Annotated in this window: 55 protein-coding genes (2 of these 55 cut by a window edge); 26 read left to right on the top strand and 29 right to left on the bottom strand. The window is 63.1% G+C overall.

Annotated features, from left to right (window positions below):
- The 5 genes from rbfA to A9404_RS12005 form a co-directional block, all read left to right on the top strand.
- Positions 1–103 carry the final stretch of a 30S ribosome-binding factor RbfA gene (gene rbfA / locus A9404_RS11985; protein ID WP_066101976.1) on the top strand. The gene continues 323 nt to the left of window position 1, outside the view, so 103 of the gene's 426 nt are visible here — the last part of the coding sequence; its start codon lies beyond the left edge, outside the window; it ends in the stop codon at positions 101–103.
- A 4-nt stretch (positions 104–107) separates the two neighbouring features.
- Entirely contained in the window at positions 108–1064 is a 957-nt protein-coding gene (gene truB, locus A9404_RS11990; RefSeq protein ID WP_066101979.1) for a tRNA pseudouridine(55) synthase TruB, read from the top strand.
- 106 nt (positions 1065–1170) lie between these two features.
- Positions 1171–1440: a 30S ribosomal protein S15 gene (rpsO, locus tag A9404_RS11995; RefSeq protein ID WP_066101982.1), complete on the top strand. Its 270-nt coding sequence runs from the start codon at positions 1171–1173 to the stop codon at positions 1438–1440.
- Positions 1441–1618: 178 nt separating this feature from the next.
- On the top strand, positions 1619–3688 hold the full coding sequence (pnp, locus tag A9404_RS12000) for a polyribonucleotide nucleotidyltransferase (RefSeq protein WP_066101985.1): 2070 nt from the start codon (positions 1619–1621) through the stop codon (positions 3686–3688).
- Positions 3689–3910: 222 nt separating this feature from the next.
- Positions 3911–5128, top strand: coding sequence for an EAL and HDOD domain-containing protein (locus A9404_RS12005; RefSeq protein WP_066101988.1), 1218 nt, complete (start codon positions 3911–3913; stop codon positions 5126–5128).
- A gap of 81 nt (positions 5129–5209) precedes the next feature.
- On the opposite strand, the gene A9404_RS12010 is transcribed toward A9404_RS12005, so the two are convergent.
- The 4 genes from A9404_RS12010 to A9404_RS12025 all read right to left on the bottom strand — a co-directional run bounded on the left by A9404_RS12010 (position 5210) and on the right by A9404_RS12025 (position 7938).
- The gene (locus A9404_RS12010) at positions 5210–5689 is read right to left on the bottom strand and encodes a Crp/Fnr family transcriptional regulator (RefSeq protein ID WP_066101991.1); all 480 of its coding nucleotides are present in this window, start codon (positions 5687–5689) and stop codon (positions 5210–5212) included.
- 246 nt (positions 5690–5935) lie between these two features.
- Positions 5936–6937 carry a peptidylprolyl isomerase gene (locus A9404_RS12015; protein WP_066101993.1) on the bottom strand — a complete coding sequence of 334 codons (1002 nt, stop codon included), beginning with the start codon at positions 6935–6937 and terminating at the stop codon, positions 5936–5938.
- A 45-nt stretch (positions 6938–6982) separates the two neighbouring features.
- Complete coding sequence (locus tag A9404_RS12020) at positions 6983–7297, bottom strand: YciI family protein (protein ID WP_066101997.1); 315 nt, start codon at positions 7295–7297, stop codon at positions 6983–6985.
- Between the two features lie 62 nt (positions 7298–7359).
- On the bottom strand, positions 7360–7938 hold the full coding sequence (locus tag A9404_RS12025) for a septation protein A (RefSeq protein ID WP_066102000.1): 579 nt from the start codon (positions 7936–7938) through the stop codon (positions 7360–7362).
- A 283-nt stretch (positions 7939–8221) separates the two neighbouring features.
- Between A9404_RS12025 and A9404_RS12030 the strand changes: the two genes are divergently transcribed.
- Genes A9404_RS12030 through scpB form a run of 4 tightly spaced genes read left to right on the top strand, consistent with a single transcriptional unit; the run spans position 8222 to position 10914 of the window.
- Positions 8222–8848, top strand: a complete 627-nt coding sequence (locus tag A9404_RS12030) for an L-threonylcarbamoyladenylate synthase (RefSeq protein WP_066102002.1) — start codon at positions 8222–8224, stop codon at positions 8846–8848.
- A gap of 2 nt (positions 8849–8850) precedes the next feature.
- Positions 8851–9507 (top strand): site-2 protease family protein, encoded by a 657-nt coding sequence (locus A9404_RS12035; protein WP_197490351.1) that lies wholly within the window; start codon positions 8851–8853, stop codon positions 9505–9507.
- Entirely contained in the window at positions 9485–10330 is an 846-nt protein-coding gene (locus A9404_RS12040) for a segregation and condensation protein A (RefSeq protein ID WP_066102004.1), read from the top strand. The genes A9404_RS12035 and A9404_RS12040 overlap by 23 nt, the downstream gene beginning before the upstream one ends.
- Positions 10327–10914, top strand: a complete 588-nt coding sequence (gene scpB, locus A9404_RS12045) for an SMC-Scp complex subunit ScpB (protein WP_066102007.1) — start codon at positions 10327–10329, stop codon at positions 10912–10914. The genes A9404_RS12040 and scpB overlap by 4 nt, the downstream gene beginning before the upstream one ends.
- A 46-nt stretch (positions 10915–10960) precedes the next feature.
- Here scpB and A9404_RS12050 read toward each other — a convergent pair whose 3' ends face one another.
- The 4 genes from A9404_RS12050 to A9404_RS12065 all read right to left on the bottom strand — a co-directional run bounded on the left by A9404_RS12050 (position 10961) and on the right by A9404_RS12065 (position 17796).
- Positions 10961–14128 (bottom strand): efflux RND transporter permease subunit, encoded by a 3168-nt coding sequence (locus tag A9404_RS12050; protein WP_231880914.1) that lies wholly within the window; start codon positions 14126–14128, stop codon positions 10961–10963.
- Positions 14125–15636, bottom strand: coding sequence for an efflux RND transporter periplasmic adaptor subunit (locus A9404_RS12055; protein WP_066102010.1), 1512 nt, complete (start codon positions 15634–15636; stop codon positions 14125–14127). The genes A9404_RS12050 and A9404_RS12055 overlap by 4 nt, the downstream gene beginning before the upstream one ends.
- Complete coding sequence (locus A9404_RS12060; RefSeq protein WP_082922956.1) at positions 15633–17237, bottom strand: TolC family protein; 1605 nt, start codon at positions 17235–17237, stop codon at positions 15633–15635. The genes A9404_RS12055 and A9404_RS12060 overlap by 4 nt, the downstream gene beginning before the upstream one ends.
- Positions 17238–17391: 154 nt before the next feature.
- Positions 17392–17796, bottom strand: coding sequence for a YXWGXW repeat-containing protein (locus A9404_RS12065; protein ID WP_082922957.1), 405 nt, complete (start codon positions 17794–17796; stop codon positions 17392–17394).
- 239 nt (positions 17797–18035) lie between these two features.
- Here A9404_RS12065 and A9404_RS12070 point away from each other — a divergent pair, with 239 nt between their 5' ends.
- Together A9404_RS12070 and A9404_RS12075 are read left to right on the top strand one after the other, a co-directional pair.
- Positions 18036–18734 (top strand): DUF4396 domain-containing protein, encoded by a 699-nt coding sequence (locus A9404_RS12070; protein ID WP_066103370.1) that lies wholly within the window; start codon positions 18036–18038, stop codon positions 18732–18734.
- 222 nt (positions 18735–18956) lie between these two features.
- Complete coding sequence (locus tag A9404_RS12075; RefSeq protein ID WP_066102015.1) at positions 18957–19742, top strand: DUF4395 family protein; 786 nt, start codon at positions 18957–18959, stop codon at positions 19740–19742.
- Between the two features lie 86 nt (positions 19743–19828).
- Here A9404_RS12075 and sfsA read toward each other — a convergent pair whose 3' ends face one another.
- On the bottom strand, positions 19829–20536 hold the full coding sequence (sfsA, locus tag A9404_RS12080; protein WP_066102019.1) for a DNA/RNA nuclease SfsA: 708 nt from the start codon (positions 20534–20536) through the stop codon (positions 19829–19831).
- Between the two features lie 7 nt (positions 20537–20543).
- A complete protein-coding gene (locus A9404_RS12085; protein ID WP_066102022.1) occupies positions 20544–22592 on the bottom strand; it encodes a BCCT family transporter in 2049 nt (682 codons plus the stop codon).
- Between the two features lie 156 nt (positions 22593–22748).
- On the opposite strand from A9404_RS12085, the gene A9404_RS13650 reads away from it, so the two are divergent.
- Positions 22749–23057 (top strand): hypothetical protein, encoded by a 309-nt coding sequence (locus A9404_RS13650; protein ID WP_066102025.1) that lies wholly within the window; start codon positions 22749–22751, stop codon positions 23055–23057.
- A gap of 298 nt (positions 23058–23355) precedes the next feature.
- Here A9404_RS13650 and A9404_RS13730 read toward each other — a convergent pair whose 3' ends face one another.
- A complete protein-coding gene (locus A9404_RS13730) occupies positions 23356–23706 on the bottom strand; it encodes a DUF6984 family protein (RefSeq protein ID WP_407645308.1) in 351 nt (116 codons plus the stop codon).
- Positions 23700–24203, bottom strand: a complete 504-nt coding sequence (locus A9404_RS13735) for an RHS repeat-associated core domain-containing protein (protein WP_407645339.1) — start codon at positions 24201–24203, stop codon at positions 23700–23702. The genes A9404_RS13730 and A9404_RS13735 overlap by 7 nt, the downstream gene beginning before the upstream one ends.
- Here A9404_RS13735 and A9404_RS13655 point away from each other — a divergent pair.
- The gene (locus A9404_RS13655) at positions 24117–24764 is read left to right on the top strand and encodes a hypothetical protein (protein WP_231880915.1); all 648 of its coding nucleotides are present in this window, start codon (positions 24117–24119) and stop codon (positions 24762–24764) included. The two genes, A9404_RS13735 and A9404_RS13655, sit on opposite strands and share 87 nt — an antisense overlap.
- Here A9404_RS13655 and A9404_RS13740 read toward each other — a convergent pair.
- The 5 genes from A9404_RS13740 to A9404_RS12115 all read right to left on the bottom strand — a co-directional run bounded on the left by A9404_RS13740 (position 24676) and on the right by A9404_RS12115 (position 32532).
- Positions 24676–25053: a DUF6869 domain-containing protein gene (locus A9404_RS13740; RefSeq protein ID WP_197490353.1), complete on the bottom strand. Its 378-nt coding sequence runs from the start codon at positions 25051–25053 to the stop codon at positions 24676–24678. The genes A9404_RS13655 and A9404_RS13740 overlap by 89 nt on opposite strands.
- Before the next feature lie 7 nt (positions 25054–25060).
- Complete coding sequence (locus tag A9404_RS12100; protein ID WP_082922959.1) at positions 25061–30010, bottom strand: RHS repeat-associated core domain-containing protein; 4950 nt, start codon at positions 30008–30010, stop codon at positions 25061–25063.
- Positions 30011–30098: 88 nt separating this feature from the next.
- Positions 30099–30590: a hypothetical protein gene (locus A9404_RS12105; protein WP_156521322.1), complete on the bottom strand. Its 492-nt coding sequence runs from the start codon at positions 30588–30590 to the stop codon at positions 30099–30101.
- Positions 30591–30986: 396 nt separating this feature from the next.
- Positions 30987–31628, bottom strand: a complete 642-nt coding sequence (locus A9404_RS12110; protein ID WP_066102036.1) for a nitroreductase family protein — start codon at positions 31626–31628, stop codon at positions 30987–30989.
- Between the two features lie 67 nt (positions 31629–31695).
- A complete protein-coding gene (locus A9404_RS12115) occupies positions 31696–32532 on the bottom strand; it encodes a pirin family protein (protein WP_066102040.1) in 837 nt (278 codons plus the stop codon).
- Positions 32533–32641: 109 nt separating this feature from the next.
- Between A9404_RS12115 and A9404_RS12120 the strand changes: the two genes are divergently transcribed.
- Complete coding sequence (locus A9404_RS12120; protein ID WP_066102043.1) at positions 32642–33541, top strand: LysR family transcriptional regulator; 900 nt, start codon at positions 32642–32644, stop codon at positions 33539–33541.
- A gap of 2 nt (positions 33542–33543) precedes the next feature.
- Here the strand turns inward: A9404_RS12120 and A9404_RS12125 are convergent, their stop codons facing one another.
- From A9404_RS12125 to A9404_RS12155, 7 genes are read right to left on the bottom strand one after another with little or no spacing between them, the layout of a single operon-like run.
- Positions 33544–34335: a lipoprotein intramolecular transacylase Lit gene (locus A9404_RS12125; protein WP_066102045.1), complete on the bottom strand. Its 792-nt coding sequence runs from the start codon at positions 34333–34335 to the stop codon at positions 33544–33546.
- 43 nt (positions 34336–34378) lie between these two features.
- Positions 34379–34612, bottom strand: a complete 234-nt coding sequence (locus A9404_RS12130; RefSeq protein ID WP_066102048.1) for a hypothetical protein — start codon at positions 34610–34612, stop codon at positions 34379–34381.
- Positions 34609–36291, bottom strand: a complete 1683-nt coding sequence (gene cydC / locus A9404_RS12135) for a thiol reductant ABC exporter subunit CydC (protein WP_066102050.1) — start codon at positions 36289–36291, stop codon at positions 34609–34611. Before cydC ends, A9404_RS12130 begins: the two co-directional genes overlap by 4 nt.
- Positions 36288–38216 (bottom strand): thiol reductant ABC exporter subunit CydD, encoded by a 1929-nt coding sequence (cydD, locus tag A9404_RS12140; protein ID WP_066102052.1) that lies wholly within the window; start codon positions 38214–38216, stop codon positions 36288–36290. Before cydD ends, cydC begins: the two co-directional genes overlap by 4 nt.
- A 25-nt stretch (positions 38217–38241) precedes the next feature.
- Positions 38242–38463, bottom strand: a complete 222-nt coding sequence (locus tag A9404_RS12145; protein WP_066102055.1) for a hypothetical protein — start codon at positions 38461–38463, stop codon at positions 38242–38244.
- A gap of 2 nt (positions 38464–38465) precedes the next feature.
- Entirely contained in the window at positions 38466–39509 is a 1044-nt protein-coding gene (cydB, locus tag A9404_RS12150; RefSeq protein WP_066102058.1) for a cytochrome d ubiquinol oxidase subunit II, read from the bottom strand.
- 26 nt (positions 39510–39535) lie between these two features.
- Positions 39536–40984, bottom strand: coding sequence for a cytochrome ubiquinol oxidase subunit I (locus A9404_RS12155; protein ID WP_066102061.1), 1449 nt, complete (start codon positions 40982–40984; stop codon positions 39536–39538).
- Positions 40985–41293: 309 nt separating this feature from the next.
- On the opposite strand from A9404_RS12155, the gene A9404_RS12160 reads away from it, so the two are divergent.
- The 10 genes from A9404_RS12160 to A9404_RS12205 are packed head-to-tail and all read left to right on the top strand — an operon-like array spanning position 41294 to position 49980.
- Positions 41294–41542, top strand: a complete 249-nt coding sequence (locus A9404_RS12160) for an acyl carrier protein (RefSeq protein ID WP_066102063.1) — start codon at positions 41294–41296, stop codon at positions 41540–41542.
- Positions 41543–41544: 2 nt separating this feature from the next.
- On the top strand, positions 41545–42795 hold the full coding sequence (locus A9404_RS12165) for a beta-ketoacyl-[acyl-carrier-protein] synthase family protein (protein ID WP_066102066.1): 1251 nt from the start codon (positions 41545–41547) through the stop codon (positions 42793–42795).
- Positions 42796–42838: 43 nt separating this feature from the next.
- Positions 42839–43120 (top strand): phosphopantetheine-binding protein, encoded by a 282-nt coding sequence (locus A9404_RS12170; RefSeq protein WP_066102069.1) that lies wholly within the window; start codon positions 42839–42841, stop codon positions 43118–43120.
- Complete coding sequence (locus A9404_RS12175; protein WP_066102072.1) at positions 43117–43824, top strand: COG4648 family protein; 708 nt, start codon at positions 43117–43119, stop codon at positions 43822–43824. Before A9404_RS12170 ends, A9404_RS12175 begins: the two co-directional genes overlap by 4 nt.
- A complete protein-coding gene (locus A9404_RS12180; protein WP_197490355.1) occupies positions 43821–45230 on the top strand; it encodes an AMP-binding protein in 1410 nt (469 codons plus the stop codon). Before A9404_RS12175 ends, A9404_RS12180 begins: the two co-directional genes overlap by 4 nt.
- Positions 45227–45580: a hypothetical protein gene (locus A9404_RS12185; RefSeq protein WP_066102078.1), complete on the top strand. Its 354-nt coding sequence runs from the start codon at positions 45227–45229 to the stop codon at positions 45578–45580. The genes A9404_RS12180 and A9404_RS12185 overlap by 4 nt, the downstream gene beginning before the upstream one ends.
- Positions 45577–46506 carry an LpxL/LpxP family acyltransferase gene (locus tag A9404_RS12190; protein ID WP_066102081.1) on the top strand — a complete coding sequence of 310 codons (930 nt, stop codon included), beginning with the start codon at positions 45577–45579 and terminating at the stop codon, positions 46504–46506. The genes A9404_RS12185 and A9404_RS12190 overlap by 4 nt, the downstream gene beginning before the upstream one ends.
- Entirely contained in the window at positions 46503–47123 is a 621-nt protein-coding gene (locus tag A9404_RS12195) for a LolA family protein (protein WP_082922961.1), read from the top strand. Before A9404_RS12190 ends, A9404_RS12195 begins: the two co-directional genes overlap by 4 nt.
- Positions 47123–49531, top strand: coding sequence for an MMPL family transporter (locus A9404_RS12200; protein WP_066102084.1), 2409 nt, complete (start codon positions 47123–47125; stop codon positions 49529–49531). Before A9404_RS12195 ends, A9404_RS12200 begins: the two co-directional genes overlap by 1 nt.
- Positions 49531–49980, top strand: a complete 450-nt coding sequence (locus A9404_RS12205; RefSeq protein ID WP_066102087.1) for a 3-hydroxylacyl-ACP dehydratase — start codon at positions 49531–49533, stop codon at positions 49978–49980. Before A9404_RS12200 ends, A9404_RS12205 begins: the two co-directional genes overlap by 1 nt.
- Positions 49981–50008: 28 nt before the next feature.
- Here the strand turns inward: A9404_RS12205 and A9404_RS12210 are convergent, their stop codons facing one another.
- The 5 genes from A9404_RS12210 to A9404_RS12230 form a co-directional block, all read right to left on the bottom strand.
- Positions 50009–50830, bottom strand: coding sequence for a polysaccharide deacetylase family protein (locus A9404_RS12210; RefSeq protein ID WP_066102089.1), 822 nt, complete (start codon positions 50828–50830; stop codon positions 50009–50011).
- On the bottom strand, positions 50830–51552 hold the full coding sequence (gene fabG / locus A9404_RS12215) for a 3-oxoacyl-ACP reductase FabG (RefSeq protein ID WP_066102092.1): 723 nt from the start codon (positions 51550–51552) through the stop codon (positions 50830–50832). The genes A9404_RS12210 and fabG overlap by 1 nt, the downstream gene beginning before the upstream one ends.
- Complete coding sequence (locus A9404_RS12220; RefSeq protein ID WP_066102095.1) at positions 51549–52406, bottom strand: beta-ketoacyl synthase chain length factor; 858 nt, start codon at positions 52404–52406, stop codon at positions 51549–51551. Before A9404_RS12220 ends, fabG begins: the two co-directional genes overlap by 4 nt.
- Positions 52403–53647 carry a beta-ketoacyl-[acyl-carrier-protein] synthase family protein gene (locus A9404_RS12225; protein ID WP_066103376.1) on the bottom strand — a complete coding sequence of 415 codons (1245 nt, stop codon included), beginning with the start codon at positions 53645–53647 and terminating at the stop codon, positions 52403–52405. The genes A9404_RS12220 and A9404_RS12225 overlap by 4 nt, the downstream gene beginning before the upstream one ends.
- A 69-nt stretch (positions 53648–53716) precedes the next feature.
- Positions 53717–54496 carry a phosphatase PAP2 family protein gene (locus A9404_RS12230; RefSeq protein WP_082922962.1) on the bottom strand — a complete coding sequence of 260 codons (780 nt, stop codon included), beginning with the start codon at positions 54494–54496 and terminating at the stop codon, positions 53717–53719.
- A gap of 302 nt (positions 54497–54798) precedes the next feature.
- Between A9404_RS12230 and A9404_RS12235 the strand changes: the two genes are divergently transcribed.
- Complete coding sequence (locus A9404_RS12235; RefSeq protein ID WP_066102098.1) at positions 54799–56115, top strand: NAD(P)/FAD-dependent oxidoreductase; 1317 nt, start codon at positions 54799–54801, stop codon at positions 56113–56115.
- A protein-coding gene (locus A9404_RS12240; protein WP_231880916.1) for a lysophospholipid acyltransferase family protein crosses the window boundary here: on the top strand, positions 56112–56293 show its 5' portion. The gene runs 664 nt beyond the window's last position; only the first 182 of its 846 coding nucleotides appear in the window; its start codon is at positions 56112–56114; its stop codon lies beyond the right edge, outside the window. The genes A9404_RS12235 and A9404_RS12240 overlap by 4 nt, the downstream gene beginning before the upstream one ends.

Below are 56293 nucleotides of genomic sequence, written 5' to 3' on the forward strand. Positions count from 1 at the left end.
GATCTCTGCCGTCCGTAAACAGGACGATGCACACAGTGCTGCGGCCGGCGAATCTGACGCCGACGATTCGGCCTCACCCGATACCCCGAATCCGGAGCGTTAGGATCGTGGCACGACGGCGCCGCGGGCGCGAAATCAACGGCATTCTGCTGCTGGATAAACCGTTGGGACTGAGTTCCAACCAGGCCCTGCAGCGGGTGAAACATCTGTTCAATGCGGCCAAGGCGGGGCACACGGGCAGCCTCGATCCGGAGGCGTCGGGCCTGCTTCCCCTGTGCTTCGGTCACGCGACGCGCGTTTCCGGCCTCCTATTGGATGCGGACAAGACCTATCGGGTGATCGGACGGCTGGGGTTGCGTACCGAGACGGGCGACATGGAAGGGGCCGTCATCGAGGAACGTCCGGTACCGACGCTGACCGCCGCGACGCTCGAGCCCTACCTCGCGCAGTTTCGCGGGTTGGTCGCCCAGGTGCCGCCCATGTACTCCGCGCTCAAGGTGGATGGGAAACGGCTGTACGAATTGGCCCGCGCCGGTGAAGTCGTCGAACGCAAACCGCGGGATATCCACTTCTATCGCATTGAACTGCTGAAGTTCGATGGCCGGGATTTCGAACTCCTGGTTCATTCGAGCAAGGGGGCTTATATCCGTACGCTCGTCGAGGATATCGGTGCGGAGATCGGTTGTGGCGCCGTGGTGACACGGCTTCGGCGCACCGGCCTCGGGCCCTGGTTGTTCGAGTCCGACGGGGCCGATCCGGCGGTCGATGCCTCGGGTGCACGCATGTGGACCCTCGACGCGCTGAAAGAAATCGTTGAAGGTGGGGAGGAATCGGCGATCGACCGTGTTATCCTGCCCACCGATTCGGCACTGTCCGGCTATCCGACCGTACGGTTGGATTCGGAAAGCGCCTTTCATATTCGTCATGGTCATCCGGTGTTTGTGGGCAATGCGCCGCAAACAGGGCTATTCCGTCTGTACGGGCCCGACGACCTTTTCCTGGGTATGGGGGAAGTTCTGGATGACGGTCGAGTCGCGCCGCGGCGTTTGTTCGCGGCGTTGTGAGCGCCCCCTGACCGGGGGCGGCATGGCATGGGTCATGGGCACTGAGGTGCTCGGACCGCATGTTTTTTATCAACCATACACGCCCAGGTGAAATAGGAGTTTATCCATGTCTCTGACAACTGAAGAAAAGGCCCAGATTCTGGCCGATTACAGCCGCGGCACCAGCGATACCGGTTCTCCGGAAGTCCAGGTTGCCCTGCTGACGCACCGTATCGTACACCTGACCGAACACTTCGCGACCCACAAGAAGGATCACCATTCCCGCCGTGGTCTGCTGAAACTGGTCAACCAGCGCCGCAAGCTGCTGGACTACCTGAAGTCCAAGGATCTGGGGCGCTATCAGGATCTGATCGCGCGTCTGGGTCTGCGTAAGTAAGACCCGTCATGGACTCGTTACGGCTTCGCGCCTCGAGTCCTGACCGTAATTCTGGCAAGTCCCGGCGCGGGACCTGCCCCTCGATCCCGGACTCGTGCCGGGATTGTGCCGTCTGAGTGCCGGAATTCCGGGGCTTGGGACGGTTTTTTCATATTTGATGACGAGTTAGGGGAAAGGTGTGACCGTATTCACAGAACGATTTGATTATGGTGCCCATGCGGTCACGTTGACCACGGGCGAGATCGCCCGTCAGGCCTCCGGGGCCGTCATGGTCGAAATGGGCAAGACGGTGGTTCTGGTGACCGCTGTCGTGGCGTCGTCGCCGGAAGCCGGGCAGGACTTCCTTCCCCTGACCATCGAATATCAGGAAAAATTTTATGCGGCCGGTCGAATTCCGGGCGGTTTCTTCAAGCGGGAAGGCCGTGCGACCGAGGCGGAAACGCTGATTGCCCGCTTGATCGATCGGCCCGTACGCCCGTTGTTCCCGAAAGGGTTCTACAACGAGGTTCAGGTGATCGCCCAGGTGCTGTCCCTCGACCCCGAGGTGGATGGCGACATCCCCGCCATGATCGGCGCCTCCGCCGCCCTCGCGCTTTCCGGTGCGCCCTTTGAGGGGCCATTGGGTGCGGCACGCGTCGGTTATATCGATGACCGGTTCGTGCTGAATCCGTCCAGCGAGCAGCTCAAGAACTCCCGTCTGGAACTCGTGGTCGCGGGGACCGATCACGCCGTACTGATGGTCGAGTCCCAGGCCGACCAACTGCCGGAAGCGGTGATGCTCGATGCCGTGATGTTCGGCCATGCGGCGTTGCAGTCGGCCATCGGTGCCATCCGCCGTCTGGCGGAACAGGCCGCCCGTCCGGCCATGGCCTGGGCGCCGCCGATCGAGCATCCGGAACTGGCCGCGTCGATTCGCGCCGCATTTGGCGAATCCGTGACCGAGGCCTATCAGATCGCCGACAAGGCCACGCGGTATGCCCGGTTGAAGGAACTGAAGGCCGACGCCGTCGCCCAGTTCGCCGCGGCGGAATCGGTTGAATCCAAGCTTGTCGAAGCCCTCTTCGAAGCGCTCGAGTCGTCCATCGTCCGGGGACGGATCCTGGATGGTGCCCCACGCATCGACGGTCGCGATACCCGCACGGTTCGGCCGATCACGGTGCGTACCGGCGTTCTCCCCCAGGTCCATGGCTCCGCCCTGTTCACCCGCGGCGAGACCCAGGCCCTCGTGGTGACGACGCTCGGCTCTGCCCGGGATGCCCAGCTGATCGATGCAGTCATTGGCGAACGCAAGGAATCCTTCATCTTTCATTACAACTTCCCGCCGTTCAGCGTGGGCGAAACGGGTCGTTTCGGTGCGCCGAAGCGCCGGGAAATCGGTCACGGCAACCTCGCGCGTCGGGGCGTTCAGGCCGTGGTGCCCGGTGAGGGCTACCCCTATACGCTGCGGGTCGTCTCGGAAATCACCGAATCCAACGGCTCGAGCTCCATGGCGAGCGTCTGCGGCGCTTCCCTTTCCATGATGGATGCCGGGGTGCCGGTCAAGGCGGCGGTAGCCGGTATCGCGATGGGGCTGATCAAGGAAGACGATCGGTTCGTCGTGCTCTCGGACATTCTGGGTGACGAGGATCACCTGGGCGATATGGACTTCAAGGTGGCCGGTACGGCCGACGGCGTCAATGCACTGCAGATGGACATCAAGATCAAGGGGATCACCCGCGAGATCATGCATCAGGCCCTGGCGCAGGCAAAGGCAGGACGCCTGCATATCCTCGGCATCATGAACGCCGCCCTGGCGGAGCCGCGCAAGACCGTTTCCGCCAATGCCCCGCAGTTCCTGACCATGCAGATCAATCCGGACAAGATCCGTGAGGTCATTGGCAAGGGCGGGGCGACGATTCAGGGCATCACCCGCGACACGGGAACACAGATCGATATCTCCGAGGAAGGATTGGTCACGATCAGTGGCAGTTCCCAGGCGGGTGTCGAGGCCGCCAAGCTGCGTGTCGAGCAGATCACGGTCGAGCTCGAGATCGGCAAGATCTACGAAGGCAAGGTCGTGCGGATCACCGATTTCGGTGCGTTCGTCAACATCCTGCCGGGAAAGGATGGTTTGCTGCACATTTCCCAGATCTGCGAAGAGCGTCTGGAAAAGGTCACCGACCGTCTTCAGGAGAACGATATCGTGCGTGTGCAATTGCTGGAACCGGACAAGCAGGGACGCATGCGCCTCTCGATGAAAGGGCTCTGACCCCGCTTTGTTCCCGGTTCGTTCCCCGTTCGTTCCCCGTTCGTTCCCCGTTCGGGGCGGGAGAATGCGGTATGTCCGCCGCGTCATCGGCGTTGCCCGACGGGTGGCGTGATGAGGCGTTGCGGCCCGCGTTGTTCGCTAGCGTGAATTTGCGTTCCCCAATCGGGGTGCGATGCGTTAATCTCCACGGGTCTTTCTGTGAATTCGGGTGAGAGCTTCCTTATGCAACAGGTTCCTTCGGTCGCGCACCGGGTGCGGCTAGCACGTCAACCCATCGTCGATCGTGAGCTTCAGACGGTCGGTTATGAACTGTTGTATCGGGCTCAGGATGCCGATCAGATTGCGCGCATCAGCAATTCCAATCAGGCGACGGCTTCGGTGGTCATCAATGCCTTGACGGAAATTGGGCTCGAGTCGCTGGTGGGCACGCAGCAGGCATTCATCAATGTACCGATGAAGCTCATGTTCAGCGACGTACTCAAGGGTATTTCAGCGCGACAGCTCGTGTTGGAGATTCTGGAAACCGTCGAGTGCAACGAGGCGACGGCCAAGGCCATGAGCGAGCTCAAGGCCTGCGGGTTCCGGATCGCCTTGGACGATTTTCCCACCAATCATCTTGGCGATCCCTGTGTCACCAACGCCCACTACATCAAGCTTGATGTACTGGCCGAGGGCGTGGACAAGGTGGCGGATTCCGTGGCGCGTGCGCATGGCGCCGGGCTCAAGGTCGTTGCCGAAAAGGTCGAGGAATGGTCGGACTATGAGGCATTGAAGGCCGCCGGGGTCGAGTATTTCCAGGGCCATTTCTTTGCGCGTCCCGAAATGATTCTTCGGCCCTCCATTCGGGCCAACAAGGCGAACCTGCTCAGTCTGCTGATCCTGATGCAGGATGACAACATCACGATGGATGCGATCGCCGACAAGGTGAACACGGATCTTGCCCTGAGTTATCGTTTGTTGCGGCTGGTAAATTCTGCGGCCATCGGGCTGCGGCGCAAGGTGGATTCGGTGCAGGATGCCGTGCGTATGCTCGGCCTGAATACCATTCGCAGCATGGTCTATCTCTCGGCCCTCACGGGCGTGGACGGCAAGGCGCCGGCCCTGGTCAAGACAGCGCTGGTGCGGGCGCGCTTTGCCGAAACCCTGGCCAAGAAGACCCAGCTGGCCAATCCGTACTCCGCGTTTCTGGTGGGGCTGTTTTCGACGCTCGATGCGTTCTACAACCAGCCGATCGACCAGATCGTCTCCGAGTTGCCTCTGGCGGACAACATCACCGCCGCTCTGTCCGAGCGGCAGGGCATTCTGGGCGAGATTCTCGAATACGTCGTGTTCTACGAACGGGGACAGTGGCTGGAAGGGGACGAAACGACCGACAAGCTCAACGAGGTTGCCCCGGAACTTTACGTGACTTCCGTGCACTGGGCGGAAACGCTTCTCTAGCTATCTCCGGCAGCTCCGGGGTGTACTCAGGGGCAAAATCGCCCCTTTTTCAGAACGCCACGGTGTCAGGCGTCGATCGGATCAGTAGCGACCGCAGCCCTGATTGATGTAGTTCATCATCTGGAGTTGCTGCTGGTTCATCCGTCGAACGATTTCGCGGATGCTGTAGACGATGGCGCGCATCACCTTGTACACGATGATGGGATTGTCGATCAGCAGACCTTCCAGGCGGGTGCGGTGTATCGTCAGTACCGTGGCATCGCCGACCGCACGCAGGGTCGCGCTGTGCGGGGAACCATCCAGAAAGCCCGACTCCCCGGCGAGGTCGCCGGGGCCCAGCAGATGCAGGGTATCGCTGAACCCCCGGCCAGTATCGCGGCTGACGGCCAGGCGGCCCGACGCGACGACGAACAGGGTATCGCTGCTCGATCCTTCCGCAAACAGCAACTGGCCATTGGCGATGGTGCGCTGTTCGCAGATCGTCGCCAGGGTATTGCATTGTTCCAGGGTTAATTCACGACCAATCACGGTGTCTTGCAAGGCACGGCCTTCAATAGTCATTCTGCGGTTCCAGCGGTGTAGTTTGCCCTTTTCTCGGGGGGCGGCTCAACGGAGCCCACGGGCGATTGTGCGCTATTTTCAAGCGTACGATCAAGCGTGGGTCCGGGCCGGGCATGAAAAGACCCGCCGGGTTCCTGTCATCCTGAAGGCATGTTCCGTCAGGGGGCAGGCGCGTGGCGGGTATTTGGTTAGCCCGAATCGAGTCTTCGTTCGGGCATGATTTCGGTGCGGGGCTGAGGGCCTGTCTCAGGGTTTGGCCCCGGCTTCGGGCTGGGCGGTTTCCTCGTGGGCGGGTGATGCCGGCGTGGCCGCTTCCGAATGTGCCTCGGCATGTTCGTCTGCCGGTGCGGCAGGCTTCGGTGCTTCGACCGGAGCGGTAATCACCACCTTGGCCTCGGCACGGAGCTTCTTGACGAGTTTCTCGATCTCGGCACGCCGGTACTGGGTTTCCAGTTGCGGCTTGAGCTCGGCGAATGTCGGCGGTTTGCCTTCGCGGGTATCCTCGAGCTTGATCACGTGCCAGCCGAATTTGGACTGGACGGGTTCCTGCGTGATCTGGCCCTTCTTGAGCTTGGCGACGGCTGCGGAGAATTCCGGCACCATCTGATCGAGATCGAACCAGCCCAGTTCGCCGCCCTGCTTGGCAGAGCCGGGGTCCTGGGATTTTTCCTCGGCCAGCTTGGCGAAGTCGGCGCCGCTATCGAGCTGCTTGATGATCGCCTCGGCCTCATCCTTGGTCTTCACGAGGATGTGGGCCGCCTTGTACTGGGTCGTCTTGGGATAGCCCTGGACGAACTTGTCGTAGGCCGGCTGAAGATCGGCATCCGTGATCTTCATCTGGCTCAGGTACTTCGAGAGGTAGTCGTTGGCCAGCTGGTTGTCCACGGCATTTTCGATCTGAGCCTGGGTCCGGGGTTCCTTGTCCAGTCCTTCCTTGCGCGCAGCAGCGGCCAGCAGGCGCAGTTCGATCATCCGCTCGACGAGTCGCTGCTCCGGCATCGGCGTGGGCAGGGAGCCCTGAATCACCTTGAGATTTTCCTCGTACAGCGGCTTGCCGTTGATGGTCGCGACGACCTTGCCGCTGGCCACTTTTTCGGTGGGGGCCGTCTGGTTGGCGGCCTGTTCGCCCAGGGGTGTCTTGGCTGCGGTCGATGACTGACCATTGCCCTGGCAGCCTGCGAGGCCGGCAAAGGCGACCAGGATGGCCCCCGTCAGGGTCGTATTCTTGATCCAGTGTGCATTCAGCATGGGTTCATTTCCTTTTGAGCGGTGAGGGAAATCGAGGGAGGGGAATTATTTGCCCACGGTCTGTCCGTAGGTCTCGCGATAGGGCAGGATTTCGACCTGCGCATAGACGCCCTGGGCAAGATAGGGTTCGGCATTCACCCAGGCCTGGGCGTCTTCGACGCTCGGAAAATCGGCGATGATGACGCTGCCGGAGAATCCGGTGACCATCGGGTCGCCCTCGGCGTCGGGCAGGGTCGGCCCGGCCGTCAGCAGGCGGCCTTCCGCCTGAAGGGCATCCAGGCGGGCGCGGTGTTCGCTGCGAAACGCCAGACGCTGCTGCAGTCGGTCCGGGTGGTCGGTGGCTATGATGGCAAAGAGCATCGGTCGTTCCTTGTCGTTGGGTGAGTCGGGTCGGGCAGGCGAGAATCGTGTTGTCTGTCGGCTTAACTCGGGCGTTCCGGATCCTTGGCGTCGACGGCTTCCACGACTTCGGCGGTGTTTTCCGCGTAGCGGGCCAGATAGATGCCCTGCAGGATCATGAACACGAAGGTCATGCCCATCAGGCCGAACAGCTTGAAATTGACCCAGGCGTCCTGGGAGTAGTGGTAGGCCACGTAGATGTTCACGGCGCCCGAGAGCACGAAGAAGGCCACCCAGGCCCAGTTCACGCGGTGCCAGATCGGCGTCGGGACGGTCAGCACGTGCTCCATCATGCGCTGGACGAGCGGTTTTGTGCCGAAAAAGGCGCTGGCCGCGAATACCAGGGCAAACAGCCAGTTGAGGATGGTCGGTTTCCACATGATGAAGACGGGATCGTGGAGAACCAGCGTCATGCCGCCGAACACGAGAATCAGACCGGCGGAAATCCAGTGCATGTTCTCGACCTGCTTCTTGACGAACCAGCCGTAACTGATCTGCGCCACGGCGGCGACCATGGCTACGCCGGTGGCGACATAGATGCCGCCGAGCTTGTAGGCGACGAAGAACAGCAGGATCGGAAAAAAATCGTACAGAAACTTCATGGGATCAATCGGGATACACTAAAGTGATGGGCGTCCAATCGGGACGCTTGGATCGCGTCATCTTAATGGATTTGTGCGACGTGCGCTGAGCCTTGGACGTTTTTTTGATGTCGAGGTTCCCGCAGGGTTTTCCGGCCGCGTCGCGTATCGTCCCATCCCGCTCGCGCGGCGCGAACGAGCCCGGGAATACGACCAGTTCCGCCGTTCGGGGATTGGCGACGCGGGATGTCGATCATCCAAGTTTTTTTTGCAGCGTACATCAGGCAGGTTACAACCGGATTTTATGAGCGACACGATAGAGATTCACCCCACGACACCCCAGCCGAGACTGGTCGTTCAGGTGGCCGAAGCCCTGGCGGACGGGCAGGTTGCCGTGTTGCCCACGGACTCGGGCTATGCCCTGGCCTGCCGGTTGGAGGACAAGGCGGCGCTGGCACGCATCGCGCAGATCCGCCGGGACGATGAACCCCACCATATGACGATGATCTGCCGGGATCTTTCGGAGATCAGCACCTATGCCAAGCTGGACAACGTGCATTACCGCTTTCTGAAGGCCCATACGCCGGGACCGTTCACCTTCATTCTGGAGGCCACGAGCGAGGTGCCCCGCCGCCTGCTGCATGCCAAGAAGCGTTCCATCGGCCTGCGCGTGCCGCAGCATCCCGTGCTGCAGGCGATCGTGCAGGAGCTGCGGGCGCCGATCCTGAGTGCCTCGCTGGTGCTGCCCGATCTGGACGAACCGTTGGAGGATCCCGATCTCTTTCCCAAAGCCGTGGACCGGCAGGTGGATCTGGTCGTCCACTGCGGTTTTCTCGTGCAGATGCCTTCGACGGTGATTGACATGACGGGGCCGGAATTCACCCTGGTGCGGGTCGGCCTGGGTGGCGTCCCGCCCGAACTCGAGGATTGATCGTGCTGGAACTGACGCTCATTCAGAAAATTTCCATCGGCCTGCTGCCGATCCTGCTGGCCGTGACGGTGCACGAGGCCGCGCACGCCTTTGCGGCCAATTACTTCGGGGACGGCACGGCCAAGTTTCTCGGTCGGATGACGCTCAACCCGATCAAGCACATCGACCCCCTGGGCACCATCATCATTCCGCTGGCGATGTACGTGCTCACGTCCTTCGTCTTCGGCTGGGCCAAGCCGGTACCCATCAACGTGAAGAACTTCAAGAACCCGCGCCGCGACATGGCCCTGGTCGCCATGGCGGGACCAGTGTCGAACATGCTCATGGCGCTGGGCTGGGCGGGGCTGACGGCCGTCGGCGTGGCCGGGCTGTCTTCCGGCTCCTGGTATGCCGAGCCTCTGGCGCTGATGGGCCAGATCGGCATCTTCGTGAACATCCTGCTGGCGGTCTTCAACCTGTTGCCCTTGCCGCCACTGGATGGTGGGCGGGTGCTCGTCGCGATCCTGCCGCCCGCCGCCGCGAATCGGGTTTCCCAGCTGGAACCCTGGGGATTCCCGATCCTGCTACTGCTTCTGGTGACCGGCGCCCTCTCGGCCATCCTGTCGCCGATTCTCATGACCCTGCTGGACTGGTTCAATGGCCTTGTCCAATGGCTCTGAGGCGCTGACGGCGCGCGTGCTGGTCGATGGGCAACCGCTCCGCCAGCTGCCGCTGGATCTCTACATCCCACCCGATGCGCTCTCCATCCTGCTGGAGCGCTTCGAGGGGCCACTCGATCTCCTGCTGTACCTGATCCGCAAGCAGAACCTCGATATTCTCGCCATTCCGGTGGCCGAAGTGACCCGGCAGTACCTGGCCTATCTCGCCCTGATGGAATCCCTGAAGATCGAGCTGGCGGCCGAATACCTGCTGATGGCGGCCTGGCTCGCGGAGATCAAGTCGCGCCTGTTGTTGCCGACGCCGCCCGCGACCGACGAGGAAGAGGCGGAGGATCCCCGCGCCGCGCTGGTCGAACGGCTGCTGGCCTACGAGCGGCTCACGCATGCGGCGCAATGGCTGGACGAACTGCCCCGGGTGGATCGGGACTGGTTCGACCTGTCCGTCGCGGTCGATCTGCCGAGATCCGTGACCCTGCCGCCCGAGATCGGTCTACCCGATCTGCTGTCCGCGCTGCGGGGACTCGTTCGCCGGGGCGAACTGACCGCCGTCCATGAAGTCCGGCGCGAGACGCTGTCCGTGCGGGCGCGCATGACCGATATCCTCGGTCTGCTCGAGGAGGGCAACGGTGTGTTTCTGGATCAGGTCTACCGGCCGCAGGAAGGGCGGGGCGGGGTGGCCGTGTCGCTGGTGGCCGTACTGGAACTAGCCAAGTCGGCCGCCATCGACTTCGTTCAGAAGGCCCCGTTCGACCCGGTCTGGATTACGGGTACGTCGGCAAGTGGCGCCGCGACCGATACATCCATCACGGAGGAAGAAGCATGACCGATCAACCCTCGCTGTTGCCCGGGGACGAAACGGCGGATTCCGCACTGGCGGCCCTGATCGAGGCCCTGCTGATGGCTAGCGACGAACCGTTGGATCTGACCGCGTTGCAGCGCATGATCGGCGCGGAGACGCCGCTCGGCGCCCTGCAGGACGCCCTGCGCCGCCTGGATGCCCAGTACGCCTCCCATCCGTTCATCGATCTTAAAACCGTGACGCGGGCAGGCCAGTCTGCCTGGCGACTGACCGCCAACGCGCAACTGGCGCCGTATATCGCCCGTTCGGAGCCGCCGCGCGCCAGCCGTTACTCGCGCGCCGTGCTGGAAACCCTCGCACTGATTGCCTGGCGTCAGCCGATCAGCCGGGGAGAAATCGAGGCGGTTCGGGGCGTGGCCGTCAACCCGCAGATTCTGCGCACCCTCAGCGAACGGGGCTGGATTCGCGTCGTCGGCCACAAGGACACGCCGGGCCGGCCGGAATTGCTGGGTACCACGCCCGCCTTCCTGGCCGATTTCGGGCTGGATTCCCTGGAACAGCTGCCGGCCTTCGATCAGTTCGTCGGACAGGGTGCGCTGGACGTTTAGGTATTCTTGCAGGGGCAGTTAACCCGGTGGACATGCCGAATCAGGACTAACCGGTTTCGCTGGGTGACGATGCGCCGGCGGTATCCGAGATATGCTCTTCGCGCCGCTTGCGCCCGCTCAGTCCCTCGGCAACCACATAGAACGCCGGCGTGACGTACAGCGTCAGCAATTGCGAGAACAGCAGGCCGCCGACCACGGCGATACCCAGTGCCCGGTGGGCTTCGCCCTGCGCGCCGAAGCCGATGGCGATGGGCAGGGTGCCCAGAATGGCGGCCAGCGTCGTCATGGTGATCGGGCGGAAGCGCACGCTGCAGGCCTCGACGATGGCATCGATGGCGCTGTCGCCTTCCCGGCGCCGGTGGATGGCGAAATCCAGCATGATGATGCCGTTCTTCTTCACCAGCCCCACCAGCATGATGATCCCGACGAAACTGAACACGTCCAGCGGCTGATGGAATACGTACAGCGCGGCCAGCGCACCGAATCCGGCCAGGGGCAGGGCGGTGAGGATGGTCAGCGGATGGATGAAGTGTTCGTACAGGATCGCCAGGATCACGTAGATCACGAGGATGGTGGCGCCGAGGAGCAGGGGCAGGGTCTTGACCGAACTCTGGAAGGCCTGGGCCGCCCCGGCGAACTGGCCGCTGACGTCTTGCGGCAAGGCCTGATCCGCCGCTTCACTGATGGCTCGCGTGACCTGATCCAGGGAATAACCCGGTGCGATATCGAAGGACAGGGTCACCGAGGGGAGTTGCCCATAGTGGGTGACGCTCAGCGGCCCGACGCCCGTGGTGATCCGGGTGACGGCGCTCAGGGGCACCAGCTGGTTGTTGCTGCCCGGTACCCGGATGGCATCCAGAGCCGACGGATCCTGCTGGAAGCGGGGCGCGAGTTCGGCGAGCACCTGATACTGGTTGCTGGCGCCGTAGATCGTGCTGACGTTCGTGCCGCCGAAGGCCAGGTTCAGGGTCTGTTCGAGAGCGGCCGGCGTCACGCCGAGTTCGGCGGCGCGTTCGCGCAGGATCTGGACGTTGATTTGCGGATTACGGATCTGCAGGCTCGAATCCACGCCGACGACGCCCGGAATGCCGCGCAGGACGGGCAGGAAATCTTCCGCAGCCCGGTTCAGTTCATCCTGATCCGTCGATTGCAGCACGAACTGGTAGTTGGACGTACTGCTGAGGGCGCCGATCTGGATGGCGGGCGGCTCGAAGAAGAAGACCCGGGTGCTGCCGATCTTCGTGCCGAGCTTGCGCATCGTCTGGCGGAACTCGTTGATGACGGTGTTCATCGGTGGGCGATCGGCGGCCGGTTTGAGCTGGATCATCATGAAACCGACGTTGCTGCCCCCGCCGCCCGCGCCGCCCTGGCCGGCGTTCGACATCACGGTGAGCACGGCCGGATTCTTCTGCAGGGTTTGCGAGACCACCTGCTGGTAGGCCTTGAGCTGTTCGAAACTGATGCCTTCGGGATAGCTCAGCGAGCCCATGACCATGCCCGAATCGCCATTGGGGATGAAGGCCTTTTCCAGGTGCTGGAAGAGGTAGAAGGCGCCGAACAGCGAGCCTGCGGCAAGGATCAGCACCAGCCAACGGAATCGCAGCGAGGCGCGCAGGGATCGGGCATAGGCCCGCGTGAGGCGGGCAAACAGCCGGCCGAACAGGTTGGGCCGGTGGGCGGGGGCCGCACCCTCCTGATTCCGGGCCGAGGCCTTCGCGCGCATCCGGGCGAGCAGCATGGGCGTGAGCGATAGGGCAACCACGCCGGACATGAGGATCACGATGCCGATCGTGGCGCCGAATTCGAGAAACAGGCGGCCGAGCAGCCCGCCCATGAGAATTAGCGGCAGGAACACGGCGGCCAGCGACAGGGTCATCGACAGGATCGTGAAACTGATCTCGCGGCTGCCCACGAGGGCTGCCTCGAAGGGCGATTTGCCCTGTTCGCGGTGGCGCGCAATGTTTTCGAGCATCACCACGGCATCGTCGACCACGAAGCCCACGGCCAGCGTCAGTGCCAGCAGGGTCAGTACGTTCAGGCTGTAGCCCAGGAGGTGCATGACGGCGAAGGTGCCGAGGATCGAGACGGGAATGGAGATGACGGCAACCAGGGTCTGGCGCCAGGCGCCGAGGAACAGCCAGATGACGGCGGCGACCAGCAGGCTCGCCAGCACCAGGGTGAATTCCACTTCGTTGACGGCGTCCTCCACGTAGGTGGACTTGTCATAGATGATGCGCATGGAAGCGCCGCCCGGCAGGGTCTTGTTGAGTTCCGGCAGTTGCGCGCGGATGGCCTTGGCGATATCGACGGTATTGCTGTCCGGCTGGCGGACCACCGCCAGGATGATGCCGCGATGCTGGTTGATCCAGGTGGCGCGCAGATTCTGCAGGACGCTGTCCTCGGCCGTTCCGATCTGGTCGAAGGTGACCGGCGCCCCGTTGTTGTAGGCGACGACCATGTTTCGGAATCCGGCGGCATTGCTCAGCTGGCCGTCCACCTTGAGGTTGTAGGAACGGCTGGGCGTTTGCAGCGTACCCTGCGGTTGGTTTGCATTCCGGCTATTGATGGTGGTGACGAGACCGTTCAGGGACAGGTTGTGCGCCTGCAGGGCATAGGGGTTCAGCAGCAGGCGGACGGCATAGGTCTGCCCGCCGAACACGCGCACCTCGGAAACCCCGGGAATCGACTGCAGCTTGACGGCCAGCACCTGCTCGGCGAAGGCATCAAGCCGGTAGAGCGGCATATCCGGGGCCGACAGACCGATGAAGACGATCGGGCTGTTGCTGGGGTTCATCTGACGGACGACCGGGGGTTGCGTCAGGGTCGACGGAAAATAGCGCGAGGCCTGGGTGACGGCCGCCTGGGTATCCTGCATGGCGGCATTGATGTCGCGGTTCAGATCGAACTGCAGGGTGATGCGGGTCGTACCCGTGCTGTTGACGGAGTTGACCGACATCAGCCCCGCGATGCCCGAAAAGGCCTGCTCCATCGGGGAGGCGACCGCGCTGGCCATCAGCTCGGCGCTGGCGCCCGGCAGGCTGGCCGAAACGGTGACCGTGGGGAAGGCCACGTTCGGCAGCATGGCGACGGGTAGCGCGCGCCAGGCGAAGAAGCCGAACAGGATCAGGGCGGCGAACAGCACCGTCGTCATCACCGGTCGACGGATGAAGGGGCCCGCCAGGTTCATCCCCTGGCTCAGTGCCTGGGCGATCATGGCCGGGCTCCGGCGCCCGCTGCCGTATCGTTTTCCCGGTGCTTGCGCGGGGCCGTGCCATCGGTGCCGGGTCGCTCGGTGGCATCAGCGCCGGTCGACGGCGGGCCGTCTTTCGCTTCCCCGAAGTGATGCATGGGCTGGGCCGCTTTGTGATCTGCCGCGCCCGAATGCGGTCTTCCGGCCTGGACGCGCACGGCCATGCCCGGTGCGATGCGGCCCGGGAGCGGATAGATGATCTGCGTATCGGCGGGAATCGATCCGCCCGGCAGGGCGACTTCGGTCGCGAGGGTGTGGAGCGGCTGCACCGGCAGGGTCTCGGCCTTGTCGTGACGGACCACGTAGACGAACGAGCCCTGGTCGCCCAGCTGGACGGCGGTGGCGGGCACGACTTCGGCATTCGGGATGGTCCGTAGGGTCAATCGCGCGGTGACGAACTGGCCCGGCCAGAGTTGCCCCGTCGGGTTGTCGATCAGGCCCTGAAGGCGAATCGTGCCGGAGGTCGGGTTGATGGCATTGTCCACGAAGGTGAGCCGACCGTGGCCGAGGAGGTGTTCCGCCTGTTCGTCGAGAATGTCGATGCGGGGTCCGGGCACGGATTTTCCTCCTGCATCGTCGGGTTGGCCCAATCCCGGCCACTCCTTGCGCAGATCGTTCAGCACGCGCTGGGGCAGGCTGAAATTGACGAGGAGCTTCTGAATCGAGACCAGGGTGGTGAGGGCTGTGCTGTTGGCCTGGACGAGGTTGCCGGGCTGCAGGCTGATCTCGCCGAGTCGTCCGCTGATCGGCGCACGGATTTCCGTATAGGAAAGATTGATCTTCGCCGTCTGGATGGCGGCCTGATCCTGAGCGACCTGCGCATTGGCGGCCTGGGCACTGGCGACGGCCTGGTCGTAGGATTGGCGGGTTACGTAGTCCTTTTCCACCAGCGGCGTGAGTTGCTTCACCTGTTGCGCGGTATAGCGTGCCTGCGCGAGGTCACCCTTGAGTTTCGCTTCGGCCGCATTCAGCGCCGTGCGGAAGGGCGCAGCATCGAGCGTGAACAGCAATTGACCGACCGTCACCGCTTGACCGGAAACCACAGGGACCGACTGCAGGGTGCCGCTGACCTGCGGCGTGAGGGTCACGGCATTCGGACTGGCCAGCGTCGCGGCCGCCGTGGCTGTGACCGGTACCGTCTTGACCGTTGGTCGTACGACCGTGACGGGTTGTGGTCCGCCCATCATGCCGCGTCGTCCGCCGCGCCCGTTGGTGGGCGCTTCGGCGTGTTTTTCTCCGGCCGATTTTTCACCGCCGGATTTCGCTGTGTTGGCTTTATCGGCGGTGGGTTTGTCAGTGGGGGACTTTTCAGTGGGGGGCTTTTCCTGGGCCCCCGAACTTGTGGCGGGGGTATCCGCTGCCTTGTCCGAGCATCCCGACAGCAGGGTACCGGTCAGACCCAGCAGGAGCAGGCCCATCAGGAGTTGCGTACGGGTTCGCGGTGTCGGAGCGTTCATGGCCGAAGTATTCATGGTTGACGAGGTTCCAGGGCGGGCGGCTGGGCCAGTGAATCGGGCGTGCTGGATGGGTTGTCCTGTGTGCCGGTCGCGACCGGGTCGAGACGACCGTGCGGGCTGAATGGCGGCGTGCCGAGCAGACCGATCGCCGACCCCAGCTTGGCCAGTGCGGTGTAGGCATTCAGGGCGTTCTGTGCCACGGTCAGCTGAGCGCTCGTCAGGGTCGATTGGGCGGTGAGCAGATCCTGGATCGTGGCATAGCCGACCCGGTACTGGGCCTCGACGGCCTTGAGCGCCTGGGCGGCATTTTCCTCCTGGGCGCGGGCGCTCGGCAGCGCGACCACGGCGCCCTGATAGGCATAGTAGTCCTGCCAGACGCCGAGTTCCGTGCTCTGGTAGGTGTTGTCGCGGTTGGCTTCGGATTGCTGCAGTTTGGCGCGCGCCTGCGCGGTCTGGTACTGCTGGTTGAATCCCGTGAACAGCGGTACCGAAAGCGTCAGACCGATGCTGTTGGTCTGGGTGCGGCCCAGCCCCTGCTGAATGCGCATCCCCTCGTTCGCACCGAGGGAAAGGGTGGGTAGCCAGGCACGTTCGGCGTGATCGAGATTGGCCCGGGCCTCGACGACCTGGGCCTGGGCATTCTGTAGATTCGGATTGCGCTGGATGGCCTGATCCAGCAGGTCATGCACGGCGAGATCCAGTTTCGGGTTCGCCTGCGTGTTGAGCGGCGCCAGTCGGATGTCGGTCGTGACGGGCAACCCGACGCTGCTCGCCAGAGCGCCCATGTTCTGCAGACGGGTCTGAATCGCCGTGTCCAGGCTGCCCTGGGCCTTCGCTCGGGCCGACCTGGCCTGATAGACGTCGCTGATCGTGGCCTGTCCGGCCCGATGGCGGGCTTCGGCGGCCTCCAGGGCGCTCTGGGCGGCGACGAGCGCCTGGCGATCCACATCCACCAGTACCCGATCCGCCAGGGATTGATAGTAGGCCGTGGCGACGCTGGCGAGGACCTGCTGGATCGTCTGGTCGTTGGCGAAACGCGCGGCGATCACGGCGGCGCGGGCGGCATCGATCGTCGCATCCCGTTGCCCGAAGTCCCAGATCAGCCAGGACAGGCTGAGATTCGGGGACACCGTCCGCTGGCGGGGAATCTGGTAACCGGCGGAGGTGGTGGACTGGGCCTGCTGGGCGCCCACCGTCAGGTTGATCTTGGGCAACCACGCGGACTCTGCCATCCCCAGTCCGGCTGCCTGCGCCTGCAGGCTGGCCCAGGCCATGCGTGTTTGGGGATTGTTCTGGAGGGCCATCGCGCTGAGCTCGGCCAGTGTGTAAGGGCGGTTATCGGTGCTTGCCTTCCGTTCGGTACGCGCGGGGAGCGTGCCCGGCGTGGGGATGGTGTACAGATCGGCAGCGGTGGTGGCCGGTTGTCCCGGTCGGCCGGGCAGCCCATCCCGGGTGCCGAACGGATCGGCATGGACGGGGGGCATCCCCCAGAGGATACCCAAGCTCAGGAAGCAAGCGCTCAAGCCGATTCGAATCGGCTGCAACGGCTGTCCGATGCCGATACGCGGACGGGTGCCGATAGGGCGGGCGGAATGCATGGATCCTGGATCGCTCATCTTGGATTGCTCAAGCGAAAAACCTCACGGGTCGACGAATGGCACGGGCCTGTTGGCCGAGGATTCTATGATGGTTTTGCGTCATTCGGGTTGCAATCCCATGATGCGTGGCTTCGCTACCCATGCCCGACCCGCTGGCCGAGGCTTCGTGATGTTACCGCCAGCGGCCCTGCCGCCACCGCCAGTCGTCCCGATCGCCGTGGCGGCCGTGTTCCCAGCGCCCCGGCTCCCAGCGCGCGTGGGTGTGGGGCGGCCGTGCCCAGTAGCCGCTCCGCCAGACCCAGTGATTGCGCCAAGTCCAGGCGCCTGGAATCCAGACCATGCCGACAGCCGGTGCGACGCCGATCACCTCGACGCGAGGGCGCGGTGGCTCCTGATACACCGTGACGTAGCCGACTTCGGGCGCGACTGGGGCGACGTAGGCTGTCGGGTACGGCTGGTAGGGATAGGCGACGAAACAGCCGCCGAGACCGAGGCTGAGTGCGACCAGGGTGCCCGTGATCGCGATGCGGCGGGTGCGAGCTGGAAAGCCCGCCAAAAGCGAAGAAGATGTATTCATAACAAGAACCTTTCATCGGGTGACGATTCAAGCCTATGTCACGATCCAGGTCGTGGGTAGCGCGATAACGTTAATCGTCTGTAACGATTGGTTACGGGCGCCGTCGATTCATTCACGTGAGCATGAGGCGGTCTTGGCATTGTGTTCGGTGAAATGGGCGCGTTTCGTTTCCTACACTTGGGATGGGTGGGATCCGCTGCAGGATCGATAGGGTTCATCCAATGAAGGAGGTTCGTCCGATGGCTGACTGGTTGACGCTTCTGGCATTCATCTCTCTGATTCTGGCGATTCTGTCCGCTTTGATTATCGTCATCGACATTTTCTCGGGTTATCGGCAACACATGTGGATCATGAACGTCGTTTGGCCCGTGACGGCCCTTTATGCCGGACCATTGGCCCTCTGGGCCTATTTTTCGGTCGGACGTCTCTCTTCGCACCGGGTGATGCAGACGGACAAGGCGAACGGCAATCAGCCAAGGGCAAGGCACAAACCATATTGGCAATCGATCGGGCTGGCAGCAACGCATTGCGGTAGCGGCTGCACGCTGGGTGATCTGCTGGCCGAAGGAATCGTGATGTCCTGGGTTCCCTTCACGCTCTTCGGTCACCAGATTTTCGCGACCTGGGTCGTGGATTTCATCCTCGCATTTCTGATCGGTATCGCCTTCCAGTATTTCACCATCGTGCCGATGAAACACCTGACGCCGATGCAAGGGCTGATTGCCGCCGTCAAGGCAGATACCCTGTCGCTGACTGCCTGGCAGGTCGGGATGTACGGTTGGATGGCGGTGGCTACTTTTCTGATCTTCGGGCAGGCGTTGCGCGCCGACAGTCCGATTTTCTGGTTCATGATGCAGATTGCGATGCTTTTTGGCTTTGCAACAAGTTATCCAGTCAACTGGTGGCTGGTTCGGGCTGGGATCAAGGAAACCATGTAGTCGAATCGATTGACGTACCGTTAGGCGTTCAGGCAGATAGGTGGCTAACTATCCCGCATAAGCAGGCTCAATTAGAAATTCCTGATCAATCGGATCATCCTGATGTCCGAGTAAAAGACGCAATTATTAGAAGAACCCCGATCGATTCCGCATTGCGCCTGGCCGCGTGTCAGGCACGCGTGATCGGCACGGCGTTCACGATCAGGTTCAGGAGCAGTCCAAATGTGGCAGACCATCAAAAACCTGTGGTTTCAGGATCCGTCCGGGAAACCCGTGTTCATCAATGAAACCGCCGTGCGCATCCGGGCCGGCATGCTGCTGGCGATTCCGTTGTACATGGGGCTGACCCTCTGGTCCGCCATTTTCGGCGGGCACTGGATCGTCGACGGCAACAGCCTGCACGACACGCTGGATACGGACTGGGACGGCCACATCATCTATACCGCGAACGTGATCCGGCGGACCTGGGACTACACGATCCAGACCTACGTTCTGCTCTATGCCCTGTTCGAGATGTTGTCCGGAATGTTCGTCTGGTCGTCGCGCCTGTCGCCCACCATCCTGCTTTCCAGCTTTCTGGCGCGGAACCACCATGCCGTGTGGAAGCCCCTGACGCCCAAGCGTTACGCCTGGCTGCTCGGGTCGTTCATGATCGTCCTGTGTCTGATCTTCTTCAATCCGGATACCTTCGCGGATTGGGTCAACAGGATTCTGGGCCATGCCGTGTTGCCGGATACCAGTCAGTTCATGGCGTACTGGATTCCGCTGCTGGTGTTCGTCTGTATCGCCTTCATGTGGCTTGAAGCCATCATCGGCTTCTGTGTCGGCTGCAAGATCCACTGGTTGCTGGTGAAGCTGGGCGTGCACAAGGAGGAATGCCTGGCCTGCAACAACATCGACTGGGACGAGATCGCCCGGCGCAAGGCTCGGAAAGATGCCGAGTCCGCGTTTCAGCAGGAAGCCCGTAAAACGCCCGAGTCAAACTCATCCAAGTCTGACCACGCCTGATCGAGGTTGGCCGTTCCCTTCCCCCGACGCCCTGGCATGAGCCGGGACGGTCGGGCTTCCTGCCGGTAAGACGAGCGCGATAGCGCTCAGGGGCAATGGACCGGCAGCCGCGTCTCCAGCCGGATTTCGTTCACTCCGACGGTCGCACGGTAGGCCAGGGCCTCGACGCCGGCGTCGAGCGCCGTTCGTAACGCTGCGCCATAGGCTGGGTCGATGTCGTCCGCCGGACGGACTTCCCGGGCGTCTTCGCGCTGCACGCAGAAGAGGATCACCGCCCGCTGACCCTGTGCCGCCATCTGTGCCAATTCCCGCAGGTGCTTGGTGCCGCGGGCGCTCACGGCATCCGGGAAGCGGGCGAGGCCCTTTTCGACGAGGGTGACGCTCTTCACCTCGACCCAGCAGTCGGGGCGTTGGCCATCCGTCAGCAACAGGTCGATTCGGGAGCGCTCGCTGCCGTAGCGCACTTCGCTGCGGATCGACCCATAGCCCCCCAGTTCCGTGACGATGCCTGTCTCGATACCCTCGCGCACCAGACGGTTGGCGCGCAGGGTATTGATGCCGACCCGCACGCCGGGCTCGGCTTCCACGAGTTCCCAGGTCAGGGAATATTTGCGGCGCGGGTTCTCCGATTCGCTCAGCCAGACGGTCGACCCCGGCGTGCTGCAGCCGGTCATGGCACCGGTGTTGGACGAGTGGGCGGTGACGATCCGGCCGTCCGGAAGCGCCACATCGGCCAGAAAGCGCTGGTAGCGGCGCAGCAGGGTGCCTGTCAGCAGTGGCCGGTCGAAGGTCATGACCCGGTCACGGCCGGGACGACGGGCCCGGCTCGTCCTCGTCGTTCATCTTCCAGGGCAGGATGCCGGGCGAGGTGTGCAGGAAGTGCATGTACTTCTCGAACTGGTCGAGGATGTCGCTGATGAGCTGGTCCCGGTCGTAGCCGAACACGTCGTAGGCGCGGCCGCCCCGGCGCAGGTGAACCTCGGCGCGGAAGTACTGCTCGTCGCCGTCGAGGCTGCGATCCATTTCCGGGAAGGCGAACGAGGGTTTGGCGAACCCGCGTAGCCGCACTTCGTACTCGAAGGCCATGCCGCCGGGATGGACGACGGACAGACCGGCGCGGCAGCGCGTGTCGTCGAACCGGGCCGTCACCGGCCAGCCCCGGCGGTGCAACTCCTGGCTGACGGCATCGATCGCGGGATAGGCCGTTTCCTGGATGAAGTCGGATACGGCGTCGCGGGTGGGGAAGTCCAGGAGGTTGCCGATCCGTTTCTGCCAGTGGTCCGTCTCGTAGAGTCGTCCATGACGACCGGCATTCATGTGATGCTGGAGGCTGACTTCCCGATGGGTTTCGATCTCGAGCGCACGCCACATGCCCACGGCGGCGATCAGCATGATGACGGCGAAAGGCAGGGCGGAGGTGATCGAGGCGGTCTGCAGCGCGCCCAGGCCACCGGCCAGCAGCAGCACGGCGGCGACGGCGCCTTGCAGGGTCGCCCAGAAGATGCGTTGCCAGACCGGGGTTTTCGCCAGCCCGCCCGAGGCCAGGGAATCGATGACGAGCGCGCCGGAGTCCGCCGAGGTCACGAAGAAGGTCACGATCAGCACGATGGTCAGGAAGGCGGTGAGACTGGTCAGCGGCAGGTGCTCGAAGAGCTTGAACAGGGCGATGGCCTTGTTGGCCTGGACCTGATCGATCAGGTGCGTATAACCGTCGACCATGATGGCGTGCAGGGCCGTATCGCCAAACACGGAGAACCAGAAGAAGGTGAAGAAGGTCGGCACGAACATCACGCCGAACACGAATTGCCGGATGGTACGGCCCCGGCTGATCTTGGCAATGAACAGGCCGACGAAGGGCGCCCAGGCGATCGTCCAGCCGAAGATGAACAGCGTCCAGTTGTCGATCCAGTCGCCGTCGGAATAGGCCTGCAGGTTGAAGGTGCGTTCGACGATGTTGCTGAGGTAGCTGCCGGTGTTCTGCACGAAGGCCTTGAGGATGAACAGCGTCGGTCCCACGGCAAACACGAAGAGCACGAGCGCGATGGCCAGGAGCATGTTGATCTGCGAGAGTCGCTTGATGCCGGCATCCATGCCCGCCACCACCGAGAGCGTCGCCAGGGCGGTGATCAGGGCAATGGCGACGATCTGCACCGTGATATCGACGGGAATGCCCGGCCAGAGATAATGCAGGCCCGCATTCAGCTGGGCGACGGAGAGCCCCAGCGTGGTGGCGATGCCGAACATCGTGCCGAGAATGGCGAACACGTCGACGGTATGACCGATGGGGCCGTGGATGCGTTCGCCGATCAGCGGGTACAGCGCCGAGCGCATCGACAGCGGCAGGCCGTGGCGGAAGCCGAAATAGGCCAGCACCAGACCGGTGAGTCCGTAGATGGCCCAGATGTGGAAACCCCAGTGAAAGAACGTGATCTGCATGGAGAGCCGTGCCGCCTCGATTGTTTCCGGGGTGCCATTGGGCGGCGCGGCATAGTGCAACACCGGTTCAGCCACGCCGAAGAACAGCAGGGCGATGCCGTAGCCGGCGGAAAACAGCATCGCGAACCAGGCCGGGAAGCTGTACTCCGGTTCCGCATGGTCCGGCCCGAGCTTGATCCGCCCCCAGGGCGAGAGCGCCACCGCAACGATGAAGATCAGGAACAGGGCGACGGCCAGCATGTAGAACCAGCCGAAATCGTCGGTGATGAAGGCCAGGGTCGCGGAGAAGGCCTTGCCGGCCTGTTCGGGGTTGGCGACGGTACCGATCACCAGCAGGGCGATGACGATGACGGCGGGGATGAAAACGGGCAGCAGCAACGTGCTGGATTTGTGATTTGGAATAGGGGCTTGCATCGTTCGGGATTCCAGGTGTTGTGCCGGGTCTGCCGCGCGGAAAGGCACGACCTGCCGCTACACGGTGGGCGAAAGCGCCTGCCATCCTAACCCGATCCGGGCGGGGGTGAAACCGCCACGCCCGCACAGTCGGGCCTTTTCTTAGTGCGGAGCCGTATGCCCATCGTAGGTGAACTGGCTGGTGTGCCCGGTCTGCTTGTCGGTGATCTCGATCAATCGGTCGGCGGCATCCCACTGGTAGGTGTGGGAGCCGTCGCTGAGCAGATTGCCATTGGCATCGTACTGGTAGTCGGTCTTACCGTCGGTCTTGGTTTGATTGAGAGCGTTGACGGTGACGGCTGTTCCGTCAATGGCTTACTTGGTTATATGCATCGACTGGTAGCCATATTTGGAAATCAGCAGATTCTGCAAAACCATAAATCAATGACTCTGACCCTTTTGATTCATACTTTTGATTCCAGGTGAAACGGAAATCAAGATACAACTCCGAGATCTACGTTACAGACTACGAGCTGCATTGAATCGCCGTTTTGGCCGTGAATGTCGGCAGTGATCAATTCCGTAGCCCACCCATCCAGATACTGGACCTGATAGAAGCAGTACAGACTGGGATTTCAATTATTGATCGATTAACTTTTTATGAAGTTAGTAACTCCCTGTATCCACTGGCACGGTGGACAGCCTTGTCCTCCAAATAAATGAATCCGACCCCATTGATCCACAAGCATGACACATTCAAATCCCGGATCTATTTTGCACGGAATTAACCAGGTGAAAAATGCGTCCATTCCTTTGGCATTTTAACTATTGACGAGGGGGAGTCTTTATATATTTCTATTTCTTTGCACATCCCATCTATCACATGAAGTAGCACATGCACTAGAATTCCATCTTCATCCTCACCCCATATCTCGGTGGGCACTCTGTGTGTCACAGACGCGGAATGCGTAACGCTCGGCTTCAACTCTAGGCTCCCATAGGAATCAATGGCTCTTACATTACAGTTTCGCAGCTGCATCTCAACCTCTCTCCGTCCAACAAAATCATTGGCCAGAAGTTCTCTTATCAAGGTTTCTTCTTGATCAGATGTTTGTCTAAATTCTGTATTCACCATGGGAAATATGTTCCAACATGTACACCGCCACCAAGCGGCATGGCACGGTACTGAATTGAAATTCCATTAATATTAATGACCCCCCAAAAACCGCAGCCGGGAGTCGTGTATGGCATTATAGGAAGAATTGCCCCTGTTATTGCGCTTTCAACCGCAGTTGAACTAAGCCCAGTGCCAGCAAGGTGTCTTGCGCCATGCCCAAATGTAACAGCCAATCCATAAGGGTCACTTTGCGTAAGAGGGTTTCCCAAAGAGTAACTGTAGAGATTGATTCCCCCAAGTTCGCGAATTGGATCGCGCGACAACCACCGAGCCGTCTCAGGGTTATAAGCTCGATAAGTCGCCAGATACAGCCCTGACTCGGTGTGTGCGTACAGCCCCGCGTATTGATAATCAGGCAGGGTGCCTTGGTGTTGAATAACCTTGCCGTAGCTGTCGTAGCCGAGTCGTCCAACAACTTGGCCCTGGTTATTCACCAGAGCAACTACGCTGCCCACCTGATCCTGAGCGTAGTACAGCGGCTGGCTTCCTTGCAGTTCGCCTTCGTTGTAGTAGCGGGCCTGCACCGTATCGCTGCTGTCGCGCTTCTCGCAGAGGCGTTCGCCGCACCACAGGAACTTCGTGGTGACCGGGGTGCCACCCTGACCGGTTTCCGTATCGCTGAGGCGTCGATTGAACCCATCGTAGGTGAACTGGCTGGTGTGCCCGGTCTGCTTGTCGGTGATCTCGATCAGTCGGTCGGCGGCATCCCACTGGTAGGTGTGGGAGCCGTCGCTGAGCAGATTGCCATTGGCATCGTACTGGTAGTCGGTCTTACCGTCGGTCTTGGTTTGATTGAGAGCGTTGACGGTGACGGCTGTTCCGTCAATGGCTTACTTGGTTATATGCATCGACTGGTAGCCATATTTGGAAATCAGCAGATTCAGCAAAACCATAAATCAATGACTCTGACCCTTTTGATTCTGTCGGCTAAAAGGAGGAATCAGCTATACTCATCACTCTTTTCCAGACTTCGTCTGCAATATTGTTCTGCCACATCGCACCTAACATTTTTTTAAACTGTAAATCATTTTTTGCTTGCTTTTCAATTGTCTCTATGAATCTTGGCCCATGCTGAGATAAAAGATCTTCCAAAGGGCCTGCGGCAAGATTCGCAAGAATAATTTCTGAGCCGTCGGTTCTCCTGATCTCCTCAATCAAATCCCAGCATAGATCTGGATTTGTGTCGCACAAATCTGATAAAGCCGTAAAAGCCCAAAAGTTATCAATGTACTCCGGAGATTTTTCTTGCGCATGATGAAGAGAAATCCAAGCTGTTACAAGTTTTGTTTTGTCTATATCTAGCATAGTTAAATTACGGTAAAGGAACGAAATTTCGAGGAAGAAAGACTCGTGAGCCTTCCGAAATGATGATGTAAGTAACCAGGGCCTCTCCAGTAAGTCCTGTAATTTCACGCATATGTTGCATGAAATTCTGGTTATTTGCGTCTGATGAAGGTGTGGGCATTGAAGCAAGTGACCATGCATCAGCTGGCAGCCCACCATTACATCCTTGCGAGTCATAGTCATTCAACAGGTTACGAAGTTGTGTTTGCTTGTTTCTGAACTGCTGCTGATGTCCGGCAATAGACATTGGGCCTGACGGCGGTAGGTCAAGCGGGTTACGATGCAACTCGTCTGCTCTTTTTGCTAGTTCATTTCGAACCTTGTTGATCTTATCCTCTATTTTTTTGCAAACATCATCTTTGCACAAACCAAGCTCGTCAATGTAACCAACCGGATCATTCCCAACATAGGTGTAGAGGTTAATCCCGCCAATCTCACGTATCGGATCCCGCGATAACCACCTTGAGGTATCAGGATCGTAAGCTCGATAGGTAGCGAGATACAGCCCTGACTCGGTTTGTGCATACAGACCGGCGTATTGATAATCCGGCAGGGTGCCTTGGTGCTGGATAATCTTGCCGTAGCTGTCGTAGCTGAGTCGTCCAACAACTTGGCCCTCGTTATTCACCAAAGCAACTACGCTGCCCACCTCGTCTTGGACGTAGTACAGCGGCTGATCGCCGTGCAGTTCACCTTCGTTGTAGTAGCGGGCTTGTACCGTATCGCTGCTGTCGCGTTTCTCGCAAATGCGCTCACCGCACCACAAGAATTTAGTGGTCACTGGGCTTCCGCCCCGATCGGTTTCCGTATCGCTGGCTCGTCGATTGAGCCCATCGTAAGCAAACTGGCTGGTGTGCCCAGTCTGCTTGTTGGTGATCTCGATCAATCGGTCGGCGGCATCCCACTGGTAGCTGTGGGTGCCGTCGCTGAGCAGATTGCCGTTGGCATCGTACTGGTAGTCGGTCTTACCGTCGGTCTGGATCTGATTGAGTGCGTTGACGGTAAAGGCCGTGCTGACTGTACGGCCAGTGGCAATGCCAGTGATATTACCCGCCGCGTCGTAGGTATAGCGCGCTGGGTTACGTCCTTTGACTTGGGTCAGTCGCAGGGCATTGTCGTAACGGTAATGATTGACAATCGCGCCGGGCTTGAAGGCCAGATCGTGCTCATGGTGCGCATGGTCATCCTCCTCGTTGTCGTCATTGCGATCATGCGACTGCTTCTGGTCGTGATGGTCGCCGAACATCCAATCCGGCAAACCCCAGTGGCGACCGAAACGTTCAGCCGCCGACAGGCGCTGAATATCGCCAAGCCCACCAACCATTTCCCGGCGACTCTGGATCAGGCCATCGGGGCTGGTCTGGAGCCAGAAATCCGCCACCGGCTTTGGCCGGCCACGATGCAGTACGTCATTGAGAATCGCCTTGAGTCGGCGATCGCCTAGATTGTTCTCATATTCGTAGCGCACCTGATACGGGACCAGCTTGCCATCGTATTGAATGGTTTGCTGGACGGGTTGGTCGGTTTCGCCGAGGTAGCCGAAGGTGAAGGCACCCAGCGGATTGCTGTCGCCGATCAGACGACCCAGGTCGTCGTAGCCGTAGGTTTCGGTGGCGCCATCGACCGTGCGGCTGGCCTGCAGGCCCAGGGCGTTGTAGGTGTACTGGATCAGGTCGTGGGCGTTTTGGCCTTGTTCGCTTTCGAGCTGCCCTGCGCCGAGTACACCGGCGGGGTAATACGCGTAGGTGGTGGTGCCTTGGGCGTCGACCCGGCTGGTGAGGCGCGGGTAGTAGCTGTCGTAGCCGAACTGCACCGGTGCGGTGGCGTGGATAGCATTGGTGTAGCTGATCCCAGCCAGGCGGTTGTCGTGGGCATAGCTGTAGTTCGTGCTCTGACCGAGGGCATCAGTCCGGTTGATCAGGTGCCCGGTGATGTCGTAGGCATAGTGCACCTGACTGCCGTCGGCGTAGGTGCGGTCGGTCACGCGGCCTTCGATGTCCCGATCCCAACGGGTGGTATTGCCGTTGGGGTCGGTCAGGCTTTGCAGGTTGCCGTTGGCAAAGTAGCCGTACCGGGTGACTTGTCCCATGGGGTCGGTCTTGCTGATCAAATCCCGGACGCTGTCATAGGCGTACTGGGTGGTGCGGCCTTCGCGGTCGGTGGTGGCCACCGGATCGAGGTTGTTCCAGGTGATGGTTCGGCTCGTACCGTCGGGATAGGTGACGGCCGTTTCACGATTAAGCGCATCGTAGCTGTAGCGCAGAGTATGTCCTTCGGAATCGGTGCTGCTGGCAAGGCGCCCGTACCCGTCGTAGGTATACCGATCGGCGATTTTGCCATTGGCGTTGGTTACGCTAACCAGATACCCGTTGGGGTCATAGGCATACGTGGTGGTGTCACCCACGGGGTCGGTCATCGAGGTTCGCTGGCCGGCCCCGTTGTAGGTATAGGTGGTGGTTTGCCCCGCCGCGTCGGTATAGGTCAGCGGTTCGTGCTGACCGTTGTACGTCAGGCGGGCAAGGATGTCTTCACCGCTGGCTGTCTTGCGGGCGACCTGGATGAGGTCGATGCCATCGGCTGCGTAGGTGTAGTTCAGTGTCCGCCCAACGGGGTCGATAGATTGCGTCGTCCGGCCGTAGGTGTTGTAGCTGAAACGTTGTAGCTGCGTGCTGCCGTCCGCCAGGACTCGCGCGATGGCAGAGGGTTTGTCCAGGCCACCATTGCCGCCGGCCCAACTTTGGTTGGGGTAGTTGAACCAGATGCGGTGTTCCAGCGGTTCTTTAATGCTTTCCAGGGCGCCCGAGGTATAGCCGTAATAGGGCGCATCGACCTTGTGCAACCAATGGAAAATCTGCGCCTGGGTGTAGTCACCGGGGGCCCGTTGCATGGCGGTTTTATCCCAATAAAAGGTGTCCCGGGAGTTGATGTACGCGTTGAACGTGTTAATACCCTGCGGGACGGGACTGTCGCTGAATGGGATGCCCGGTGCGTTGTGCCGGAACTCGACGCGCTCTTTCTGGCCCTGGGGATCGGTGATGTCCAACCAGCGCGTGGTACCGTTCTGCCCGCCGTCGAACTGTGTGGTGCCATAGGGTGTCGTCATGGCCGTCATGAACGTGCCGCTGTCGTAAGTGAAGCTGCTGTGCATGCCGATGGCGTCGGTAATGCCGATCAGGCGGCCCTGATCGTCGTAACTGATCGCGACGGTGCGGCCGAAGGGGCCGGTGACGCCGGTCATCTGTAACGGGTACTGGCTATCGCCATATTGGAAGGTGGTTTTCTGGCCCAGTGCATCGGTCAGCGTGGTCAGGCGCATCTGGCTGTCGTAGTTCAGCGTGACCGCATTGCCGGAGGGATCGACGACCTGGGTCAGGAACACCCGGCGCGGGAAATACGCGCTGCCGTCGGAGGCGCCATACACGTCCTTGCTGCCGTCGGGCATACGCCGTTCATAGGTCGCCGGGTTACTGGAAACCTGGACCAGATGGGCGCCGGTGCGCTCTTCCGGCGCGAAGGCGCCCGTGGAGGCGTTATAGCCGCCATAGGTGCGTGTGCCGCCACCACGCAGGGCGATGGTGACATTGCTGCCCGGCGCATTGGGATCGTCCTGAACGTAGGAGATCCAGTTGGATACCCATTTCTGCCCGAGGTTGCCAAAGGTGAAGTTGGCGGGCTGATTGGCTTCGCGCTGGCTGTAGATAATGCTCACCGGAACCGCCGGTCCCTTGGGCGGCGTGTAGGCGAGGGGGGTATCCTGCACGCTCAGACTGACGAGCATGGCCTTGACCGTGTACTGCGGCATGCCCAGGGGGGAGCCGCCGCCACCGCCACCGCCACAAGAGGGCGGCGGTGAACCGCCACCGACGCCTGGGTCACCGCTGGAGGTATCGTTCGGGTTATTGCCCGGTGTGATGCCCGCCCCATAGACCCGTTCCGCTTCGGCGGTCGCGACGGTGCGCCATGACTGTTTGCCCTTCGCGAGGGTGGAATCGGGTACCAGAAAATAACCGCTGGATTCGGAACGGATCGCTGCCTGGGTCATCCAGTAGTCGCGACCAATCGCCGCATCCTTGATGTGGTAACGGCCGCCGGACTCGCCGACGATCGTGGCGTAGTGCCCGACTTTCCAGTGCACCACGGACGGCACGGGAATCGGCGCCGCGCGATGACGGAAAATTACGCGGGCATTGAGCCCCGCATCATCCGACAAGGCCTCCAACTGGGAGAGATCAATGCCTTTCGGACCGGCCTTATCGTGTGCGATTCGGGCGATGCCTTGTACGTCGCCCTGTTTCTTCATGAGTTGCTCAAGGGCTACCAGGCCGCAGATCCGGGCGTGGGCAGGTTCGTGCTCCATCCGCCACAGACCTTCCTCGGCCTGAGTTTTCTGTGCCTGGGCCGCGCCGGTCAGCACCATGCCTTTACCTTCTGACAAAAGCGTTTTTACCGCCTCGGCATGGCCGAGCACGGTGTGCAACCAGAGCAGTTTGCCGTAGACCTTCTGTATCAGCGCTTGCTGAGCTTCGGTCCGAAGCGTCAGGTTGGCACGCGTATTCCAGACGGTCTGAAGCTTGTCGATGGCGTTCGAGAACATGCCGGCATGCGCGTAGGCCAAGCCTTCGTTGACCAGCAGTGCAGTGCGCCAGGGCGATTGCGGATGCGACTGAAGAAAATGGTCGATGGGTGCAAGCTGCTCCGCGTCGCCGGACGTGCGATAGGCCTCGATTGCGGATCGCAGTTCGCGATTTTCCTGGGACGCCGGGCTGCCGCCAATCGGGATCAGCGGGGTCTCGAATACCCCGAAGCGGTGCATCGTCATGGTCGATTGCGCCGAATCGGCGGATGGGGCGGCAGAAGCATTAACACCGGAACTAACGAGCAATAGCGTGGCTATCAGGCGAACAGTCAAGCGATACATGCAATGGTTCTCCGAGTTGGGCTCATTACCGAGCGCGAATCAGGGTTATCGATGCGTTTAGGCCGGTCCGGACATTAAAAAACCCCGGTTATCGAGGCCGGGGTTTGGGTAACAGGGTCAGGGTATCGATCACGATGCCATTGGGCGTGGGCGTCCCGGACATCAAGTCCAGCTGTGCGCCGCTATGCCAATCGAAGCGCCCGGGACTGTAACGCGCGAGGCATTGGCTATCGTTCGGCGCACATAACTGGGCAATGCAACCCAAGGTCCACCAATAGGACTCCTTCAGCGGATCGTGCTGGGTTCGGGCATTACGGTACGCCGCATTGTTGCCGTAGAACGCGTGAGGGGCATACCGGATCACCGCGCCGGGCAAGATCGGGCCAGACTCGTATTCTTCACGGGTCATGGCCACCGTGACGGAATGTCGATTGGTATGACCATCCTTCGTTACGGGGATGGATAACGACAGCAGCGTGACGAACGCGGGATAGCCCTGCGCATCGGCCGGGACGTTGTGCCAGAAATGATGATCACGGGCCCAATGAAAGACTTGAAGCGTCTGTTTGGATGTGGCCACGGCCTCGACCTGGCCGACCAGGATATCGGGCGGCGATTGCTTCGTCAGGAGGCCACAGTGGTTATGCGGGCAATCGAAAGGCAGGGCTAAAGCCGATGGGGCGATGAAAAGGGCAATCCATAAAAGGGCTGCTGCTGTCATCGTCTGAGGGCGAGAGAAGATTTCCATCCGGGGAAAAGGCATGTGCAACGTCCCTTGCAATCCTGCGCAGGAGCACTCTATCCGGGAGCTGGAATGTTCGTCAATAGTCCATGAAATTTAAAGTGTTGCTAATTAATAAATAGGTCACATAGTCCGGAGCATTTACGCTGCACTGCACCGTGGGTGCATGGGGATTTGTGCATCAATCCACTGCCGGATCGGATGGGCGGCGGGTGAGTCCGCCCGTGCATTGCCTTATTGGGAGAAGGCGTTCTTCTGGTGCGGCCGCGCATCCCGAACCAGGAGTTCGTCGAGGCTGCGGCGGGTTTTTTTCGGCCAGTTGCCCGCCGCCGGGTAGCCGACGGCGATCATGAACACCGGCAGATAATGCTCGGCGATGGCGAAGGTCTCCTTGAACTTGATTGGATCGAAACCGATCATCGGGCTGGTGGCCAAACCCAGTGCCGTGGCTTCCGTCATGAGGTTCATGGCGGCCAGCGAGCCCGAGCGGATCGCTTCGTCATGGGCACGGCGCGGGTCGGAATAGGTGCCTTGGACCGCCTGGACGAAATAGTCGGCCAGCCCTTGGTCGTAGATGCCGGCAGCCTGGTCGGCCCGGGTGATTTCGGGGAAGGTGAGGTGGGACTGGAGATCGCCGAGCACGACGATCACAACCGGCGCCATTTCCACCTTGGCCTGATCGTAGGCAATGGAACGCAGCACCCGCCGCGCTTCCAGGTCCTGGACGGCGACGAAGCGGGATTGCTGCATGTTGTAGGCGCTGGGCGCCTGACGGGCCGCATCGATCAGTTGATCGAGAATTTCCGAGCTGACCGGACGGTCGGGGTCGTAGACGTTGGCGGAATAGCGTTGATGTATGGCGGTATGGGCGTCCATGGTGACTCCTTGCTAAGTCGGTTTCGGGCTGATACGGATTCGGAAAACGATTCGGGTGTTTCAGGGCTCAGAGAGTGCCCATCCGGCCGGATTGATAATCCCGGATGGCCTGCTGGATCTCGGCGGGCGTGTTCATCACGAACGGACCGCCGTAGGCAATGGGTTCGCCCAGCGGCCGACCGGCCAGCAGGAGCAGGCCGGCTGCCTCGACCGCGTCGAGTGCCACGGTGTCGCCCGTCTGCGGCAGGAGCACCAGCGTGCCGTCGCCATGGGATTGACCGTCCGCTGTGCGAACCTGCCCCTCATAGATGTAGGCCTGCAGGCGATAACCGGCGGGCAGCACGACCTGAACCGTTGCACCGGCGTCAATACGCAGGTCGGCCATGCCCGCGCCATCGCCCAGGGTGTCGAGGGCGCCCTGGCCGGTTTCGCCGTTGAAGACCCACTGGTCGGCGATCAGGCGCGCAGATCCGCCGGCGAAGGACATTTCGGGAATGTCCTCGCCCTGCAGATCGCGGTAGGTCGGGTCGCTCATCTTCAGTCGGGCGGGCAGGTTGATCCAGACCTGGAAGCCGTGCAGGCCATTGCTGTCGGTCGTCGGCATTTCCGAATGGACGACGCCGCGCCCGGCCCGCATCCACTGGGCGCCGCCGCTGCCGACGCCGCCCTGATGCCCTTCGGAGTCGCGGTGGCGCAGACCGCCGTGCAGCAGATAGGTCAGGGTTTCGAAGCCCCGATGGGGATGGGGCGGAAAGCCGCCGATATAGTCGTCCTTCACGTTCGATTTCAGCTCATCGACCATCAGGAAGGGGTCGAGTTGGCCGTTGGCATCGTTGATCCGGCGGATCTTGACGCCGGCGCCGTCTTGGGTGGGTTGTGCGGTGCGGGTGGTGATCGTGTTCATCTGGTGCTCCCGGTGAATGTTTTACGTCAGCTTAGATGATCAAGTCTTCTGATAAAATCGAAATTAATTGCATATAAATTTCGATTTTTTGAAAGCGAATGGGGTGGGTATGGATGATCTGCGTGCCTGGCGCTGGCTGATCGGCGTCATCGAGTTGGGCGGGCTTCAGGCGGCGGCGAAGGAATTCCACCGCACCCCGTCAACCTTGAGCCATGCCATCAAGCAGCTGGAGGCGCAAACGGGCCTCTCCCTGGTGGACTACTCGGGGCGCCGTCTGGTTCTGACGGAAGTGGGCCGATTGCTGACCGATCGCATCCGTCCCGTCCTGCGCGATCTGGATAGCGTACATCAGGTGGTGACGCAGTTCGCCCGGGGTATCGAACCTGTGTTGTCCGTGGCGATCGACCAGATCATTCCCCTGAGCGCCATCGCGCCTGCCCTGGCCCATCTTGCCTGCACCTTCCCCCATACGCGGCTGGAAATGTACGAAACCGTGCTCGGTGGCGGTCCGGCCCGTCTGCAGGCCGGCGAGGTCGGTTTGTATCTGGGCACTCAGACCGTGATGGGCTTCTCCCGAGAAACCGTCGGCGAGATTCATCTCGTCGCCTGTGCGGCGGTCGACCACCCCTTGCAGCGATCGGCGCGCGAAACCGGCGAAACCATCAGCGAGGCCCAGTTGCGCGCACATCGCCAGATCGTGATCCGGGATTCGGCGCCGGGTCGGATGACCAATGGCAGCTGGCTTGCGGCGGAGCAGCGCTTCACGGTCGATCATCTGCATACGGCGATTGGCCTGATCGAGGCGGGTTGGGGATTTGCCTGGCTGCCGGACAGTCTGATTGCCGCGCGTCCCGGGATCGCGCCACTGCCCCTGGGGTGTGCGCGCAGCGAGCGGGCACCACTGCATCTCGTGGTGCGGCCGGATTTTGTGGCGGGGATCGTCGGAGCTGCCTTCGTCGAAGCGTTGCGGTCGGGGTTGGCGATGGATGCGACGCAGGTCGCCGACTGAGCTCAGGAGGGTTTCGTGTCGATGCCGGTCAGCGTGAAGGCATGGGGATGCCGGATCAGCCGGCTCAGTCCCCGGGCCAATGCCCAGAGCAGAATCAGGATGATGGCGGTCAGCAGGAGCCACCAGAGCACGATCAGGCCGAAGAGCGTGGGGGCCTGCATGAAGGTGGTCATCAGGGAATCCTGATAGTAGAAAAACCAGGTGTGATCGGGGGGAAAGACGCTGCGATGGAAGGCGTTGAACACCTGCATGGGGCCGATCAATGCGACCGCGAGGGCGGTACCCGTGATCAGCAGCCCATTGCCGATGGACAGGCCGCGAAGTCCGGGGAGGGGGATTTTGCGCCAGAGGCTCACGGCCACCACCAGCAGCCAGCCGAGCAGGGCGAGAAAGCCGAACCGATTTCCCTGCTTGACGAGGGCGGCGACGTCCGTGAGATGGGTGACCTCGGCCGGAGTGAGGAAGACACCGAGGTCGTGCCCCTGTGGATCGCGATAGTGGATGGTGGCCAGTCCCTGGCCGCCTTGCTGGATATCCCGGGTGATGGCTGCGAACAGGCGGATGCGCTCGGCTTCGTCGGTCTGGACGAAATTCTGCTTGCCGTGCCGGTTCTGCGGCGCATATTTGGCGATGGTCGCCGGGATGTCGAGCAGGTGATAGTCCAGCGGATACAGGAAATTGACCTGAACGAGTGCTGTCCAGGCCAGCCAGATGGCGGCTGGCCAGAGCAGGATCAGATGGAGAACCACGCGCAGGCCGCCGGGCCAGTCAATCAATGAACTACGGGACGACATGCAGCGTTCTCCCATACGCTGTAACGAAGGACGGACGTTCGGATCAAGGGGTGGCCAGATCCACTGCGCCCTTGGTGGCGGAAACGCCGACGCCGACAGCGGTACTGGCGACGCCCACGGTCGTGGAAACGGCCGTTCCGGCCACGCTGGCGGTGGTCGACACCACGGCGCATCCGGAAAGCAGCGGGGAAAGACACGCCAGCAGTGCGGCACCCATCGGCAGCGCCAGCTTGTGCGGGTGGGCAGCCGGGTGCCCGGGGAGCGTTGGAAACTTCATGGGTGAACGATCCTGCCTTGATCCAGATGGACGATTTGATTAGCCAGGGAAAGTAATTGTGGCCGATGACTAATCATGAGGGCTGTTCGCCCTGCGATCAAGCGCCGGAGGGCTTCGACGACGACGCGCTCGCTGGCGGCATCCAATCCTTCGGTCGGTTCGTCGAGCAGGACGACGGGCGCGTCTTTCAGCAGCGCGCGGGCAATGGCGATGCGCCGTGCCTGGCCGCCGGACAAACGGGTGGCGGCTTCTCCGACCTCCGTGTCGAGCCCCTGCGGCCAGGCGGCGATGGCGTCGTCCAGGCCCACGGCCGCCAGGACGGCACGGAGCTCCGCCTCGGTCGCCTCGGGCCGGGCCAGCCGCAGATTGGTGGCGATCGTCGTGTTGAAGAGATGGGTATGCTGGCTGACCACGGCGCAGAGCCCGCGAACGCCATCGCCGCTCAGGGTCCGGATCGATCGGCCGCCGATCCGGATGTCGCCGTCGGTCAGCGGCCAGAAGCGGAGCAGGGCGTTCAGCAGGCTGGTCTTGCCGGAGCCGCTGGCACCGCGCAGGGCGACGATGCCGCCTTGCGGCACGACGAGGCTGACCGCATCCAGTGCCGGTTCGGCCCGCCCCGGATAACGCAGCGTGATCCGGTCGAAGTCGAGGTCGAATCGAGTCGGTGGTGGTTCCTGCACGTCGGGGTCCGGTACCGCCGGCTCGGCATCCACGAGATCCAGAATTCGCCGCGCCGCCTGACGCGTTTCTCCCCAGGCGCGCCAAGCCGGCGGCAGCATGGCGACGGCTTCGAAGCTGGCCATGCCGAACAGGGCGAGCATGACGAGTTCCGGGCCGGTGATGTGCGCATTCCGGACGAGATCGATCGCGAGCACCAGCATGCCAAGCCACGTGAACTGGGCGATCAGGCCGTTCAGGGCGTTGCCCCCGGCATCGAGCCGGTTCTGCCGGCGCTGGGGTTCGATCAGTTCGGCGTTGTCCCGGCGTAGCCGGTCGAGACGATGTTGCGGGTTGCCGAACAGGTTGAGTTCGGCCAGTCCGCGCAGGGTTTCGGCCGTGCGCTGACGCAGGGTCGCGCGGGCTTCGACAAGCGCCCGACCGGCATCGAGTCCTGTCCGCAGCACGATCATCGGCACGACGATCCCGGCCAGTAGCAGGCCGGCCAGATCCACAGCGGCGATGCCGGGGCTCCAGAACAGCAGGAAAAGACCCATCAAAAACGTCGTCAAGACGGCCGTGACGACCGGGCCGAACAGGCGCAGATAGGCGCCTTCCAGGCTGTCGATGTCCGCACGGATGCGACTCAGCAGGTCGCCGCCGGATCGATCCTGCAAACGCGCCGGTACCAGGGGTTCGAGGTGCTCGAAGAACCATTGGCGCAGCCCGGCCAGCAGGCGGAACGTGGCTTCGTGGGTGACGAGCCGTTCCAGATAGCGGCCGGCGGTGCGGGCGATGGCCAGCCCGCGAATGGCGGCGGCCGGGGTGAAGTAGTTGATGGCGCCGCCGCCCAGACCGGCCAGGGCCATGGCGGCGATGAACCAGCCGGACAGGGCGAGCAGGGCGACATTGGCGAGGATGACCAGCGTGGCGAGCAGCACGCCGGCGAGCATCCAGCCCCGGTAGGGACGGGTCAGACCGATGAGCCAGCGCAGTTCCCGATGTTTCGTGGCGCGCGTCATGAGGTCGCCTGACGATAGCGATGGTAGAGGTCCGCGTAGGCGCCATCGTGTGCGATCAGATCGGCATGGCTGCCCTGTTCGAGGATGCGTCCGTCATTAAGGTAGAGAATCCGGTCGCAGGACGCGAGGGTGGATAGGCGATGGGCAATGACGAGCACGGTCCGTTTTTCGGCCAGGCGGGCGATGGCCGCGCTGACCAGGCGTTCGCTTTCGGGATCGAGGCTGGCCGTGGGTTCGTCCAGCACCACGATCGGCGCATCCTTGTAGAACGCCCGGGCGAGGGCGATACGCTGGATTTCCCCGCCGGAAAGCCCCTGGCCGCGCTCGCCCACCCGGGTATCGAAGCCCTTGGGCAGCCGCTCGATGAAGGCCAGTGCCTGAGCACGTTCGGCGGCCTGCCATAGTGCGCTTCGGGTCCGGTCGTCGATCGGCGCGGCTGCCGCATCCCGGTCGAGCGCGATGTTTTCCGCCAGCGTACCGAGGAAGAGGGTGGGGCTTTGCGGCACCCAGGCGATGTGGCGCCGCCAAGCCTCCGGATCGATGTGGGCAAGGTCCTTCCCGCCGATCCGGATCCGGCCAGCCGTCGGTGGCAAAAAGCCCATCAGCAACTGGGTCAGCGTGCTTTTCCCGGCGCCGCTGGGGCCGACCAGGGCAGTGACGCAGCCGGCCGGTAGCGTCAGGTCGAGATGGTGGAACAGCGGTTGACCGCCGGGGTAGGCGAAATCGACCCCATCGAAGACGATATCGCCCGGTGCTTTGTCGGGATCTGCTTCCGGGTGGTCATCCGGGTTTTCTTCGTTCCGGTCTTCATCAGAGCCTTCGCGCAGGCCTGCATTCGGGTTGGCATCTTGGGCATGGCAAGGGACAGTGCCCCGGTGGTCCGTTTGTCGATCGGTCGGTGACGGGGCGTTCAACAGTTCGATGATCGGTTCGACGGCCCCCAGCGCATCCATGCGGGCGTGGAACTGGTTGCCCAGACTGCGCAGCGGCAGGTAGAACTCCGGGGCAAGCAGCAGAACGAAAATGCCGTTCTGGAAATGGATCTCGCCGTACATCAGCCGGAAGCCGACATATACCGCGACCATCGCGATGCTGATGGCGGCCAGGAACTCCAGCACCATCGAGGAGAGAAAGGCCACGCGCAGCACGCCCATCGTTTCCTGACGATAGTCCTCGGCGATGCGCCCGACCAGCCGGGCTTCGCGCCGGGCCGCGTTGAACAGCTTGAGGGTGGTCAGTCCTTCGATCAGATCGAAAAAATGCGCGCCCATACGCGCCAGGCTGCGCCATTGCCGCTGGTTGAGCCTTTCGGTCTCGCCGCCGATGAGGATCATGAACAGGGGGATCAGCGGTGCGGTGATGGCCAGTATCAGGCCCGAAACCCAGTCGGCGGGAAAGACGAACACGAGGATCGCCGCCGGAATGAGCAGCGCACGGCGCACCTGCGGCAGGTATCCGGCAATGTAGCCGTCCAGAGCCTCCACACCGTCCACGAGCCGCGTGGCGATATCCCCGCTGCGCTGGTTGCGGCTCCAGGCGGGGCCGAGTTCCTCGATTCGGGCGAACAGACGGGCGCGCAGCCCGGTGCGCAGTCGGGCGCCCGCCTCGAAAGCCAGGCGTTGGGCCAGATAGTTCAGGATCGCCCGCAGGACGAACAGGCACGCAATCGCGGCGATATAGCCCCAGACGTCTTCCAGCGAATGCTTTTCCAGGGAATGTGCCTGGGCATGATCCAGGGCATGTTCCAGGGCCGTGGCGTTCAGGGTCAGCGCCAGCAGCCAGCACTGGGCGATCAGCAGAAAACCGTTCAGGCCGTCGAGCGCGACCGCCGCCCGCAGGGGCTGGCGGACGTTGCGTGCCTCGCTGCGTAGCCAGCGGTCGAGGCGGCGGGTTTGCGCTTTTGACGGTGCGGGGGCGGGGCGCATCAGACGAGCGTGCAGGGCAAGCGGATCATCGGTTTTGCGTCTCGTGGCGGATGGCGTCCCGTTCCTTCGTGACGAGATAAAGAAACAGTCCGGCCATCAGCAGACCCACGCCGGCAGCCTGCCAGCGCAATGCGACGGGCAGGCCGAAGATCCGGTCGACCAGCAGCAATCCGAGCCCCGGTCCCAGGGTTAACAGCGAAAGCGCCCGCAAGCGCCACAGGGCGGCTAATGTGAGCGAATCGTGCATCGCTACTCGTAGGCCGCCAGACTTTGTAGTCGTGCCCGGAATATCCAGGCCTGATAAAAGTTGTAGGCCAGCATGACGGGAATGAAGCCGAGCATCGAGTAGCTGAACGCTGCCAGTGAATTCGAGGGGTTTGCGGCATCGAAAATGGTGAGCGTGCCTGGTACGAACCAGGGGTAGAGGGTTGCCATCATCGTGCCGAAATTGATGAACACGATCACGCCGAGCCAGAGCATGGCGCGGATGTCCTGTTGGTGATGGGAGGCGCGGCGCATCGACCAGGTCGCGAACAGCACGAGGGCCCCCGCCAGGATGAAGACCCACCATTCCGGACCGATCCAGCGGGCACGGGCCCAGGGGAAGGCCAGGAACGACCAGAGCACCGTGCCCAGAATGGCAGCCAGGGCGAGATAGAACATCCGATCGGTCCAGATCATGGCCTGGGCGTAGATGGTCGAATCCCGTTCGAAGCGGGCACGCAGATAAACGCCCCCGGCGAGGGCTGCGGCGATGACGGCGGTGAACCCCGTCCAGAGACTGAATGGCGTCAGGAAATCCAGCACGCCCCCGTTGAAGGTCGGCACGGGCGAGCCGCTGATCGGAAACCCTTGCAGGAACGCACCCAGGCAGACGCCGGCGGCAAAGCTGGTGACGAGACTGCCGATGCCGAAACCCCAGTCCCAGATCCGCCGGCTGCGGTGCGCATGGTGATGGAATTCCAGGGAGACGGCGCGCAGGATGATGCCCCAGAGCACGACCATCAACGGAATCATCAGATAATGGAACAGCGAGCCGTAGGCCAGCGGAAAGGTGCCGAAGATGGCGCCGCCAGCCACCACGAGCCAGGTCTCGTTGGCATCCCAGGTCCCGGCCATCGAGGCCATGATCGCACCGCGCTCCTTGCTGTCGGGGTGAAACAGGGAAAAGATCCCGGAGCCGAGATCGGCGCCATCGAGAATGATGTAGAGCACCACGAACAGACCGATCAGAAGCCACCAGATCACGGTGAACCACTGGTAGGGCTGGGTGAGTTCCATGATGTGCGACATGGCGAACCTCGCGTTTTCCGGGTGAGTCAGGCGGTCGGCCGTATGAATGTCGGTGACGTTTCCGCATCGCTTTCCGGCTTCGGAAGCGTGCCCAGAGGCATGCCCGGCGCGTCGTTGCGGGGCGCTTCCCCTTCCTCCGGGCCGTGACGCACGACCTTGCCGAAGAAGTACCAGGTCCCCAGCCAGACGATCAGATCGAACAGGAAGAAACCGATGAACCAGAGGATTTCCGCCGGGATGCTCATCTGGCTCACGCCCTCGCTGGTCCGCATCAGGCCATGGATGAGCCAGGGTTGGCGTGCCACTTCCCGGGTCCACCACCCTGTCCAGACCGCGATGAACGGGAGGAGGGCACTGAGTATCACCAAGCGCAAAAACCAGGGCCGTTGCTGCAATGCTGCCACAGAGAATCGACCCCGCCATTTCAGGACGAGTGCCCAGAGCGCGATGAAGAACAGAGCGAATCCGGTGGCGACCATGATGCGGAACGAATAGAACGGGATCACGACCGGCGGGCGATCTTCCGGGGCGAACCGGTCGAGCCCGGGTACGACGCTGGTCCAGCGGTGGTCCTCCAGCAGGCTCAAAACATGGGGAATGCCGATTTCGAAGGCATTGGTGCCTTGGTCCGGGTCCGGCCAGGCCACGACGTTCCAGTTGGTGTTCGGGCTGCCGTCGGCACGGTAGGTGTGCCAGTGCCCTTCCATGGCGGCCAGGGCGGCGGGGTCGTGCCGGGCGACGCTGCGCCCCAGACTGTCGCCGATGGCGATCTGCAATGGCGCGACAATCACCAGAGCCATGAGCGATGCCGTCAGCGTGCGCAGGAAGAGGGGGCCCTGCCGATTGCGGTACACCATCCAGGCCGATACGCCCGCCACGAAGAACAGGCCGATCTCGAGCGAGGCGACGAGCATGTGCGGGAAGGCAGTCAGGAAGTTCGGGTTGAAGATGGCGGCCGTCCAGTCGTCGACGAGGAACAGGCCTCGCTCGAGGTGGACGCCGGTCGGCGTCTGCATCCAGGAATTGGCCACCATGATCCAGAACGCGGAGAGGATCGAGGAAAAGGCGACGTTGAAGGTGGCGAACAGGTGCATCTTCGGGCCGATCTTCCCCCAGCCGAAGATCATCAGGCCGATGAAGCCTGCCTCGTACATGAAGGCGGTAATGGTTTCGTAACCGAGGATGTTGCCGAAGAAGGGGCCGGCGGCTTGCGAGAACGGGCCGAACAGGATGCCGAAGGCCATTTCCATGGTCACGCCGGTGGCCACCCCCGCGCCGAAATTGATGACGAACAGCCGCTCGAAAAACCGGGTCAGCCGATACCAGCCCTCGTCCCGCGTGTTGAGCCAGCGTAGTTCGGCGAAGAACAGAAACACCGCCAGTCCGATGGTCAGCGGTGGGTAGAGGATGTGCATGGTGGTGATCCAGGCGAAATCGAGACGGGCCAGGTCCACCATCAACGTCGGATCGGTCATGGGGCGCGCTCCAGGGATTCGAACCCGGCCGCAGGCTGTGCGGTTGGGTCACGGGCTGCCTTGGCCCGGTTCACAAATCTTGCGGCATTCCTTTCAATGGTAGCACCCGGTTTTCGGATCGTCGGGGAATTGCGGCACGGCTTGCCGATTTGCCGGGACATTGGTCTTGCCGTGCCACGACGGGTTTTGTTTGCCGTTCGTTGTCGGCCCCTTTAAGATCGTGTGGCTATACCTATTTATTTGCCCGGCCACGCTCCCGCCCGAGCGTCTCGTTCGTGCCGTGCGCCACGCCACCCGTTGACTGATTTCATGACACCCATCGAATTGATTCGAAATTTCCTGCAGGAGCGAACGGATGTCGATCCAGCGCTCGTCCAGCCCGACCGCTTGCTGGCGGATCTGCAAATCGATTCGTTTTCGTTGCTGGAGTTGATCTTCGAGTTCGAGGCGCAATGGGATGTGCAGATACCCAACGATGCCGTCACCCCCAAGACGGTGCAGGACCTGATCGACCTCGTCGAACGCTTCATGCCGGAACACGGCGACGGCGTCGCTTGAACATGCCGCGTCGCGTGGCCGTGACCGGCCTTGGCATGGTGAGCCCCTTCGGGGGCGACACCCACGATTTTTTCCAGCGCATGCTGCGCGGCGAATCGGCCGTGCGCTGGTACGAAACCCAGGATGTGCCGAAGCCGCTGGCCCTGCCAGTCGTTCGCTGTGCCGAATTTGATGCGGTGGCCCGCCTCGGCAAGCCGCTGGCCGGTACGATGGATCGGTTCGCCCAGATGGGCATGGCTTCGGCCCTGGAAGCCTGGAAGCAGGCGGGTCTGGATGCCGAAGGCGCGTTCGACCCCTGGATGGCGGGCGTGGCCTGGGGTTCCGCGCTGGGCGGCGTCCAGGTCTATGAGCGGGGCTACCGGGACCTGTGGCTCAATGGACAGGCACGGGTTTCGCCCAGTTCCGTCGTACTGGGCATGAACAATGCCGCTTCCTCCCAGATCGCCATCCAGTTGGGGCTGGGCAATTCCTGTCTGAGCTACACCGTGGCCTGTGCTTCCGCATCGGCGGCGATCGGCGAAGCCTTCACGCGCATCCGCAACGGTCAGGCCAAGATCATGGTCACCGGCGGATCCGATGCCACGCTGGCCTATTCGGTGGTTCGGGCCTGGGACGCCATGCGGATCCTGGCGCCCGGGGACGCCACGACCGCGGCCGAGGCCAGTCGACCGTTTCACGCCCGCCGTGCCGGGCTGGTGCTGGCCGAAGGGGCGGCGGCGCTGGTACTGGAAGACTGGGACCATGCCATGGCGCGGGGCGCCCCCATCCTCGCCGAACTGGCCGGTTACGGCGCCAGCTGCGATCACCAGCATCTGGTCCGCCCCGCTCGGGAAGGCCAGGTGCAGGCGATCCGGCAGGCCCTGGACCAGGCCGAAATTCCGTTGGACGCCGTGGGTTATGTGAATGCGCATGGTACGGCGACCCGCGAAGGGGACCCGACCGAAATCGCCGCTCTGAAGTCGGTTTTCGGGGCGCGGGCTGCGGCTGTGGCCATCAGTGCCTCCAAGTCCATGCACGGGCATGCCATGGGTGCGACGGGGGCCATCGAGGCGCTTATTACCGTACTGGCCCTGCAACAGGATGCCATTCCACCGACGGCCAACCTTGACGAGATCGATCCGCAGTGTACCGGGCTGCGGCACGTCACGGGCGAGGCGCTGCGCGGGTCCGGGGTCGAGGCTGCCCTGAGCAATTCCTTTGCCTTTGGCGGCAGTAATGCGGTGCTTGCCTTCCGGCGGGCGAATCATTTTTAATGCCCTACAATTTTTCAATCGAATGGCACAAGGACAGCGTTTTATGACCACCGGAACACCGAACGACGATCTCCCGCTGATGCACGAGGTGGCCGAACTGATCGTGTCGGCACTGAATCTGGAGGTGGCCGCCGGAGATATCGATCCGGATGCCCCCTTGTTTGGCGAGGGCCTGGGTCTGGATTCCATCGACATTCTCGAAATCGCCATGGTGATTTCCAAGCGGTACGGGTTCCCCCTGCGTAGCGATAACGAGGACAACGTGCGTATCTTCTCGTCTCTGCGCCACCTGACCCAGCACGTCGCCGCCAACCGACAGCAATGAACCCGAGCCCCGCGCCGAACGAGGACGACGGGCCGAAGACTACGCGCACCGTCCGTCGCACGATCGTGATCGCCCTGCTGGTCGCGCTGGATATGGGCATGGCGCATTATCTGAGCCGTCAGGCCAGCGTCCAGGCCTGGGCCGTGGTTCTCGCGCTGCTGCCCATGGCCGTGGTGGTACTTGGCATGATCCGGGCCACCGTCGGCAATCTGGCCTGTTGCCTGGTTTTGCTGGGCATGGCGGGTCTGGCGTTTCTCTCGTTGCCGGTCCTGGAGCACCATGTGCGCTGGATATACTTCATCCAGAACGTCACGGTGAATCTGCTGCTCGGTCTGTGGTTCGGCCAAAGCCTTCGGCGGGGACGGGAACCGCTTTGCACTGCGTTCGCCGGGCAGATGCACCCGGTCATGCACCCCCTGTTGCATTGGTACACGACCCGAATCACCCAGGTATGGACGGGTTTTTTCCTGTCGATGGTCATCCTGTCGACGACCCTGTTCTTCCTGGCTCCGGTCGCCGTCTGGTCCGCTTTCGCCAACCTGCTGACCCTGCCGCTGGTGGTGCTGGTTTTCGTGGTCGAATATGCGGTTCGCAAGCGCGTGTTGCCACCGGAGGATCACCTGGGCCCGCTGAGCGCCTTCCGCGCCTACCGTGAGCGGACCCGGCGGCAGGCAGTAGTCGGGGCGTCGAGCACGGAAGCATGATGGTTGCGACCGATGCGTACCCACTGATCGACTACCCTGATCTGGATCGGGTCATGCTCTACCGGCCGGGCGAACGCATCACTGCCGGGCGTTTCCTGGCCGAAGCGCAGTATCTGGCAGATCTGCTGGTCGGGCTTCAGCCTGATCGGCCGCCCACAGCCGCGCCGGTCCTGAATCTCTGCCAGGACCGGTACCGGTTCATGGTTGGTCTGGCGGCGGCCGCGCAGTCGGGAAACGTCAGCCTCTTGCCTTCGAACCATGCCGACGACACCCTGCGGCACCTGCTCGAATGCTTCCCGGACACGGTCTGCCTGCACGATCAGGTGGAATGGACCTTGCCGGCACCACAGCTGGCTTATCCGACGGCGGTTCCGGCGTTGTCCTCAGCAGAGGCGATCCCTGCCGTTGCCGGCGCCCAGCAGGTGGCCTTCGTCTTCACCTCCGGTTCGACCGGACGCCCGGTCCCGCACGCCAAGACCTGGGGCAAGCTGGTGCGCAACGTGCGGGGCGCTCAGACAGCCCTCGGCCTGGACGGCGCCGTATCGATCGTCGGGACGGTGCCGCCGCAACACATGTTCGGTCTCGAATCGACGGTGCTGCTCTGCATGCTCGGCGGTTGTCCGCTCTGGTCGGGGCGGCCGTTCTATCCGGCGGATATCGTGGCGGCGCTTGCCGAAATGCCCGAGCCGCGAATGCTGGTGACCACACCCTTTCATCTGCAGTCGCTGCTGGATAGCGGTCTTGCGATTCCGCCCATCGCGCATCTCCTGCTGGCGACGGCACCGCTGGATCGGGCGCTGGCCGAACGGGCAGAGCGGCAGTTGGCGGCGCCCCTGCGCGAGATCTACGGCTGCACGGAGACCGGACAGATCGCCACGCGCCGTCCCGTCGAATCCCTCGATTGGACCCTGTTTCCGGGCGTGCTGCTCGAGGTCGATCCCCTGCCAGACGATCAGGCGGCGGACGCTACCGAGTCTGGCGTGTTTCGGGCATCGGGCGGTCACATCGAAGTCCCCATCCGGCTGGCTGATCGACTGGATGTTCTGTCCGACGGTCGTTTCCGGTTGCTGGGTCGGCTGGCGGATCAGGTGAACATCGCGGGCAAGCGCAGTGCATTGAGCGCATTGACCGCCCAGCTGAAGGAAATCCCGGGGGTGACGGATGGCGTGTTCTTCCAGCCGGACCCGTTGCCGGATCAGGCGATTCCGCGATTATGTGCCCTTGTCGTGGCCCCGGAGCGGACGCGTGCGGAGATACTGTCGGCCTTGCGGCTGCGGGTCGATCCGGTCTTTCTGCCACGGCCGCTCATCCTGGTGGACGCACTGCCGTACAATGAGACGGGCAAGTTGCCCCGCGCCCAGCTGCAGGCGCGGCTCGACCGTTATCGGGAGTCACTGAAACCATGAGCGATGCCATCCCCCAAGACGTGCCGGACCGCACCGCCGTCCGCTGCCTGCCGGACGGTCATCCGGTCTTTGCGGGTCATTTCCCGACACAGCCCATCGTACCCGGTGCCCTGCTGCTGGACATGGTGCTCTGCCATGCGGCGCATCGCCTGTCCGTCTCGCCGACCGATCTTCGGATCGAACAGGCCAAGTTCCTGCGTCCGGTGAGTCCCGGGGAAGCGATCGATCTGACGTTGCAGGCCCCGGGTGATTCAGCGCTCCATCGCTTCAATATCCGGGTCGGCGATGTGTCGGTGGCCAGTGGAGCGCTGTCTGTGCGGGACCTCGGCTCGACAGGGGCGCCGACATGACCCAACCCTCGGTCGATCCGCTGGATACGCCGGCCTGGGCGATGCGTGCGGAGCGGGGCAACCGCTTCGTGATGCGCCTGATGTTGTGGCTGTCGCGCCGTCTCGGTCGATCGGCCAGCCGCCTCATCCTGTGGGGGATCACCGCCTATTTCCTGTTGTTCGTGCCCAAGGCACGGGACGCCTCCCGCGAATACCTGCGTCGCGTTCGCGGTCGGGAACCGCGCTGGCGGGACCTGTTCCGGCACCTGCATGCCTTCGCCACCACGGTGCACGATCGCGTGTATCTGCTGGACGATCGCTTCGACCTGTTCGACATCGCGGTTCACGATCGAGGCCTGCTGACGCCGGGGCGGGGTATGGTCCTGATCGGGGCGCACTTCGGCAGTTTCGAGGTCATCCGCGCGGTGAGTCGACAGCACGACGGATTCCGCGTCAGCATGTTGATGTATCCGGAAAATGCGCAAAAGATCAATGAGATCCTGGCGATCGTCAATCCGCAGGCCGTCAGCGACATCATCCCCCTGGGCGAGGTCGAATCGATGATCACGGCCGAGGCGCGGATTCGCGAAGGGCATCTCGTCGGGATGCTGGCCGACCGCACCTTGCGGGCGGATTCCACGCGACACTGCGATTTTCTCGGTGCCCCGGCCGCGTTCGCCCTCGGACCGTTTCGCATGGCGGCCCTGCTACGGTGTCCGGTGATCTTCATGACCGGGGTCTACGAGGGCGGCAATCGCTACTCGGTACATTTCGAGCCGCTGGCGGATTTTACGGATCTGCCGCGCGCCGAGCGCTCGACGGCCATTCTCGCGGCACAGGATCGTTATGTGACCCTGCTGGCGGACTATTGCCGGCGCTGGCCGGAAAACTGGTTCAATTTCTATGACTTCTGGTCGGATGACGCCGCCGGGCGGGCAGAATCATGACGGGGCGTCCGGTCATGGCCTGGTCGTGGCTGCGCGGGTTCGTGCTGGGGTGGGCCCTGATCCTGGTTGCTGGCACGCTGGCCCCCGCCGGTGTCCAGGCCGATGAACCCTGGAATATCGACGTCCTGATGCAGGGCCTCGCAGCTCATCAGCCTCGTCAGGCCGATTACACCGAGGAGAAATACCTCGGCGTACTGGACACGCCCCTCGTCTCCTCGGGCACCCTGACCTACCGGGCGCCCGACACCCTGGAAAAGCGGACCGTTTCGCCCCGACCTGCCGTGATGACGCTGTCGGGGCAGACGCTGAGCGTGACCGAAGATCAGCACACCCAGACGCTGGATCTGACGGCGCATCCGGATGCGGCCGCCTATGTCGACAGCCTGCGGGGGCTTCTGTCGGGCAACCTGGCCCTGCTGAAGCGTTTTTTCAGTCTGCAGCTCACCGGGGATCGGGATCATTGGACGCTCGTGTTGCGTCCGTCGGGCGGCCGGATCGGTAGCCTGATCGACAGCATCAGCGTGACCGGTTCGGGGCATTTCATGCGTACCCTGGAATACGACCAGTCCGACGGAGATCGTTCCGTCATGACCATCAAGCCCAAGGCACACTCCTGATGCGCCTGAGGGTTCGACCGATCCTGCTGTGGCTGGCCGTGCTCGCGGTCAGCCTGGTGGTCATCCTGCAGACCCGGTTTACCGCCGACATGTCGGCCTTCCTGCCCGCGCACCCCACGGCGGAGCAGGCCTTCCTCGTAGACCAGATCAAGGGCGGCAGTTTCTCGCGGATGATCCTGATGGGTATCGAGGGCGGCAGCCCCGCCGAGCGTGCCCGGCTTTCCCAGGCGTTGGGGCAGGCGCTGCGTGTCGACGGCCAGTTCTCGATGGTGCGCAACGGCGACGGCACCTACCTGAAGCAGGACCAGGCCCTGCTGTTCGATCATCGCTATCTGCTGAGTCCTGCCGTCACGCCCGAGCGGTTCACGCCAGCTGGCCTGCACGCGGCGATCCAGGACAGCATCGAACGGCTGAACGCGCCCCTCGGCCTGCTCACCAAGAATCTGCTGACCCGTGATCCCACGGGCGAGTTCCTCACGCTTTTGCGCGGCTTGGGTACCGGTTCGGGGCCGCGCACGGCCGATGGCGTCTGGGTGTCGCCCGACGGAAAGCGCAGCCTGCTCATGGCCCAGACCCGCGCCGACGGGTCGGATACCGATGCGATGGAACGGGCGGTATCGACCATCCGGCAGACCTATGACCGACTTCGAGTCCCTGCGGGTCAGCAGCCGGCCGCGCAGGATCGCCCCCGTTTGATCGTGACCGGCGCGCCAGTGTTTTCCGTGGAATCGCGGGCGACCATCAAGGGCGAGGTCAAACGGTTCAGCATCATCAGCAGCGTGGCCATTCTCCTGTTGCTGCTCGTCGTGTATCGCTCCGTGTCGATGCTGCTGCTGGGCATGCTGCCGGTGCTTTCCGGCGTGGCGGTGGCGATCGCGACGGTCAGTCTGGGGTTCGGCACCGTGCATGGCATCACGATCGGGTTCGGCACGACCCTGATCGGCGAGGCCATCGACTATTCCATCTACTACTTCATCCAGAGTCAGGGGGCGCAGGCCGCCGTAACCCGTTTCTGGGCGACGATCCGCCTGGGCGTGATGACCTCCGTGATCGGCTTTGCCGCCCTGTTGCTGTCGGGTTTTCCGGGATTGGCGCAGATCGGGCTGTACTCCATGGCGGGACTGATCACGGCGGCGGTCGTGACGCGCTTCGTCCTGCCCGCCTGCCCGAAACCGACGCTGAACGTCCGCCCGCTGCGCGCCGTCGGCGAGCGGCTGCTGCCGCTGCTGCTCTGGTTGCCGCGTCTGCGTACCGGCATGATCCTGCTGGCGCTGGCGGCCTTGGTTGCGCTCGGCGTGCGACACGACACGATCTGGCAGAGCGGGTTGTCCGGCCTGAGTCCGATTCCCGAGGCCGCCAAGCAGGTGGATGCCCAGTTGAGTGCCGACATGGGCGCGCCGGATGCCCGTTACTTCGTGGTGATCCGCGCTGCCAGCCGCGAAGCGGTACTGCAGGAGGCCGCCACCGCGGGCCGGGCCCTGCAGCCCCTCGTGAACGATCAGGTGCTGGGTGGTTTCGACAGCCCGAGCCGCTTCCTGCCGAGCCGTGCGACCCAGGAAGCTCGGTTGCATGCCCTGCCGGATGCGGCGATCCTGAAGGCGAATCTGGATCAGGCGGTGCAGGGCCTGCCGATTCATGCGGACAAGCTGGCGCCGTTCGTTGCAGCCGTCGAAACGGCCCGACAGCAACTGCTGCTGACGGCCGAAACCCTCAAGGGCAGCTCGTTCGGGCTGGCTCTGGACAACCTCCTGCAACAGCGCAACGGACAGTGGCTTGCGTTGATGCCGTTGCGGCTGCCGTCGAAGCATCCGGCCGATGCGTCTGCAGGGGATTCGGGCAGCGACGAAGCCAACGCAGCGGTCGTCCGCTCGGCGGTGACGCAGGCCCTGGCCAAGGCGCCGGTGCCCGATGCCCTGTTCGTCGATATGCTGGGGGCGTCCAACCGCCTGTACGACGGCTATCTGAACAACACGATCCTGCTGTCGCTGCTCGGCGTGGCGGCCATCGTCGTCCTGCTTGCCCTTGCCCTGCGCTCGCCGCGGCGCCTGTTCCAGGTACTCACGCCCCTGGCGATCGCCATCGTGCTGGTGATGGCCGGCCTGAACTTGCTGGGCGAGCGGCTGACCCTGCTGCATCTGGTGGGTCTGTTGCTGATCGTGGCGGTGGGTTCGAATTACGCGTTGTTCTTCAGCCGGGGGGCGTCGCCCGATGCCCTGACCCTGGCGTCGCTGGTGCTGGCCAACCTGACGACCGTGATCGCCTTCGGTACCCTGGCCTTCTCGCAACTGCCGATCCTGCAGGCCTTCGGCAGCACCGTGGCGCCCGGCGCCTGGCTCGCCCTGGTGCTTTCCGCGATCTTTGCACGCCCCGCTGCGGCGGTCGGGCCGGACGAAAAGGAGTCGTTCTGATGGTTCCCCCCAAGCTCGACCGGGCACAGATCGCGGCCCTGATTCCCCATGACGGCGCGATGTGCCTGCTCGATCAGGTCGTCGACTGGCAACCCGAGGTGATCCATTGTCTGGCCACGAGTCACCGGGCAGCCGACAACCCCATGCGGCTGGATGGCCGATTGGGTGTGGCGTCGGGCATCGAATATGCGGCCCAGGCCATGGCGGTGCATGGTGCCTTGCGCGCGCGCCGGGAAACGGCGGCCAAGAAGGGCTATCTTACGCGGGTACAGCAGATCAGCTTCCACGTCGATGCGCTGGATGCCTGCGCCGAGCCGCTCGCCATCGAGGCCCGTCTGCTGATGGGCAATGCGCAGATCGTGCGTTATGCGTTTTCCGTCTCCGCCGGCGGGCGTCTGCTGCTCGACGGTCAGGCGACCGTCATGCTGGAGGCAGGGCTACCCGACTGATCCCCACCCTTGTGCGGGGGATTTCGGGTTATGGGATTTGACCCGGGTCAGGAAGTGCGTCGGGGTCGAAATGCCGCAGCACGTAGCCTTGCGCCAGCAGATGATCGATGACGTCGCTCAAATGGGTAACGGTCAGCGGCAGGATGTCGTGAAAGATCAGCACCCTGGGTGGGACGGGTATCTCCGGTGATTCGTCCTCGACGCCGATTCCTGTTGCGTTGCGGGGGGTTTCCATGATCTGGCGAACCCGCCGGAGTACATCCTCGAGGTCGTGCTCGGGGGAGGCGTCGCCGACGGTCTGCCCGCCGACGGACCGGTAGCCCTGGGCGTGGACGACCCGCGTCAGTAGCGGCGTGTCGGCAAGATAGGGCGTGCGGAACAGCCGGGGTGCGGTGTCGGCATCCCATTGTCCGGTCGCCTCGGCGAGGGCTTCCCAGGTCCGGATTTCTGTTTCCAACCGTCGCTCGGCACCCAGGATCGGCCAGCGGTACCAGGGCCAGCGCGGCCAGATGTGGTGGGTGGTGTGGTTGCCGATCAGGTGCCCGGCCGCCCGTACACGGGCCACGACGTCCGGGTGGCGGCGCATGCTGCCCTTGCGGATCCAGATTTCGTAGGGGGCGTAATGCCGGCGGCCGGCCCAGAATCCTTCGGGCGCATCCCCGACCATGAAGAAGCCGGCCCGCACGGGCTGGCCGTCCTCCCCGCGATAGCGGCGCAGCGTCTCGAGCACGGCATCGGTCTTGCCGGGGACGGGGCCGTCGTCGAAGGTCAGCATGAATGCCCGGGGGTTAGCGCAGGGTCCAGAGCTGGGTCGAGCGGTGCTCCGCTCGGTGTCGGTGGCCTCGGGCATCAGGCCATCCCGCCGTTCACGGAGATCACCTGCCCGGTGATGTATCCGGCGCGATCCGAGGCGAGGAAGCTCACCAGATCAGCGACTTCCTGCGGCGTGCCGGCCCGCTTGAGGGGCACGATCTGGGCGATGCGATCCGGCGGGAAGGCCGATTCGATCATCGGCGATTCGATGATGCCGGGCGCAACGGCGTTGACGAGCACCCCCCGCGAAGCGACTTCCTGGGCCAGTGCCCTGGTGGCGCCGATCAGCCCGGCCTTGGCGGCCGAGTAGTTCACCTGGCCGCGGTTGCCCATGAGGCCCGCGACCGAGGCGACGTTGACGATGCGGCCCCAGCGGGTGCGGATCATCGGCAGCAGGAGCGGCTGGGTGACGTGGTAGAAGCCGTTGAGTGACACGTCGATCACCGATTGCCATTGCTGCGGCGACATGCCGGCCAGGGGCGCGTCGTCGTGGATACCGGCATTGTTCACCAGCACCTGGATCGGCTGATCGTCGGTGAGCAGGCGTTCCAGGGTGCAGGCGGTCGCCTCGGCATCGGCCACGTCGAAGCAGAGTGCCTCGGCCGAACCGCCCCGTTCGCGGATGCGCGCCACCACCGCCTCGGCCCGGTAGAGGCCCCGATTGGCATGAACGAATACGTGCAGGCCGTCGGCGGCCAACTGTTCGCAGATCGCACTGCCGATGGCGCCGCTGCCGCCGGTGACGAGCGCGCGCTTCATGGTTGTGCCTCCGGCGTCTGGTTGGCCTGGTTGTTCGGGTTGTTATGGGCCGCGGTCCGGACAGGCATCACGGCGATTCGCACGCATTGACCGGCCAGATAGTCCAGCGTCACGGTGGTGCCGCTGTCGCCGGCCAGCGCCTGCAGCAGCGGCAGGATGCGGGCGGCAGGCACGCCACGGCGCAGGGTTTCGAGTTCGGGGTCGTGCATCGTATCTGCGGCGCCACCGTCCTCCTTTGTCCGTTCGATGGTCAGTTCGGCCAGGGTGTGCGTCGTCGGTTCCGGGCGCAGCAGCAGGCTCGCGCCGAACACGGTCGCGATCGGTTCGGCGGCGTTCAACGGCGGCGGGAAGGGAATGTCGTACACGGCCAGCAAGACCGGGATCCCCTCGGCGACGACCTGCACGGCGGCTTCCAGCAGGCCGGCGGCCGCGGTCCGTTCGTGCAGGGCGATGGCATTGGCGGGTTGGCGCGAGCCGACGGCAATCGTCCAGTAGCCGGAGGCCGCGTTATGCACGGAATTGTGGAAGCGCATCGGCGAGATCATCCGGTCCTCGGTCGCCAGGGCGGCGCAGATGTCCGTGAGCACCTCGGTGTCGCCCGTCGTCGAGGCGAACACGATCGCCGGTTCGGTCGGATCGATGCCTGCCGCACGCACGGCCTGTCCGGCCAGATCGACCGCGAGCTTGATGGATTTCCCGGCCCGCCGCCGCTCCGTGGCAGGCAGCACGGCGTGGTCGAAGGCGGGCAGTTCGCCCCCCTCATAACGGCGTTCGCCGCGCAGGATGGCGGCCAGATCCGCCCAACCATGCAGGCCGGGCGCGAACAGGCCGATGCCGTCGACGTAGAGCTTCATGCGGATACCTCGTCCGCCGCTGCGATCCGGCCGAACACCAGGCTCGCGTTGTTGCCGCCGAAGCCGAAGGAATTGCTCAACACGTAGTGCACGGGCTGATGCCGATTGTCCCGCTGGATCGCGCTGGTGAAGTCCGGGTCCACCGTTTCGGTGTTCAGGCTGCCGGGGATCAGGCCGTGTTCGATGCACAGGCTGGCGATAAGCGCTTCGGTGATGCCGGCGGCGCCCAGGGTGTGGCCCGTCCAGCCCTTGGTGGAACTGCAGGGCACGCTGTGGCCGAACAGCTGGCTCACCGCCTTGTCCTCGGCGCTGTCGTTGGTGCGCGATGCGGTGCCGTGGAGATTGATGTAATCGATGGCCGAAGGGGCAAGCCCCGCCCGTTCCAGGGCGGCCTGCATGGCGAGCCGGGCGCCGAGTCCTTCGGGGTGCGGGGTGGACATATGATGCGCATCGACGCTTTCGCCGTAGCCGAGCAGGGCGGTGGTGGGCCGTTCGCCCTCAACGGGTGGGTTCAACCCGCGCTCGGATCGGGCATCCGGCCGTTCGAGCAGCGCAAAGCCGGCCGCCTCGCCGATGGAAATGCCGTCGCGTTCGGCGTCGGCAGGTCGGCAGGGGCCGGGGGCGACCAGTTCCAGGGAAGCGAAACCGTACAGGGTCGTCAGGCAGAGGCTGTCCACACCGCCGACCACGGCCGCGTCGCACAGGCCGGTCTCGATCAGGCGCCAGGCACTGGCGAACACCTTGGCGCTGGAGGAACAGGCGGTGGAAATGGACAGGGTCGGCCCCGTCAGTCCGAGGTACCGGCGGGTGAATTCGGCGACGGACGACAGTTCATGGGTTTCCCGGTAGTGCAGGGGCGCGGGCAGGGCGCCCGTCTCGGGATCGCGTTCGCGAAAGGCCAGTTCCGTGTGCAGGATGCCGGAAGTACTGGTGCCCATGATCACGGCGACCCGGTCTGCGCCGTAGCGGCTCCGGGCTGCGGCGACGGCCGCCTCGAAGCCATCCTGGCGCAGGGCCAGCTGGGCCAGCCGGTTGTTGCGGCAGTCGTAGTCGTCGAGGGCGTCGATGACCGGCAGATCCTCCAGTCCCGCCACGCGGCCGACCCAGGTATCCAGATCCACATCGAGAAAGTCGCAGGGCGCGAGACCGGTTCGGCGGGCTTCCAGCGCGGCGAGCGTGGCTGCCCGTCCCCGTCCGAGGGCGTTGGTCATCGTGCTGGCGGTGAGCCACAGCGGGCGTATCGCGGCGGCGGTCATGAGCCCCTCCGGGCAGATTTCAGATAGTCCATAGCGAGATATCTTAGCCGAATGTCACTGGCCACGGCGGGATGGCGGCGGGTTTGCGCTTGCCGTGTTTTCCGTGGGGCGCAACCAGGCCAGAGAAAGCAGGGCGACGATGATGCCGAGCAGGGCGCCGGCCACCACGTCGAGGAACACGTGCTGCTTCGTCGCCATGGTCGAGTAGATGATGGCGAGGCACCAGAGCGTGTTCACGATCTGGAAGGCGCCGGGGCAGCGCATGTCCCGGAACAGCCGGCTGAGCCAGATGCCGGAGAATGCCGCGGTGGCGACATGCAGCGAAGGGCAGGCATTGCCGGCGCCGTCCACGCCCTTGAGCAGATGGAAGTCGGGATAGCGCGCCCAGTCGATGTTCGGGGTCGGCACGGCCGTGGGGAAAAACAGGAAGACCAGCAGGCCGACGGCGCACAGGGCCGTGATCGCCAGGCCGTAGCCGATCAGGATCCGTCGGTCCGGCAGAAGCGCGGGCGGCAGGGAAACGTACACCCAGAGACTGAGGTAGAACATCAGGGTGCCGGGTTCGAAACCGATCCAGTGATCCACCGGCGTCAGGGGCATGGTCGTGACGGCAAAGACCGGATCGTGCAGTAACTGCAGGTAGGCCATGAAGAACAGCACCATGAAGAACATGGTGCCGAATGCCTTCATGGGCGCCAGGATGCGCAGCCGGCGGGAGAGTTCCCCCGGCCAGGCGGCGGCCCGGACATCCGGCGCCTCGGTGGGCAGTTCCAGCACCGTTTCGGCCTGATCGCCGTTCTCGCCGGAACGGCCAGATTGATTCGTGTTCGGCATGCTCGTGTCCGAAGTTCCCTGGTTGGGCCGCGTAGGATGACCCTCGATTCCCTGGCTGGGCCAGGATGACCTTGGGGTAATGCTGTGTTGACGTGACCGGAATCCGGTTCCGGACCCGAGCGATTGTGGCAGTGAATACCCGAGGTTGCCAATGGTGGGGATGTGATCCCGCGACATCCGCCGGAATCTTTGCCGCTCGGAGACGTATCGATACGGATGCCCAATGGCGCACAAAAGTCGCTAACATGGCTGGCCGGATGCTTGGGGATGGTCAGTTGGGATTAGCAGTCGAGAGGGACGAAATGAATACGGAAGACACGGCGGACAACCTGAAATCCTGCGACGTGCTGGTCATTGGCGGAGGGCCGGCCGGTGCCACCGTCGCACCGCTGCTGGTGGCGCGCGGCTATCGGGTGGTCGTGCTGGAGAAGGCCCATCACCCGCGCTTCCATATCGGCGAATCGCTGCTGCCAGCCAACATGCCCCTGTTCGATCGACTCGGCGTGGGGGATGATATCCGCGCCATCGGTATGGAAAAGTGGGGGGCGGAGTTCATTTCGCCCTGGCATGACCACACGCAGATGTTCGAATTCGCCGACGCCTGGGACAAGTCCCAGCCCATGGCCTATCAGGTGCGTCGTTCGGCGTTCGACGAAATCCTGATCCGCAATGCCGAACGCAAGGGTGCGGCGGTCTTCGAGGGCTGCAAGGTCACCGCCGTCGATTTCCTGCCGGACGGTGCGGGTGCGGCGGTCACCGCCGAGGGCGACGACGGATCGGTGCGCCGTTGGCATGCCCGGTTCGTGGTGGATGCCTCGGGGCGAGACACGTTTCTCGCGAGCCGGATGCAGCTCAAGCAGCGCAACCCCCGCCACAACAGTGCGGCCGTCTTCGGCCACTATCGCGGCGTGCGGCGCAACCCGGGGCAGGCCGAGGGCAATATCTCGATCTTCTGGTTCGATCACGGCTGGTTCTGGTTCATTCCTCTGCCGGACGGCGTGACCAGCATCGGGATGGTGACCTGGCCGTACCACATGAAAACCCGCGGGGAACGCAGCCTGCGCGAGTTCCTGCACGACAGCATCGCCCTGTGCCCGGGGCTGGCCGATCGCATGGCGGATGCCGAGCCGGCGGGCGACGTGGAAGCCACGGGCAACTATGCCTACAGCGCGGATCGGACGCATGGCGAGAATTACGTGCTGCTGGGCGATGCCTATGCCTTCATCGATCCCGTGTTCTCCTCGGGCGTGCTGCTGGCGATGCAGAGCGGATTTCTGGCTGCCGAGGCCATCGACGTCTGCCTGAAGCAGCCCGCGCAGGCCGCAAAGGCCCTGCGCCGCTTCGACCGGATGATGCGCCTGGGCCCGCGCGAGTTCTCGTGGTTCATCTACCGGGTGACCAACCCGACGATGCGCGACCTGTTCATGGGGCCGCGCAACATCTTCCGGGTCAAGGAGGCGCTCCTGTCCCTGCTGGCCGGGGACATCTTCGGCAAGACGCCGATATGGCCGTCCCTGTGGCTGCTCAAGGGCATCTACTACCTCAGTTCCCTGCGTCATCCGCGCCGTACGTTCCGTGCCTGGCAGAATCGCCGCACGATCGTGCGCGCGCCGTCGTGAGTCCGCGCCTGCCCATGCCTGCTTCCTCCTCGCGCCCGACCTCGACACGCTGGATCGCCTACGAATACGTGGCCATGGGCCTCGGGTTGTCGTTTCTGGGCCTGCTCTGCCTGATCTGGCTGCCGTTTGCGCTGGTGCTCCGGCTTCTCCTGCCGAGCGGCTTCGGTCGGCGTTTCGG

The sequence above is a fragment of the Halothiobacillus diazotrophicus genome, from assembly GCF_001663815.1.
Classification (GTDB): Bacteria; Pseudomonadota; Gammaproteobacteria; order Halothiobacillales; family Halothiobacillaceae; genus Halothiobacillus; species Halothiobacillus diazotrophicus.

Excerpts from the sequence above, each read along its gene's own strand:
- rpsO (WP_066101982.1), top strand. The coding sequence starts at position 1,171 with ATGTCTCTGACAACTGAAGAAAAGGCCCAGATTCTGGCCGATTACAGC.
- A9404_RS12005 (WP_066101988.1), top strand. The coding sequence starts at position 3,911 with ATGCAACAGGTTCCTTCGGTCGCGCACCGGGTGCGGCTAGCACGTCAA.
- A9404_RS12010 (WP_066101991.1), bottom strand. The coding sequence starts at position 5,689 with ATGACTATTGAAGGCCGTGCCTTGCAAGACACCGTGATTGGTCGTGAA.
- A9404_RS12015 (WP_066101993.1), bottom strand. The coding sequence starts at position 6,937 with ATGCTGAATGCACACTGGATCAAGAATACGACCCTGACGGGGGCCATC.
- A9404_RS12020 (WP_066101997.1), bottom strand. The coding sequence starts at position 7,297 with ATGCTCTTTGCCATCATAGCCACCGACCACCCGGACCGACTGCAGCAG.
- A9404_RS12025 (WP_066102000.1), bottom strand. The coding sequence starts at position 7,938 with ATGAAGTTTCTGTACGATTTTTTTCCGATCCTGCTGTTCTTCGTCGCC.
- A9404_RS12030 (WP_066102002.1), top strand. The coding sequence starts at position 8,222 with ATGAGCGACACGATAGAGATTCACCCCACGACACCCCAGCCGAGACTG.
- A9404_RS12040 (WP_066102004.1), top strand. The coding sequence starts at position 9,485 with ATGGCCTTGTCCAATGGCTCTGAGGCGCTGACGGCGCGCGTGCTGGTC.
- scpB (WP_066102007.1), top strand. The coding sequence starts at position 10,327 with ATGACCGATCAACCCTCGCTGTTGCCCGGGGACGAAACGGCGGATTCC.
- A9404_RS12050 (WP_231880914.1), bottom strand. The coding sequence starts at position 14,128 with ATGATCGCCCAGGCACTGAGCCAGGGGATGAACCTGGCGGGCCCCTTC.
- A9404_RS12055 (WP_066102010.1), bottom strand. The coding sequence starts at position 15,636 with ATGAATACTTCGGCCATGAACGCTCCGACACCGCGAACCCGTACGCAA.
- A9404_RS12060 (WP_082922956.1), bottom strand. The coding sequence starts at position 17,237 with ATGAGCGATCCAGGATCCATGCATTCCGCCCGCCCTATCGGCACCCGT.
- A9404_RS12065 (WP_082922957.1), bottom strand. The coding sequence starts at position 17,796 with ATGAATACATCTTCTTCGCTTTTGGCGGGCTTTCCAGCTCGCACCCGC.
- A9404_RS12070 (WP_066103370.1), top strand. The coding sequence starts at position 18,036 with ATGGCTGACTGGTTGACGCTTCTGGCATTCATCTCTCTGATTCTGGCG.
- A9404_RS12075 (WP_066102015.1), top strand. The coding sequence starts at position 18,957 with ATGTGGCAGACCATCAAAAACCTGTGGTTTCAGGATCCGTCCGGGAAA.
- sfsA (WP_066102019.1), bottom strand. The coding sequence starts at position 20,536 with ATGACCTTCGACCGGCCACTGCTGACAGGCACCCTGCTGCGCCGCTAC.
- A9404_RS12085 (WP_066102022.1), bottom strand. The coding sequence starts at position 22,592 with ATGCAAGCCCCTATTCCAAATCACAAATCCAGCACGTTGCTGCTGCCC.
- A9404_RS13650 (WP_066102025.1), top strand. The coding sequence starts at position 22,749 with ATGCCCATCGTAGGTGAACTGGCTGGTGTGCCCGGTCTGCTTGTCGGT.
- A9404_RS13730 (WP_407645308.1), bottom strand. The coding sequence starts at position 23,706 with ATGGTGAATACAGAATTTAGACAAACATCTGATCAAGAAGAAACCTTG.
- A9404_RS13740 (WP_197490353.1), bottom strand. The coding sequence starts at position 25,053 with ATGCTAGATATAGACAAAACAAAACTTGTAACAGCTTGGATTTCTCTT.
- A9404_RS12100 (WP_082922959.1), bottom strand. The coding sequence starts at position 30,010 with ATGTATCGCTTGACTGTTCGCCTGATAGCCACGCTATTGCTCGTTAGT.
- A9404_RS12110 (WP_066102036.1), bottom strand. The coding sequence starts at position 31,628 with ATGGACGCCCATACCGCCATACATCAACGCTATTCCGCCAACGTCTAC.
- A9404_RS12115 (WP_066102040.1), bottom strand. The coding sequence starts at position 32,532 with ATGAACACGATCACCACCCGCACCGCACAACCCACCCAAGACGGCGCC.
- A9404_RS12120 (WP_066102043.1), top strand. The coding sequence starts at position 32,642 with ATGGATGATCTGCGTGCCTGGCGCTGGCTGATCGGCGTCATCGAGTTG.
- A9404_RS12125 (WP_066102045.1), bottom strand. The coding sequence starts at position 34,335 with ATGTCGTCCCGTAGTTCATTGATTGACTGGCCCGGCGGCCTGCGCGTG.
- A9404_RS12130 (WP_066102048.1), bottom strand. The coding sequence starts at position 34,612 with ATGAAGTTTCCAACGCTCCCCGGGCACCCGGCTGCCCACCCGCACAAG.
- cydC (WP_066102050.1), bottom strand. The coding sequence starts at position 36,291 with ATGACGCGCGCCACGAAACATCGGGAACTGCGCTGGCTCATCGGTCTG.
- cydD (WP_066102052.1), bottom strand. The coding sequence starts at position 38,216 with ATGCGCCCCGCCCCCGCACCGTCAAAAGCGCAAACCCGCCGCCTCGAC.
- A9404_RS12145 (WP_066102055.1), bottom strand. The coding sequence starts at position 38,463 with ATGCACGATTCGCTCACATTAGCCGCCCTGTGGCGCTTGCGGGCGCTT.
- cydB (WP_066102058.1), bottom strand. The coding sequence starts at position 39,509 with ATGTCGCACATCATGGAACTCACCCAGCCCTACCAGTGGTTCACCGTG.
- A9404_RS12155 (WP_066102061.1), bottom strand. The coding sequence starts at position 40,984 with ATGACCGATCCGACGTTGATGGTGGACCTGGCCCGTCTCGATTTCGCC.
- A9404_RS12160 (WP_066102063.1), top strand. The coding sequence starts at position 41,294 with ATGACACCCATCGAATTGATTCGAAATTTCCTGCAGGAGCGAACGGAT.
- A9404_RS12165 (WP_066102066.1), top strand. The coding sequence starts at position 41,545 with ATGCCGCGTCGCGTGGCCGTGACCGGCCTTGGCATGGTGAGCCCCTTC.
- A9404_RS12170 (WP_066102069.1), top strand. The coding sequence starts at position 42,839 with ATGACCACCGGAACACCGAACGACGATCTCCCGCTGATGCACGAGGTG.
- A9404_RS12175 (WP_066102072.1), top strand. The coding sequence starts at position 43,117 with ATGAACCCGAGCCCCGCGCCGAACGAGGACGACGGGCCGAAGACTACG.
- A9404_RS12180 (WP_197490355.1), top strand. The coding sequence starts at position 43,821 with ATGATGGTTGCGACCGATGCGTACCCACTGATCGACTACCCTGATCTG.
- A9404_RS12185 (WP_066102078.1), top strand. The coding sequence starts at position 45,227 with ATGAGCGATGCCATCCCCCAAGACGTGCCGGACCGCACCGCCGTCCGC.
- A9404_RS12190 (WP_066102081.1), top strand. The coding sequence starts at position 45,577 with ATGACCCAACCCTCGGTCGATCCGCTGGATACGCCGGCCTGGGCGATG.
- A9404_RS12195 (WP_082922961.1), top strand. The coding sequence starts at position 46,503 with ATGACGGGGCGTCCGGTCATGGCCTGGTCGTGGCTGCGCGGGTTCGTG.
- A9404_RS12200 (WP_066102084.1), top strand. The coding sequence starts at position 47,123 with ATGCGCCTGAGGGTTCGACCGATCCTGCTGTGGCTGGCCGTGCTCGCG.
- A9404_RS12205 (WP_066102087.1), top strand. The coding sequence starts at position 49,531 with ATGGTTCCCCCCAAGCTCGACCGGGCACAGATCGCGGCCCTGATTCCC.
- A9404_RS12210 (WP_066102089.1), bottom strand. The coding sequence starts at position 50,830 with ATGCCCGAGGCCACCGACACCGAGCGGAGCACCGCTCGACCCAGCTCT.
- fabG (WP_066102092.1), bottom strand. The coding sequence starts at position 51,552 with ATGAAGCGCGCGCTCGTCACCGGCGGCAGCGGCGCCATCGGCAGTGCG.
- A9404_RS12220 (WP_066102095.1), bottom strand. The coding sequence starts at position 52,406 with ATGAAGCTCTACGTCGACGGCATCGGCCTGTTCGCGCCCGGCCTGCAT.
- A9404_RS12230 (WP_082922962.1), bottom strand. The coding sequence starts at position 54,496 with ATGCCGAACACGAATCAATCTGGCCGTTCCGGCGAGAACGGCGATCAG.
- A9404_RS12235 (WP_066102098.1), top strand. The coding sequence starts at position 54,799 with ATGAATACGGAAGACACGGCGGACAACCTGAAATCCTGCGACGTGCTG.